67 protein-coding genes, 1 tRNA gene and 3 pseudogenes are annotated in these 54,215 nt (G+C 65.0%); 47 read left to right on the top strand and 24 right to left on the bottom strand.

The features are described from left to right. Both DQP57_RS26880 and DQP57_RS16295 read left to right on the top strand, forming a co-directional pair. Positions 1–724: pseudogene (locus DQP57_RS26880) on the top strand (integrase); the annotation flags it as partial. A 29-nt stretch (positions 725–753) separates the two neighbouring features. Beyond that, the gene (locus DQP57_RS16295; protein ID WP_240631782.1) at positions 754–1,167 is read left to right on the top strand and encodes a hypothetical protein; all 414 of its coding nucleotides are present in this window, start codon (positions 754–756) and stop codon (positions 1,165–1,167) included. A gap of 63 nt (positions 1,168–1,230) precedes the next feature. Here DQP57_RS16295 and DQP57_RS16290 read toward each other — a convergent pair whose 3' ends face one another. The 10 genes and pseudogenes from DQP57_RS16290 to DQP57_RS27645 all read right to left on the bottom strand — a co-directional run. After that, positions 1,231–1,509 (bottom strand): hypothetical protein, encoded by a 279-nt coding sequence (locus tag DQP57_RS16290; protein WP_064892796.1) that lies wholly within the window; start codon positions 1,507–1,509, stop codon positions 1,231–1,233. Between the two features lie 5 nt (positions 1,510–1,514). Then, complete coding sequence (gene kasB / locus DQP57_RS16285) at positions 1,515–2,774, bottom strand: 3-oxoacyl-ACP synthase KasB (RefSeq protein WP_064892798.1); 1,260 nt, start codon at positions 2,772–2,774, stop codon at positions 1,515–1,517. A 61-nt stretch (positions 2,775–2,835) separates the two neighbouring features. Then, complete coding sequence (gene hadA / locus DQP57_RS16280; protein ID WP_064892800.1) at positions 2,836–3,342, bottom strand: (3R)-hydroxyacyl-ACP dehydratase subunit HadA; 507 nt, start codon at positions 3,340–3,342, stop codon at positions 2,836–2,838. Positions 3,343–3,598: 256 nt separating this feature from the next. Further along, positions 3,599–4,006 carry a PAS domain S-box protein gene (locus DQP57_RS16275; RefSeq protein ID WP_064892802.1) on the bottom strand — a complete coding sequence of 136 codons (408 nt, stop codon included), beginning with the start codon at positions 4,004–4,006 and terminating at the stop codon, positions 3,599–3,601. 100 nt (positions 4,007–4,106) lie between these two features. Then, a complete protein-coding gene (locus DQP57_RS16270; protein ID WP_081284042.1) occupies positions 4,107–4,685 on the bottom strand; it encodes a class I SAM-dependent methyltransferase in 579 nt (192 codons plus the stop codon). Between the two features lie 80 nt (positions 4,686–4,765). Next, positions 4,766–5,509: a GAF and ANTAR domain-containing protein gene (locus DQP57_RS16265; protein WP_064892882.1), complete on the bottom strand. Its 744-nt coding sequence runs from the start codon at positions 5,507–5,509 to the stop codon at positions 4,766–4,768. 68 nt (positions 5,510–5,577) lie between these two features. Continuing rightward, positions 5,578–6,270 (bottom strand): cutinase family protein, encoded by a 693-nt coding sequence (locus DQP57_RS16260; RefSeq protein ID WP_064892806.1) that lies wholly within the window; start codon positions 6,268–6,270, stop codon positions 5,578–5,580. Positions 6,271–6,535: 265 nt separating this feature from the next. Further along, positions 6,536–7,195, bottom strand: a complete 660-nt coding sequence (locus tag DQP57_RS16255; RefSeq protein WP_112633885.1) for a TetR/AcrR family transcriptional regulator — start codon at positions 7,193–7,195, stop codon at positions 6,536–6,538. A gap of 327 nt (positions 7,196–7,522) precedes the next feature. Then, on the bottom strand, positions 7,523–7,801 hold the full coding sequence (locus DQP57_RS16250; protein ID WP_064892810.1) for a hypothetical protein: 279 nt from the start codon (positions 7,799–7,801) through the stop codon (positions 7,523–7,525). 88 nt (positions 7,802–7,889) lie between these two features. Continuing rightward, positions 7,890–8,012, bottom strand: a pseudogene (locus DQP57_RS27645) (IS481 family transposase); the annotation flags it as partial. 303 nt (positions 8,013–8,315) lie between these two features. Here DQP57_RS27645 and DQP57_RS26640 point away from each other — a divergent pair. Together DQP57_RS26640 and DQP57_RS16240 are read left to right on the top strand one after the other, a co-directional pair. After that, positions 8,316–8,498 carry a hypothetical protein gene (locus tag DQP57_RS26640; protein ID WP_133259251.1) on the top strand — a complete coding sequence of 61 codons (183 nt, stop codon included), beginning with the start codon at positions 8,316–8,318 and terminating at the stop codon, positions 8,496–8,498. Between the two features lie 19 nt (positions 8,499–8,517). After that, positions 8,518–8,769 carry a hypothetical protein gene (locus DQP57_RS16240; protein WP_064892814.1) on the top strand — a complete coding sequence of 84 codons (252 nt, stop codon included), beginning with the start codon at positions 8,518–8,520 and terminating at the stop codon, positions 8,767–8,769. A gap of 157 nt (positions 8,770–8,926) precedes the next feature. Here DQP57_RS16240 and DQP57_RS27220 read toward each other — a convergent pair whose 3' ends face one another. Next, a complete protein-coding gene (locus tag DQP57_RS27220; RefSeq protein ID WP_064892816.1) occupies positions 8,927–9,658 on the bottom strand; it encodes a Crp/Fnr family transcriptional regulator in 732 nt (243 codons plus the stop codon). 152 nt (positions 9,659–9,810) lie between these two features. On the opposite strand from DQP57_RS27220, the gene DQP57_RS16230 reads away from it, so the two are divergent. From DQP57_RS16230 to DQP57_RS16220, 3 genes are all read left to right on the top strand, one after another. Continuing rightward, positions 9,811–10,455, top strand: coding sequence for a chemotaxis protein CheB (locus DQP57_RS16230; RefSeq protein ID WP_064892818.1), 645 nt, complete (start codon positions 9,811–9,813; stop codon positions 10,453–10,455). 65 nt (positions 10,456–10,520) lie between these two features. Then, positions 10,521–11,174 (top strand): PAS and ANTAR domain-containing protein, encoded by a 654-nt coding sequence (locus DQP57_RS16225; RefSeq protein WP_064892820.1) that lies wholly within the window; start codon positions 10,521–10,523, stop codon positions 11,172–11,174. Between the two features lie 53 nt (positions 11,175–11,227). Beyond that, a complete protein-coding gene (locus DQP57_RS16220) occupies positions 11,228–11,467 on the top strand; it encodes a DUF2795 domain-containing protein (RefSeq protein ID WP_165821824.1) in 240 nt (79 codons plus the stop codon). 388 nt (positions 11,468–11,855) lie between these two features. On the opposite strand, the gene DQP57_RS16215 is transcribed toward DQP57_RS16220, so the two are convergent. Then, a protein-coding gene (locus DQP57_RS16215) for an IS3 family transposase (RefSeq protein WP_085977638.1) occupies positions 11,856–13,018 on the bottom strand; the annotation gives its coding sequence in 2 pieces (ribosomal slippage) (positions 11,856–12,724 and positions 12,724–13,018; 1,164 coding nt in all). Positions 13,019–13,127: 109 nt separating this feature from the next. Between DQP57_RS16215 and DQP57_RS26875 the strand changes: the two genes are divergently transcribed. From DQP57_RS26875 to DQP57_RS16170, 10 genes are all read left to right on the top strand, one after another. Continuing rightward, a complete protein-coding gene (locus tag DQP57_RS26875; RefSeq protein WP_155761980.1) occupies positions 13,128–13,277 on the top strand; it encodes a hypothetical protein in 150 nt (49 codons plus the stop codon). A 297-nt stretch (positions 13,278–13,574) separates the two neighbouring features. Next, positions 13,575–13,955 carry a hypothetical protein gene (locus DQP57_RS16210; RefSeq protein WP_064892822.1) on the top strand — a complete coding sequence of 127 codons (381 nt, stop codon included), beginning with the start codon at positions 13,575–13,577 and terminating at the stop codon, positions 13,953–13,955. Between the two features lie 220 nt (positions 13,956–14,175). Further along, entirely contained in the window at positions 14,176–15,372 is a 1,197-nt protein-coding gene (locus DQP57_RS16205) for a C2 family cysteine protease (RefSeq protein WP_064892824.1), read from the top strand. Then, entirely contained in the window at positions 15,369–15,899 is a 531-nt protein-coding gene (locus DQP57_RS16200) for a hypothetical protein (RefSeq protein WP_133259250.1), read from the top strand. Before DQP57_RS16205 ends, DQP57_RS16200 begins: the two co-directional genes overlap by 4 nt. Further along, complete coding sequence (locus DQP57_RS16195; RefSeq protein ID WP_064892828.1) at positions 15,896–17,425, top strand: hypothetical protein; 1,530 nt, start codon at positions 15,896–15,898, stop codon at positions 17,423–17,425. Before DQP57_RS16200 ends, DQP57_RS16195 begins: the two co-directional genes overlap by 4 nt. Then, positions 17,425–18,381, top strand: coding sequence for a hypothetical protein (locus DQP57_RS16190; RefSeq protein ID WP_064892830.1), 957 nt, complete (start codon positions 17,425–17,427; stop codon positions 18,379–18,381). Before DQP57_RS16195 ends, DQP57_RS16190 begins: the two co-directional genes overlap by 1 nt. A 46-nt stretch (positions 18,382–18,427) precedes the next feature. Next, positions 18,428–18,622, top strand: a complete 195-nt coding sequence (locus tag DQP57_RS16185) for a hypothetical protein (protein ID WP_064892832.1) — start codon at positions 18,428–18,430, stop codon at positions 18,620–18,622. Between the two features lie 229 nt (positions 18,623–18,851). Continuing rightward, the gene (locus DQP57_RS16180; protein ID WP_064892833.1) at positions 18,852–19,049 is read left to right on the top strand and encodes a hypothetical protein; all 198 of its coding nucleotides are present in this window, start codon (positions 18,852–18,854) and stop codon (positions 19,047–19,049) included. 46 nt (positions 19,050–19,095) lie between these two features. After that, a complete protein-coding gene (locus DQP57_RS16175; protein WP_036456676.1) occupies positions 19,096–19,338 on the top strand; it encodes a hypothetical protein in 243 nt (80 codons plus the stop codon). Beyond that, the gene (locus DQP57_RS16170) at positions 19,335–19,658 is read left to right on the top strand and encodes a type II toxin-antitoxin system PemK/MazF family toxin (protein ID WP_064892835.1); all 324 of its coding nucleotides are present in this window, start codon (positions 19,335–19,337) and stop codon (positions 19,656–19,658) included. Before DQP57_RS16175 ends, DQP57_RS16170 begins: the two co-directional genes overlap by 4 nt. A gap of 1 nt (position 19,659) precedes the next feature. Here DQP57_RS16170 and DQP57_RS16165 read toward each other — a convergent pair whose 3' ends face one another. After that, the gene (locus tag DQP57_RS16165) at positions 19,660–19,980 is read right to left on the bottom strand and encodes a hypothetical protein (RefSeq protein ID WP_064892836.1); all 321 of its coding nucleotides are present in this window, start codon (positions 19,978–19,980) and stop codon (positions 19,660–19,662) included. Positions 19,981–20,037: 57 nt separating this feature from the next. Here DQP57_RS16165 and DQP57_RS16160 point away from each other — a divergent pair. The 3 genes and pseudogenes from DQP57_RS16160 (at position 20,038) to DQP57_RS16150 (ending at position 21,765) form a co-directional block, all read left to right on the top strand. Beyond that, positions 20,038–20,297 (top strand): annotated as a pseudogene (locus DQP57_RS16160) (type II toxin-antitoxin system PemK/MazF family toxin). A gap of 100 nt (positions 20,298–20,397) precedes the next feature. Then, positions 20,398–21,216: a type VII secretion target gene (locus DQP57_RS16155; RefSeq protein WP_051641669.1), complete on the top strand. Its 819-nt coding sequence runs from the start codon at positions 20,398–20,400 to the stop codon at positions 21,214–21,216. Between the two features lie 99 nt (positions 21,217–21,315). Next, positions 21,316–21,765: a hypothetical protein gene (locus DQP57_RS16150; RefSeq protein ID WP_196771068.1), complete on the top strand. Its 450-nt coding sequence runs from the start codon at positions 21,316–21,318 to the stop codon at positions 21,763–21,765. A gap of 22 nt (positions 21,766–21,787) precedes the next feature. Here the strand turns inward: DQP57_RS16150 and DQP57_RS16145 are convergent, their stop codons facing one another. The 3 genes from DQP57_RS16145 to DQP57_RS16135 form a co-directional block, all read right to left on the bottom strand. After that, positions 21,788–22,555, bottom strand: a complete 768-nt coding sequence (locus DQP57_RS16145) for an HIRAN domain-containing protein (RefSeq protein ID WP_064892838.1) — start codon at positions 22,553–22,555, stop codon at positions 21,788–21,790. A 103-nt stretch (positions 22,556–22,658) separates the two neighbouring features. Further along, on the bottom strand, positions 22,659–23,711 hold the full coding sequence (locus DQP57_RS16140; protein WP_064892840.1) for a hypothetical protein: 1,053 nt from the start codon (positions 23,709–23,711) through the stop codon (positions 22,659–22,661). A 158-nt stretch (positions 23,712–23,869) separates the two neighbouring features. Next, the gene (locus DQP57_RS16135; protein WP_231119544.1) at positions 23,870–24,328 is read right to left on the bottom strand and encodes an HNH endonuclease family protein; all 459 of its coding nucleotides are present in this window, start codon (positions 24,326–24,328) and stop codon (positions 23,870–23,872) included. A gap of 956 nt (positions 24,329–25,284) precedes the next feature. Between DQP57_RS16135 and DQP57_RS16125 the strand changes: the two genes are divergently transcribed. Beyond that, positions 25,285–25,470 carry a hypothetical protein gene (locus tag DQP57_RS16125; protein WP_064892845.1) on the top strand — a complete coding sequence of 62 codons (186 nt, stop codon included), beginning with the start codon at positions 25,285–25,287 and terminating at the stop codon, positions 25,468–25,470. A 25-nt stretch (positions 25,471–25,495) separates the two neighbouring features. Here DQP57_RS16125 and DQP57_RS16120 read toward each other — a convergent pair whose 3' ends face one another. The 3 genes from DQP57_RS16120 to DQP57_RS16110 are packed head-to-tail and all read right to left on the bottom strand — an operon-like array spanning position 25,496 to position 28,799. After that, complete coding sequence (locus tag DQP57_RS16120; protein ID WP_064892847.1) at positions 25,496–27,376, bottom strand: ATP-binding protein; 1,881 nt, start codon at positions 27,374–27,376, stop codon at positions 25,496–25,498. Positions 27,377–27,425: 49 nt separating this feature from the next. Continuing rightward, positions 27,426–28,076: a phosphoribosylanthranilate isomerase gene (locus tag DQP57_RS16115; protein WP_112633883.1), complete on the bottom strand. Its 651-nt coding sequence runs from the start codon at positions 28,074–28,076 to the stop codon at positions 27,426–27,428. Between the two features lie 24 nt (positions 28,077–28,100). Beyond that, positions 28,101–28,799, bottom strand: coding sequence for a class I SAM-dependent methyltransferase (locus DQP57_RS16110; protein WP_196771069.1), 699 nt, complete (start codon positions 28,797–28,799; stop codon positions 28,101–28,103). A 137-nt stretch (positions 28,800–28,936) separates the two neighbouring features. Between DQP57_RS16110 and DQP57_RS16105 the strand changes: the two genes are divergently transcribed. After that, positions 28,937–29,722, top strand: coding sequence for a hypothetical protein (locus tag DQP57_RS16105; RefSeq protein ID WP_064892850.1), 786 nt, complete (start codon positions 28,937–28,939; stop codon positions 29,720–29,722). A 796-nt stretch (positions 29,723–30,518) separates the two neighbouring features. Here the strand turns inward: DQP57_RS16105 and DQP57_RS16100 are convergent. Beyond that, a complete protein-coding gene (locus DQP57_RS16100) occupies positions 30,519–30,965 on the bottom strand; it encodes a helix-turn-helix transcriptional regulator (protein ID WP_064892852.1) in 447 nt (148 codons plus the stop codon). Positions 30,966–31,144: 179 nt separating this feature from the next. Here DQP57_RS16100 and DQP57_RS16095 point away from each other — a divergent pair, with 179 nt between their 5' ends. The 18 genes from DQP57_RS16095 (at position 31,145) to DQP57_RS16020 (ending at position 45,925) form a co-directional block, all read left to right on the top strand. Next, on the top strand, positions 31,145–31,834 hold the full coding sequence (locus DQP57_RS16095; RefSeq protein WP_240631780.1) for a hypothetical protein: 690 nt from the start codon (positions 31,145–31,147) through the stop codon (positions 31,832–31,834). Positions 31,835–32,122: 288 nt separating this feature from the next. Then, positions 32,123–32,392 carry a hypothetical protein gene (locus DQP57_RS16090; RefSeq protein ID WP_240631779.1) on the top strand — a complete coding sequence of 90 codons (270 nt, stop codon included), beginning with the start codon at positions 32,123–32,125 and terminating at the stop codon, positions 32,390–32,392. Beyond that, positions 32,389–32,949, top strand: a complete 561-nt coding sequence (locus DQP57_RS16085) for a hypothetical protein (RefSeq protein WP_231119545.1) — start codon at positions 32,389–32,391, stop codon at positions 32,947–32,949. The genes DQP57_RS16090 and DQP57_RS16085 overlap by 4 nt, the downstream gene beginning before the upstream one ends. After that, positions 32,946–33,275, top strand: coding sequence for a WhiB family transcriptional regulator (locus tag DQP57_RS16080; RefSeq protein WP_112633882.1), 330 nt, complete (start codon positions 32,946–32,948; stop codon positions 33,273–33,275). The genes DQP57_RS16085 and DQP57_RS16080 overlap by 4 nt, the downstream gene beginning before the upstream one ends. Positions 33,276–33,520: 245 nt before the next feature. Then, entirely contained in the window at positions 33,521–33,901 is a 381-nt protein-coding gene (locus DQP57_RS27215) for a hypothetical protein (RefSeq protein WP_240631778.1), read from the top strand. Beyond that, positions 33,898–34,356: a WhiB family transcriptional regulator gene (locus tag DQP57_RS16070; RefSeq protein ID WP_231119547.1), complete on the top strand. Its 459-nt coding sequence runs from the start codon at positions 33,898–33,900 to the stop codon at positions 34,354–34,356. The genes DQP57_RS27215 and DQP57_RS16070 overlap by 4 nt, the downstream gene beginning before the upstream one ends. Before the next feature lie 214 nt (positions 34,357–34,570). Further along, entirely contained in the window at positions 34,571–35,446 is an 876-nt protein-coding gene (locus tag DQP57_RS16065; RefSeq protein ID WP_064892860.1) for a DUF6551 family protein, read from the top strand. A gap of 42 nt (positions 35,447–35,488) precedes the next feature. Further along, the gene (locus DQP57_RS16060) at positions 35,489–36,121 is read left to right on the top strand and encodes a DUF1643 domain-containing protein (protein ID WP_231119551.1); all 633 of its coding nucleotides are present in this window, start codon (positions 35,489–35,491) and stop codon (positions 36,119–36,121) included. Next, entirely contained in the window at positions 36,118–36,531 is a 414-nt protein-coding gene (locus DQP57_RS16055) for a hypothetical protein (RefSeq protein WP_064892865.1), read from the top strand. The genes DQP57_RS16060 and DQP57_RS16055 overlap by 4 nt, the downstream gene beginning before the upstream one ends. Continuing rightward, entirely contained in the window at positions 36,528–38,267 is a 1,740-nt protein-coding gene (locus tag DQP57_RS16050) for a DEAD/DEAH box helicase (RefSeq protein WP_064892867.1), read from the top strand. The genes DQP57_RS16055 and DQP57_RS16050 overlap by 4 nt, the downstream gene beginning before the upstream one ends. Before the next feature lie 169 nt (positions 38,268–38,436). Continuing rightward, complete coding sequence (locus DQP57_RS16045; RefSeq protein WP_064892869.1) at positions 38,437–39,174, top strand: hypothetical protein; 738 nt, start codon at positions 38,437–38,439, stop codon at positions 39,172–39,174. Positions 39,175–39,222: 48 nt separating this feature from the next. Then, positions 39,223–39,483, top strand: a complete 261-nt coding sequence (locus DQP57_RS26635; RefSeq protein ID WP_084954305.1) for a hypothetical protein — start codon at positions 39,223–39,225, stop codon at positions 39,481–39,483. Positions 39,484–40,241: 758 nt separating this feature from the next. Further along, on the top strand, positions 40,242–41,483 hold the full coding sequence (locus tag DQP57_RS16040) for a hypothetical protein (RefSeq protein ID WP_064892871.1): 1,242 nt from the start codon (positions 40,242–40,244) through the stop codon (positions 41,481–41,483). A gap of 11 nt (positions 41,484–41,494) precedes the next feature. Next, a complete protein-coding gene (gene dnaB / locus DQP57_RS16035) occupies positions 41,495–42,874 on the top strand; it encodes a replicative DNA helicase (RefSeq protein WP_064892892.1) in 1,380 nt (459 codons plus the stop codon). Between the two features lie 299 nt (positions 42,875–43,173). Then, on the top strand, positions 43,174–44,103 hold the full coding sequence (locus DQP57_RS16030) for a DUF2637 domain-containing protein (RefSeq protein WP_064892873.1): 930 nt from the start codon (positions 43,174–43,176) through the stop codon (positions 44,101–44,103). A 178-nt stretch (positions 44,104–44,281) separates the two neighbouring features. Further along, entirely contained in the window at positions 44,282–45,259 is a 978-nt protein-coding gene (locus DQP57_RS16025) for a type VII secretion target (RefSeq protein ID WP_081284056.1), read from the top strand. Positions 45,260–45,269: 10 nt separating this feature from the next. Beyond that, positions 45,270–45,575: a hypothetical protein gene (locus DQP57_RS26630; protein WP_133259249.1), complete on the top strand. Its 306-nt coding sequence runs from the start codon at positions 45,270–45,272 to the stop codon at positions 45,573–45,575. A 62-nt stretch (positions 45,576–45,637) separates the two neighbouring features. Next, positions 45,638–45,925 (top strand): hypothetical protein, encoded by a 288-nt coding sequence (locus DQP57_RS16020; protein ID WP_064892878.1) that lies wholly within the window; start codon positions 45,638–45,640, stop codon positions 45,923–45,925. Between the two features lie 142 nt (positions 45,926–46,067). Here the strand turns inward: DQP57_RS16020 and DQP57_RS27210 are convergent, their stop codons facing one another. From DQP57_RS27210 to DQP57_RS16005, 4 genes are all read right to left on the bottom strand, one after another. After that, a complete protein-coding gene (locus DQP57_RS27210; protein ID WP_231119549.1) occupies positions 46,068–46,463 on the bottom strand; it encodes a hypothetical protein in 396 nt (131 codons plus the stop codon). 114 nt (positions 46,464–46,577) lie between these two features. After that, entirely contained in the window at positions 46,578–47,177 is a 600-nt protein-coding gene (locus DQP57_RS27205) for a hypothetical protein (protein ID WP_225337337.1), read from the bottom strand. Beyond that, positions 47,174–48,277: a hypothetical protein gene (locus DQP57_RS27200; protein ID WP_051641748.1), complete on the bottom strand. Its 1,104-nt coding sequence runs from the start codon at positions 48,275–48,277 to the stop codon at positions 47,174–47,176. Before DQP57_RS27200 ends, DQP57_RS27205 begins: the two co-directional genes overlap by 4 nt. Positions 48,278–48,408: 131 nt before the next feature. After that, positions 48,409–49,029 (bottom strand): TetR/AcrR family transcriptional regulator, encoded by a 621-nt coding sequence (locus DQP57_RS16005; protein WP_064893107.1) that lies wholly within the window; start codon positions 49,027–49,029, stop codon positions 48,409–48,411. Between the two features lie 73 nt (positions 49,030–49,102). On the opposite strand from DQP57_RS16005, the gene DQP57_RS16000 reads away from it, so the two are divergent. The 7 genes from DQP57_RS16000 to DQP57_RS26625 all read left to right on the top strand — a co-directional run bounded on the left by DQP57_RS16000 (position 49,103) and on the right by DQP57_RS26625 (position 54,144). Continuing rightward, positions 49,103–49,175 (top strand) — tRNA-Lys (locus DQP57_RS16000). Positions 49,176–49,688: 513 nt separating this feature from the next. Further along, the gene (locus DQP57_RS15995) at positions 49,689–50,654 is read left to right on the top strand and encodes a DUF4192 domain-containing protein (protein WP_064893109.1); all 966 of its coding nucleotides are present in this window, start codon (positions 49,689–49,691) and stop codon (positions 50,652–50,654) included. A gap of 457 nt (positions 50,655–51,111) precedes the next feature. After that, positions 51,112–51,861 carry a hypothetical protein gene (locus DQP57_RS15990; protein ID WP_081284087.1) on the top strand — a complete coding sequence of 250 codons (750 nt, stop codon included), beginning with the start codon at positions 51,112–51,114 and terminating at the stop codon, positions 51,859–51,861. 10 nt (positions 51,862–51,871) lie between these two features. Beyond that, on the top strand, positions 51,872–52,303 hold the full coding sequence (locus DQP57_RS15985) for a hypothetical protein (protein WP_231119557.1): 432 nt from the start codon (positions 51,872–51,874) through the stop codon (positions 52,301–52,303). A gap of 32 nt (positions 52,304–52,335) precedes the next feature. Next, positions 52,336–52,560 carry a hypothetical protein gene (locus tag DQP57_RS15980; RefSeq protein ID WP_231119558.1) on the top strand — a complete coding sequence of 75 codons (225 nt, stop codon included), beginning with the start codon at positions 52,336–52,338 and terminating at the stop codon, positions 52,558–52,560. Continuing rightward, positions 52,557–52,829, top strand: coding sequence for a hypothetical protein (locus DQP57_RS15975; protein ID WP_231119559.1), 273 nt, complete (start codon positions 52,557–52,559; stop codon positions 52,827–52,829). The genes DQP57_RS15980 and DQP57_RS15975 overlap by 4 nt, the downstream gene beginning before the upstream one ends. 757 nt (positions 52,830–53,586) lie before the next feature. Continuing rightward, positions 53,587–54,144, top strand: a complete 558-nt coding sequence (locus tag DQP57_RS26625; protein ID WP_133259248.1) for a hypothetical protein — start codon at positions 53,587–53,589, stop codon at positions 54,142–54,144. The last annotated feature ends 71 nt before the right edge of the window (positions 54,145–54,215 follow it).

Raw genomic sequence — 54,215 nt, 5'->3', positions numbered from 1 at the left:
GATCGATGATTTCGTTGACTGGGCCAACACTCAAGCCGCACGACACAACCTGGCCAGCGAGACAATCCCGCCTGACCCGCACGGCAGAATCGGGCTCAAACGCTTCCGCCGATCCCTCGCCTGGCACATCGCCCGGCGACCAAATGGACACGTCGCACTGGCCATCCAATACGGGCATATGCGTTCGGCCGTCGTCTCGGGACGTTACGCCTCGCGCGGCCGCGACGGTATCCACGACCTGCTCGACATCGAAACCGTACGCGCCGTAGCCGACACCGTCGCCGAACTTCGAGACCACCTCGACGACGGCGGTGGAGTCTCGGGCCCAGCGGCCCGCGACGCCATCAAAATCGCGGCACACGCACCCACATTCAGCGGGACAACGATCACCGCGAAAACCGCTCGCCGGCTCGTCGCCAACCCTGACCTGATGATCTACGACAACCCGCAAGCTTTACTGCTGTGCCGCTACAAGCCAGACCGGGCCCTATGCCAACGCGACGGCATCAAAGATGCCCCCAAGCTGGAAGCTTGTGATCCCCGCTGCGGCAACGTCATACGCACCGATCGGCACGCCGCCCAGCTACGCACCCGCGCCGACCAGCTCGAACAACATGCCGCCCACACGCCTCAACCGATCGGTGAACGGCTACGCCTCAACGCCGCAAAACTTCGGCACTACGCCGACACCCACGACCACACGCGCATCACCACGAGTGAGTAAGACAAACACCACCTGTCCGAGGAGTCAAAGTGAGCGCTGCACTCGATGAACGCGCCCGCATCCGCGCCGCCATGGACCGCATCCTGGCCGGCACACCGCAACGTTCCAACGGTGCGCTGACGATCGTTGCCCTCGCGCAAGAAGCTGACGTGCCCCGCAACGCCCTAACCCAACGCCATACCGACCTGAAAAACCAGTTCTACCAACAGGTACGGGGAAAGGGCGGACCATCAGAACTGGAGACAAGACTTCGTAACACCATTGCAAAGCTTCGCAAGACCATCGTCAACAAGAACGGCGAGCTTAAACAACTCCGAACAGATGTCCCCGCCCTCGTACGCGTCGTCAACCAGCTCACCCTGGAAAACGATCTACTACGCAGCCAGTTAGCCCAATCCGGACGCACGGTCATTGCGTTCCCGAAGACGCAGCCGCCCAGGTAATACGCCCAGAATCGTTGAGCAGTCTGGGGCCGGTTCCCGCCAGCGAGGGTGCGAGCGAGGGCGTTAGTCGGGGAAATCTGGCTCGTCGCCCCAGATCGCCGAGCGGGCGTGCTGTGCGGCCGCCGATCGTATGTGTCGGGCTTGCACGCTCGGGCTGCTTCTGCGCGCGCTGTCGGTGCGCCGGTAGACCACGCGGTCCCCGACGATGGTTCCTGCGTATCTGCCCTCAGGATCGAACACCTTATCGCCGCAGATGTTGCCCACGTACTGCCCCGAACGGGAGTAGACGGCAGAACAGCTGACCTGCAGTGGTCTACCTTCCTTGGTGTACAGCGCGCCCACAGGTTTTACGCTCGCCCGAAGACGATGGCGACGTTGTGTCCGCCGAAGCCGAACGAGTTGTTGATCGCGTAGTCGTAGTCGCCGGGCCGGGGTCTGCCGGCCACGACGTCCAGGTCGATGTCGGGGTCGAGGTTTTCCAGGTTGAGCGTCGGGGGGACGACTTGGTCGCGCAGGGCGAGCACGGTCAGGATGGATTCCACGGCACCGACCGCACCCACCGAGTGCCCGAGCGCGGCCTTGGGGGCGTAGACGGCGGCGTTGCCGCCGTGGGGGCCCAGCGCGTTGTTGATGGCTTTGCCCTCGGCGACGTCGCCGACCGAGGTGCCGGTGGCGTGGGCGTTGACGTGGCCGATGTCGGCGGGGCTCAGGCCGGCGAGTTGGATGGCGCGGCTCATGGCGTGTCCGGCGCGTTCGCCGTTGGGGTCGGGGGCGACCATGTGGTAGCCGTCGGAGGTGATGCTCGCGCCCATGATGCGCGCCAGGATGTTGGCGCCGCGGGCTTTGGCGTGCTCCTCGGTTTCGATGACCAGCAGGGCTCCGGCCTCGCCGAACACGAAGCCGGTGCGGTCGCGGTCAAACGGGCGACACGCGCCGACCGGGTCGTCGTTGTTGGTCGACATCACGATGCGCATCTTGGCGAACGCCGCGATCGGCACCGCCTCGATCTTGACTTCGACGCCACCGCAGATGGCGATGTCGGCCTCGCCGAAGACGATGTTGCGCCAGGCCTGCGCCACCCCTTCGGAACCCGAGGCGCATGCCGAGACGGGGGTGATCACCCCGGCTTTGGCGTGGCGTTCCAGGCCCACCGCCGCGGCGGCACCGTTGGGCATGTATTTCATGACCGCCAGCGGGGAGACGGCCTTCATGCCGCGGGCGCGCATGTCGTCGTAGCTGAACACGAGTTGTTCGGCTGAGCCCAGGCCGGTGCCGATGGACACCATCAGCCGGTTGGGGTCGACTTCGGGGGAGCCGGCGTTCTCCCACACCCGCCGGCCCAAGATCGTCGACATTGTTTGTGTGTAACCCATCCGGCGCAGCTCCACGTTGGTGAGCTGGCTGTCGAATTCCTCCTGTAGGTGCCCGCCGATGCGCACCGGCAGGTCGAACTCCTCGACGAAGGGATCCTCGAGGACCCGGATACCACTTTGGCTGTCCAGCAACAGCTTCCAGGTATTCTCGGCATCAGTGGCCAGCGCGGTCGACATCGCGATGCCGGTGACGACCACATTCGGCAACGTTTCGCCGGTCACCAACCTTGTCATGTTTTCCGACACCCTTCTCTTGCGAAAGCAGGCCTGACCGTATATAGGACATTGTCGTCCGCTATGCCGACCGCCGCGACGAACCCGATGGCGCAGGGCAGTCAGTAAAGCCTTCTTGTCCTTGCTCACCGGAGCGACCCGCCAGAGTCGTGTAGGTCTCTTGCACGAGCTCATCGCGGTCGTCGGTCACGACGCTTTTGAGCACGATGATGTCGACGCCATGGGCTTGGCGCACCGAATCCACGTACACATCGCAGTACAAGCGCATACCGGCCTTGATCGGCTTGAAGTATTTCAACACCTGATCCACCTGGACGATTTGTACCTCCTCGAGCGCGATGTTCGCGTCGTGAAAGAACGCCAGCTGGGCTTTGTAACCGAACATCGAGGTGAACGTCAGTGGCGCAGGCAAGCTGTCATAACCGAGCTGTGCAGCGGCGTCTTCGGTCAAAAAAGTGGCGTTGCGGTTCTTCACGGCTAACGCATACTGGCGGATCTGTTCCCGGTCCACCTCGTAGTAATCCGGATAGCGATAATGCATCCCGACCAGGCGCGACGACAACGACACACTTCCGACTTTACCCAGCCGACCTGCGCACAAACGCCCCAAGATCGAAAGTCTCAGTTGCCGGACGGGCTGATCACGTCGTGAACTATTGTGTCCGCTGCGCTCAGGCGATTGCCTCCCGGCGCGGGGTCAACAGCCTCTCCACCACGTCGGTCAGTTCGACAGCGAGCGGCGCCGGTGCTTGCCATCAACTGGTGGACTGATCAAGCGCAGGTACGGCATTGTCGATACCTTCAAAAGCCGTGTCCGGGGTGTCTTAGGATGCGCCGTCGGTCCACAGCCGTGCGGTGAGGTCATCGAAGGACATCATGGCCAGCGCATCATCGTCGCGCACGAGCGCCGATTTGCTCATCCGGGCGCGCACGGTCGAGCCGTCGGCGTGGAGCAGCTCCACGACGTGGTCGGCATTTTTGCGCACCGCGGTGACCGCCGATCCGTCGACGGGCAACAGAGCAGAAAAGATCTGATCGAAGGTCAGCTTGACGAGTTCTTCGCGCGTATAGCCGAGCATTTGGGCAAACGCGGTATTGACGAAAACGATGCCGCCGTCGCGATCGACGGCGAGCACAGCGCGCGGAAGACGTTCGAGCACCACCACGGCGGGCATCTGGTGCAATACGGCGATCGGCGATTGCGCGTTGTGTTCTGGCCGGCGCCGGTCCACCTGTGGCATCGACGCCGCCACATTCTGCACTGTTGCGCCGGCCGGGCCTTGGTGCGGCTTGGCAGGTCCTAGTCCTAGCAGGTTTCTGGCGTGGCCTTGGTCAGTCATAGCTTCTCTTGGGTTGGGTGAAGATCGTTTCGAGCACTATGCGGCCCTCCCGCGGCAGGCTGGTGTAGGCCATCTCGAAAAACGCCGCGTAGCGCTGTTTGCCGAACGCCGAACGCCGAACGCCTCGAACGCTTCGATGCTCACGATGCGATCCTCGGCTCGTCGAATTGCTCCCAGCAACACAGCAGCACGCGCTGGTGTCGAGGCGGTCTAGCAACTGCTGGGTGTAGGCGTGCTGGTTAAGGCTCAGTGTGAGTCCGATGACGTGGACGTCGTAGCGTTGGATCGCGCGTTTGAGCGTGGAACCCCAGCCACACCCGATGTCGAGCAGCGTCGTCCCCGGCGCGAGATCCAGACTGTCTAACGTGAGGTCGACCTTGGCGATCTGGGCCTGCTCCAACGTCATGTCGTCGCGCTCGAACAACGCGCAACTGTAGGTCCGCGACGGATCGAGAAACGTCGCGAAGAAGTCATTGGACAGGTCGTAATGGGCTTGGACGTCTTCGAAATTCGCCGCAGCCGCGCCGTCGCCGACATGGTCAACACCTCCACAATCCTGCGCGGCACACAGTGGTGCGCCGCCACGTCTTTACCCTTGCCTTCACTATCATCCTCGTCCCAGCGCACCACCGAGCCACTCGTTCGCCTCATCTACTCGTTGAGGGAGGCGTTGTGATGCTGCACGACCCGGGTAGCGATATCGGCCAGCTTGATGTTGGCCTCTTGGGAGATGCGGCGCAGCAGGTCGAAGGCTTGGGCTTCGGCGATGTCGTGATGCGCCATCAGCAAGCCGATGGCCTTGCCGATTTCGCGGTTGCTGGCAAGGCCACGCTGCAGAGTTTGCGCATCCTCGCCGTTGGCGACGGCGTGGGCCGCTACCCCGGCGAAGGCCGCCAGCAGAATCGCGCGTTCTGCCGACACGGTGTCGAAGGCGCGTGGTGTGTCAGAGAACAGATTCAGCGCCCCCATCTTGTGCTGCCCGACCAGCAGCCGAAAGCCCATCACCCCACGCACCGGCGTCTCGGTGATGACCCGCGCCGCTAGGCGGGGCCATTGGCTCCCGGTGAGCAGATCAGGATCGATCTGCGGGGTTTCTTCGGTAATGGCGTCCAGGCACGGCCCCTCGGTGAGAGCCTGTTCGAGTTTGTCGACTGTGCGGGCGATGGAGTCGGTGGCCGCCACGGTCAGCGCGGTGCCGTTATCGCGCAGCATCACGCTGGCGTGGTGGCAGCCGGGCACCATCAGGGTGGCCGCGACGCTGATCGCGGCATAGATCTCGCCCGGTGTTGACCCTTGGTAGACAATGTCTGCTAGGCCGCCGAAGACCTTCGCCGGGTCGGCAAGCGAGGCCGACGACGCGGCGGCGTTGTCCGTAGTGTCGTCGCGGTTAGGCATCATTCACCGCCCCGGGTCGCGCGGATCTGCCGTGTCGGGCAGCGCAAGCCAGTACTTAGCCATTGACATCAGCGCCCGGAAGGTTGGGACCAGTCACCGGGTGCCGGCGGGGGCTGGGGCGGACGCCGCGGGGCGCCGGTTTGGTTCAGCCGGCGAGCGGCGAAATCGGCGCCCTGGTCGATCATGCTGCCGTCATCGGCGTAGGTGTTGTGCGCGGCGAAATTGAGACCGTCAGAACACACCGGATCCTCAGGCACACAGACTTTGATGGTCTTGTCCTGATAGGCCGGGCCGATGACCACCGGCGGCTCATTGAGGAAGTTCATGGCCCGCACATTGGGCATACCAAACAGCACCACCGCCGCGACGTGACTGGCCACGTCGGGTGCCAGCGGTTTAGGCACTGTCGCGGGATCGACCCCGTCCGGCACGGCCGCCGAGGTGACAAAGCCCATCACCGCCGCGCCTTGGGAGTAGCCTCCAAGCACCATCTTGGTGTTCGGGCAGTCGTGAGCGGTGGCCACCACATGGGCGCCGGCGTCACGGATCCCGTCGATGCCGGTGTCCCATTGATCGCTGGCGGGGTAGTTGACCGCATAGACCTCGAAAGACCCCGCGCTCACCCGCGACTGCAGGGCATCGACGAAGGCTTGCCCGGTCGGGCCCACACCCGGCGCCTCGCCGGTCCCGCGCGCAAACACCGCCTGCACGTCAGGGCACCCCTGCGCCACCGCCGAGGCCAGGCCCAGGACCGGCAGCATCCCCGCAGTCAACAACCCACCACCAACAACACCAGCGACCCGATGCACACGCACGTCTCAACCCCCTGTGTCAGTGTCGAGCTTGACTGGGCCGCAGTACATCCGGTGGTCGCATCCACTCCCGAGGCCGTGCTGCTTACCCGCCATTAGAACGCACAGCCGTGCTGCTACAGCCGCGCGTTTACAGCGTAAACACCGGGGCTGATGTTGTAAACACGAGGCTGACGTTGTACACACGCTTACCCGCAGCTATGACAAGGTGGTGTTAGCCGCGGACGACCAATAATTCCAGCCGGTCCAGCAGCGCCTCGAGTCCTTCCTCGAACTCGGCGCTGCTGTGGTCCTGCGACAACATGGGCTGCAGGTGCTGCAGGCACGGATAGCCGCCCAGCTTGCGCGGTGATGGCGCGGCGCCTTCGAGCAGAGGTTCATCAGGATGCAGTTCAGCGCCGCGGGCATGTACTTCCAGCAGCAGTTGGCCCAGCAGGAACGTGGTGTAGCTGCGGTAAGCGGCCACCGCGGCGGTGTCATCAAAGCCCGAGGAGATCAGCGTGTCCAGAAAGGTTTCCATCCAACGCAGGCTGCGCAGCGGCGGGCGCACCCAGGGCGCCTCGGGGGCCTGGGTCGCCAACAGCGGGAAGACCTGCGGATGATCCAGGGCCACCCGGCGCACCCCATGCGCTAGGCGCACCAGGTAGTCCTGCCAGCCGTCCTGCTGGCGGCGGGCCGCTAGCTGGTCGGCGTGCAACCGCTCCACCAGCCGGTCGACAATCCCGGTCAGCAGATCACCGCGACTGTGGACGTGGCGATACAGTGCCATCGCCTCGACACCGCAGGCCGCGCCCAGCCGGCGCATCGTCAGCTGCGCCAAACCCTCGCGGTCAACCAGTGCGATGGCGGTGTCCAGGATCACCTCCCGACTCAACCGAGCGCCGCGGCCAGCGTCGGGCCCGCCTCCGCAAGTTGCCCGCTGACCCTGAGTGTCAACTGGACCACACCGGGATCGGTCAGCGCTGTCGTTCACCGGCTCGCCTCCTACCCGCCTTCCCCTACCGGTGACGTCGCCGTAAGGGAGGCAACTCCGGCCTGCCGAGCGGTCGCAGCTCATTGGACTAGTAGCGGCAGACTCTACCCCGACCGTGGTGCAGCGTCAGTCGATTCTTTGCCGGCTCGTACGCTGCGGTCAGATGGTCGAGGCCAACTCGGGACGGGCGTCGCGGTATCGGTGTCCCACGACCCGCGGCGGGTGCTGTCAGGGATTGTCGTGTTGCCTTTCCAGCTCCCGCAGGCGCTTGGCTTCCCGGGCCAACCACCCCAGGCCGGCGCCGGTGGCCCCCACCGCGATCACCACGGCCAGGATCGCCAAGCCGAGGTGCTGGCGGGCGAAGCTGATCACGCAGAACGCAACAGCTACCACCCCGATGCCGACGAGGAAAACCCCGGGAATTTTGGCGGGATTCTTCAAAGTTTGGCCGACTCGGGGACGGCTGGACCGCTGATGGTCAAGAGGATCACCGAACGTATCGGGCATGGTGTGGCCTTCCCCTTGCCTTTTACCGGGTTTACCCGGGCACAGCGGGCGTAAATCGCAGCCGGAATGCTGAATAGTGGTCGTTGGTGATGCGAGAGTGGTCGTCGATCACTATGTGCACGAACGCAACCCCGATTTTCGGGCGATAGTTCTTGGAGCGAGCGCTGCGTTGACCGGTGCGTTGCGCGGTGTGTATGGCGTTGCGCGCGCCAAGCTGCGATTTTCCGGGCCGATCACCGCCCACCCACACGGCCTTGCCGGTGTCGGTAGGCAGATCGCCCCAGCCCCGGCACGCGACGTTGACAGAGTCCCATCCGTTCACACTGTCCAATCCGCTCACACTGTCGCGACTTCCGCACGGGGCTTCGTGTCGCGCTGGCGCGGCGGCGTCCCACGCGACGTTGCGCCTGCGCGGCAATAATTTCCCGTAAATAGTGCAGAGCCGTCCAGTCAGACCTGCCAGTACGTCGGAGACGCTGCGGTTACATGGCGACGTGGCGGGCACACCACTGCCGTGAAAGCAAGCAATGCCCGCGTGATCGCGATAGGCGGCGTGGTGGTCGCCGCGCTCGCAGCAGCCTGGTTGGTCATACCTGCAGCCCAGCGGCTCGGGACACCGGCCGGCCCCGGGGCAGCGGCGGCCATCCTGGTTATCACGCTGGTGCTGGTCTTGGCGGTTTCTGGCTATCCGGCCTAGCGGGGCGGCCCGCTCGACGGTGATCGCCGTGCTGGCCGCGGTGCTGACGTGTCTGGTGTCCTGGCTGGCCATTGGGGTGGTGTTGGCGAGCGCGTTGAGCGGCACCCTCTCGACGAAAACAGGCCTCACCGTAGAGGTGTTGGTGCTCGGGATCCCGGCGTTGTGCGTGCTGATCGTGGGCTTGTTGGCCCGCCGCGTACTTTCCCAACGCCACCACAACCAATCCCCACAGGACCGACTCAGCACCCGCGCACCGATCATGACCCGCTGATCGCCTGCCCCGGCCGGCCGGTGCTGCAAATGTCAAAACTGCGGTGAAATGCCGTGCATGGCAAAGGTTTTAGGGCTGCGTCTTTCCGACCACAGACCCGAACGTGCTGCATTCAAGCGATACCTTGCAATGCTCACACGAGGAAATGGGGCTCAGGTTATCGCGGTGACTCGCCGTGTGGATGCTGATGGACGGTGGAGTCGAACTCGGCTTTGACGATGTCGTAGCAGTCGCAAGCCTTGTCGTGCAGTCCTTGCCGGTCGATGATGGTGATGACACCGCGGCGGTAGTGGATCAGGCCTGCGGCCTGGATTTTTTGGGCGGTCTCGGACACGGTGGGCCGGTGCACCCCGAGCATCTGGGCCAAAAACTCTTGGGTGATGGTGAATTCGTTGCTGTCACCGACGCGGTCTTGGGTGGTCAGCAGCCAACGCGCCATGCGCATCTCGGCCGGATGACTGCGGTTGCACACCACATTCTGGGAAACCTGCACCATGGTGGCCTGGGTGAAGCGACTCAACAGCGCGTGCAGGGCCCCGTCCCGGGACAGGGCCTGGCGGAAACGCTCGGTGCTCAGATGCGCGGTGTCACCGGGGATTTGGCAAAACGCGGTCTGCGGGCTACTGGATGCCCCCAGATACACGGGAAGTCCCACAAAGCCTTCCTTGCCGATGGTGGCGACCTCGACCGCCATGCCGCGATCGGTTCCCGCCACCAGCGAATACACCGCCGACAACGGAAAATAGACCTCGCTGATCGAGCCGCCGGGCCAATAGGCGGTCTGTTTCATCTGCGCATGCTCAAGCTGCAGGTCGGGACGCAGCTGGGCGTACTCGCTGTCAGGCAGCTGGTTGAGGATGGCGTTGCGCCGAAACGGGTCCTCATTCATCGGTCGATCCCTCGCAGTCGTGCGATCAATACCTGGTATCTCCAAGGTTGGCCGCGGCCGTACCGGTCCTGCGGCCGGCGCCTTCGCAGGAGGGCTACCCGAATCGGGTCGATCGATGTCAGCGACACGACACAATGCGTACCCTCGTGGTTATGTCCGCGACCCGACACACCGATGGCTTTGCGCCGTTCGGGCGGGTGGTACTGGTGGCCTCCCAAGGCGGCATGAAAGCCCTCACCACCGTGGTGGCCGGCCTGCCGGAAAGCTTTCCGCTGCCCGTCGTTTTGGCCCAGCACCGCCGCGCGGTGCCCAACAGGCCCGATGTGCTGGCCGAGGTGGTGTCTCGCCACTGCCACCTGCCGGTGCGCGTCGCGAGCCACGGCGAGGCCAGCAACGCCCCGGGAGTGACCATCGTGCCCGCCGGCACCATCGCCACCATCGACGACTGTGACTTATGGTCGCTGACCACACCAAGCTGCAATGTCGGTATCGGCGATGCCGTATTAATGAGTTCGGCCGCGGCGGCGCGCACCATCGCGGTGATCCTGACCGGCCGGCTGACCGACGGCGCCGCGGGGTGTCGGGTGGTCAAACGCGGCGGCGGACGCGTGCTGGTACAAGATCCCTTCACCGCCGAGGCCTCCAGCATGCCGGCCACCGCGATCGCCACCGGCTGCGCCGATTTCGTCCTGCCACTCAAGCGTCTGGCTACCGCCGTGCTGGCGCTGACCACCGCACCCGGAGCCGCCGAGCTGCTCACCGTCCCGATCCCACCCTGGGCATGTCTGTCCACCTAGCACCCAGCGACGATGAGATGCGCTGCTATGCCCGCTGACACCTACAACAAGCCCGGAAGCGTGACGTGTCAGAACCGGTAGAACGCGACGATGCCCTCGCGCAACTCGATCGCGTGGTGGGCCTCGGTGAGCCCCAGCGAGTAGGGTCATTCCGGTTCGTTTTGGCCGATCAACGCTGGGAATGGTCGGATGCGGTGGCCCGCATGCACGGCTATGAACCCGGGACCATGACCCCCGACACCGACCTGTTGATCAGCCATAAACACCCCGAGGACCGCGAACGCGCCATCGACGGGATCAAACGAGTGCTCGCCGGGGAACCTTTCAGCAGCCGCCACCGCATCATCGACACTAATCGGCACACCCACTGGGTAGTCGTAGTCGGCGACCGCATGCTCGACGACACCGGCGCCGTCATCGGCACCACCGGATTCTTCGTCGACGTCACCGAAACCCTGCAATCCGACATCACCAATGCCGTCACCCACGTCGCCGCCGCACGCGCCGACATCGAACAAGCCAAAGGCGTCCTGATGGTCACTTACGGCATCACCGCACAACGCGCCTTCGACATCCTGGTCTGGCGCTCCCAGCAAACCAACACCAAAGTCCGCCAATTCGCTCAACAATTCCTCGCCGCCATGGCCGGCAGCATGCCGCCAGAAACCCAAACCCAAGTCGACCACATCCTGCTCACCACCGAAATCCCGCCGAAATGAAGCCGACTCGCTCCCGGCCCCCCAAACCGCAACCAGAGGAACCCACACCGCCGATGCCTGCCTCCACTACGGCCGAACAGCTCCGTCGCTGCCTAGATGCCGTCGCCTTCCCCGCCAGCAAGGACGATCTGCTCACCGCCGCTAACCGCCTCGACTGCGACGCCGACACCATCGCCGCACTACAAGCAATTCACCCTCAGACCTACACCAACTCCAGGCAAGTCGCGGCTTCACTCACCCTCCGAGACAACGACACCTCGCAAAACCCCGCTGATCCAGTTCCGGACAACTAACTTTGGAGGCCCTGACCGCTGCGTCGTTGCGACTGCTATTTCGGTCGAGAAAACGCTGCTGTCCAAAGCCTCCTCGCGGCGCTGATCGCGCCAACGCCGGTAGGTGGTGCGGCCGATGGTGGACGGCTTTCTCACGTCGACCGCGCAGACTGGCCGCGCGCTTGAGATGCGGCTCATGCTGCGGCCGCGTCGTGGGCGATGAGCGGGCGCCAACGCGGCGGCCTCAGCGCTGGTGCCGCAACGGGCCACGTAAACCCCCATCGGGACCGGGACGTGTCGGTTTCTCTTCGGCGCCGCGCAGTGAGGTAGACCTGACTGGCGTCGCGGCCGCGGGTCAACGCCACATGCGGGACTGCCCCGAGTTCAGTTGACTCGCGGGGTGTGATTTTCAGGCCGCGGTTGCGACTGGTGTGTGGAGCAGTTCGAACTCTATCGGGGTGAGCCTGCCGAGTGCGCGTTGCCGGCGGCGTCGGTGGTAGGTCCGCTCGATCCAGGTCACGATCGCCAGGCGTAGTTCGGCTCGGGTGGACCAGCGTCGCCGGTCGAGCACGTTGCGTTGCAGAAGGGCGAAGAACGACTCCATGGCGGCGTTGTCTCCGCACGCACCGACCCGGCCCATCGATCCGTGTAACCCGTTGTGCGACAGTGCGTGGACGAATTTTCGTGACCGAAATTGGCTGCCCCTGTCGGAATGAACGATCGTCGCGACAGGTGCGCGAAGCGCCACGGCGTGATCCAGGGCGGCCACCGCCAGCGAAGACTTCATTCGCGAGTCGATCGAGTAGCCCACGATCCGGTTGGAGTGGACGTCTTTGATGGCGCAGAGGTAGAGCTTGCCTTCGTCGGTGCGGTGCTCGGTGATATCGGCCAGCCAGACCTGGTTGGCGGCCGGGGCGCCGAACTGACGCTGGACGAGGTCGTCGTGGACCGGTGGTCCGGATCGACGGTTTAGTCCACGTTTCTTGGCGAAGATCGACCAGATGCGCTCCTGGGAACACAGCCGTGCGACGCGGTTCTCACCGGCGGTGATCCCGCGCCCGGGAAGTTCGTCTGCGATGAATCGGTAGCCGAATGCGGGGTCGTCGGCGTGGATGTCGCGGGCGGCGTTGATCAGGTGCGCATCGTCCCAATCTCGCTGCGACAGCGGTGCTTTGCGCCATTTGTAGAACGCCTGGGTAGAGAATCCCAAGACCCGGCAGGTCACCGTAACAGGGATCCCGTCAGCGGCAAGGTCGAGGACCAGCGGGTACATCATTTTGGGTTAGCGTCCCGGGACAGGTAGCCGACCGCGCGGCGCATCACCTCGGCCTCCTGCTCGAGGAGTTTGATCCGCTTGTGCGCCTCGCGCAGCTGCGCGGCTACATCGTCAGCAACGGCAGATGGCGTGCTGGCCCGGTCGCCACCGTCTTGGCGGTCGGCGATCTTGAGCCAGCGGTGCAAGCAGGCTTCCGAGATGCCGAAGTCCTTCGCGATCTGGCGCAGCGGCGCCTCGCCCTTGCGGGCCACAGCGATGACGTCGGCTCGGAACTCGGCAGGAAACGGTTTCGGCACGAGCTGATCCTTCCAGCGAGGACGAATCCTCACAGGTCAGGAGTCAACCAAACTGGGGGCAGTCCCTGCGGCAGTGCACGGACGCTGTGTTCACCAAGGATGGCCATGGGTGCTCAACGACGCCGTATTCAGCCAGGTGCTCTTGCGGCTGCAGGGCGGTGACGACGCCAACCGCACCGCGATGGCCGCCACCCAGCGCGACGGAACCTGCTGGCTCGGCGGCACCGTCGCAGAGCTAGGCGCAGCCAGCTTGCATTGAACCACTCGACAAATATCGCCGAGATGGTGAACACCCTCGTGCATCGCTTGGCGGGACACGCACGGCTTGCCAGTTTGCGCTGTGCGGCCGCCGGTGCGCTCCTCTTTAGGGCAATCGGATCGCTGGCCCGTCCCAGCCCGTGTGTCGGTGCGCAATTAACTTCGGTTGATAGAACTACGTGATCAAAGTTCCAACAGCAAAGCGCAACTGCGGTCCTCAAAGCGACTTATCGCTAGGGTGGGAACACTATGTCGACCACAATTAGTGACCTCCGCGCCACCTGCGTCAACACGCCGAATGAATAGGGAACTGCCGACTGGTCTCGACATTCAGTACGACCTCGGCAACGGACACCCACTACTCGGGCACCGGATGCCTGATCTCGACCTCCTCACCCCCACTGGTCCACTGCGACTATTCACACTTCTCCACGACGCCCGCGCGGTGCTGCTCAACCTCGGCACGCCTTGGGATTTCGACATCTCTTCGTGGGCACATCGGGTGAAAGCCATCGACGCCGAGTACGCCGGGCCGTGGGAAATTCCCGTTCTGGGCGAAGTAACAGCCCCCGAAGCCGTATTGGTTCGACCCGATGGATACATCGCCTGGGTGGGAGATGGCACCGATACGGGCCTGCACGCGGCCCTGACTACGCGGCTCGGGCGCAAGGAAAATTGAGAGTCAATCGATGGTGGGCGGCATAACTGCTTCGCCGGCCCCCGGGTCATAACCGGGGAAGACTTCATTTCTGCGAGAACTCGGGGGAGTCGCGCGGCGATCTGTAGTGGCGGGGTCTCCGCCAGCGCCGAGCCGGACCGGCGCAGCCGTTCAGCGCGCGATGTCGCTGTCGTCGGCGACAATCAACGGCAGTCGAAACAACAGGTAGGAGGACGGGGTCGTGGGTGCACTCGATGCCAACCCAGCTGACCTGTTGCGGTTCGCCGACGCCTATTCCGAGCTGGCCACGCGTGCGGCACAGATTTCCCCGCAGGCAGCCCAGGAGGTGCAGCGCATCGCCGACACCCACGGCCTGATGGGTTATCCCACCGCGGTCGGGATCGCTGCGGGACTCGCGAAGGCGGAAGGTCCGCTGCAGGCGAAGGTCGACGACTTCGACGCGTATGCGCAGCGGTTGACTGAACACGCCGCCACCTACACCACCGCCGACGGCAGCGGGACCGCGAAACTCGACGGTCTTGACTTCGATCCCAGCAACCCTCCACCCAACGGACACACCGGCGATGTCCATGAAGCGGGCTTCGGAGAGCGCGGGCCCGGCATCGACGGAGGACCGGTTCCCCTGGACACCGGTGGTGGCATCGAGTTTCACCGGCGCTGGACCGATAAAGATCTGTTCCCTCACGCGCCCTCGGCGGCCGACATCAAGCAGGACAGCGTTGGTGACTGCTACTTTGACGCCACGATCGGGGCGATCGCGGAGGCCAACCCTCAGTGGATCAAAGACCGGGTCCATTTCGACGAGGACAACAACTCCTTTGATGTGACGTTGTGGAACGGCCATGCGTGGCAACACATTACGGTCACCCAAGACGACATCCAGACCGATATCGACCATCACGGAGCCAGTTGGTTGGATAACGGGCAGCCCAATGCGCCGTTGTGGCCCAGCGTGATGGAGTCGGCGTACGCGAAAATGCAATGCCCTGGCGATGACCTCGGACATGCACTCGATTACGGGATCGGGCGCGGCGGCTCAGCCCCAGATGCGTTGCAGGCGTTGACCGGTAACCGCGGGGTGAGTATCGACCCGCGGGAGGTGTGGTGGACCAATCAGCACATCGATCAGTCGATCTCGGGGGCGCTGGCCAGCCATCAACCGGTGACGATCTCGACCACCCCCACCGGTGGACCACTGCTGAACACTCACGTCTACATCGTCGAAGGCATCAGCGGCAGCGGCAGCGACGCCCAGCTGACGCTGCGTAACCCCTGGGGAGGCAACCCCAACGATCCGGGGAACCCTCTGATTCAGGTTCGGCTTGGCGATGTCATCGGCTCCGGACCGACCGGCAAGTTCGGCGGGCTAGGAACCCATCCAACGTTCAATGTCAACATTGGAGAACTGGGGAAATGAACCGTTCAACAAAGCTATGGGCTTTGGCGGCAACCACATTGGTCATCATCGCGGCCGCAGCGTATATCGGGGCGCAGTATGTGTTCGCGCACAAGCCGTCCTCGCTGGCCAGCCTGCCCGAGTATCCGTTCGTCGGCTCCGCCTACCCGCTCGATGCCGTGCCCGGGCCTGAGCGTGCCCGTGCCGAAGCGGCGTTGCGTCAATTCGCCGCCGGTGTTGAGCCCGGCTACCGGCCGACCGCGGAACGGTTTCTGGCGAGCAAGGGCGACTTCATCTGGGACGCAGTGCGTAACAGCGTTGGCGGCTACCTGTCCGCAACGAGCTTGCGGGTTCACAACGCGGGGCAAACCAGGCCGAATGGTGAGGACCTTGCATTCGTGGTGTGGTCGCGCACCAACCGGTTACAGCGGTGGTTTAACCCCACCCAGATCCTGGCCGTCGGCTCTCAAGACGCCCTGCAGCCCGCAGCGGCCGGCGACCAAGTCCACGTCTACGCCTACTTCGACCTCACACCGGAGCGCGCATGAGCATCGACCAAGATCGGATTGACCAGGACGACGCCTACTGGCTTCGCATGATGGGCACCCGGTGGTCACAGCCGGAGCTGTCTGCCGGCGACGTCGCCGAGCTACTCGATATCGGTGACCCCGCAGACTTGCCGCGGCGCGCACCTCGGCTGCCGAGCCCGCAGCGTGAGCCTGGCGCTGCTCAACGGTGGTCGCACGCAACGATTTACAACTACATTCTGCTGCACCAACCAGAACTGCGGGACCGGGTCCCTCGGCTGTATCCGTTCACCGCGGCACTGGCCCCGGCCGCGTTCCTGTTCGGTCAGGTTGTCGACGGGATGGCCGTGCACGCGTGGCAGCCCGGCGATGGACGGGGCCCGATCGCGGTGGCCTATGCCGGACACGAGCAGCACGAAAACGAGCTCTATCCGCTCGCCGCACCGTTGTTGGCGCGCCTGCCGTGGGCCACGGCGGTCTGCCTACCGGAAATATCGACCCACAGGGCCAACGACGGCGGTTCAGCGCCCTACGTCGCCGTGGCAGACCGCCATCATCGCGTGGCCACCTGCGGCTGGTTCGAGGTGGCCGGGCTCCTACGGGTCGACCTTCCGTGGTGGCCGCCGGCGTTGCGGAATGTCGACGCGATCGCGGCCTGGCAGCCGGGTGCCCCGGTGCAGCGCATCCGAGCCCGGGTGGGGGATGGCCCGGATCCGCGACGGCTGGCAGCTCTTGTCACCACGGACACGACGGAATACGTGAGCTCTCTGGTGGGCCGTGCGATCGAGTACCTCAACCGGGACGCGGCATCGGGATGCATCGGTGATCAGGATCGCCAGCAGATACCCGCCCGGCCCGGTCTGCTGCATGCCGCGGTAGCCGATGTCGACCTCAGCCGCCCGGCAGTGCAGATCACCAAGGCGGAGGTGGCGGTGCTGCTGCACCAAGTCTGCGACGATCCCGCGATCGCCGAGGACATGCTCAAGCTGCTTGTGGGTCATAGCCCGATCTCCGATGTTCTTGCGATCCCCATCGCTTCCAATCCGTTGGCACAGGAATGGATCACCCGCCTCGAGCCTGCTGATGGCCGCGAGCTCGGGTTCTGGCGGGCGCGGGCCAACCGCGCCGCCGCGGCGGACATGATGACCTACCGGGACCCGTTCAATCCCCACTGCTGGGTCGTGGCGAGCCGGGACACCATCTACTCGACGGTGGGGCGATCGGTCCCGGCGACTGGCCAACTGACCGAATTGTTCTACGAGCGCGACGGCGGTATGTTCCGCGACTCACGGGGCGCGGTGTGGCCTTTGCCCGCAACAGGTTTCGGAGTGACAGACGCCGGGCCTAGCGGCGGCAGAGCAGGCAAGCAGACGTTGGTGCAGATCCTGACGAACTTGATTCTGGACGCCAGCGGCGACATCACACGCTACGAGGTGCCCTACAGTCCCACCTCGCCGTTGGCGCAGCTGGTCGCTGGCACGAAGCCGCCGTTGGTGATCAGACCGGGCGACCCGGTCCTGGCGATCGAGAATTGGGGACGACACTGATGCTGCCTGAGCCGCCGCAAACCTGGGAGGAAGCCAGGCCGTTGTTGCGGTCCATCTTGCGACCGTCCACCTACGCCAGCTTGCGCAGATCCGGTGAGGCGGTCGCGTGGCGGCAGCCGGTGTCGGCGTTCGCACATGAGTTGGTGGCGCTGGATTTCCCGCAGGCGCGCCTCATCGTCACCGTCGCGAACACCAAGCAGTGGGGTGTGAGTTGGCGGGAGGCGTTCGCCGCCGGCCGAGACAATGTTGCAGCGCTTCACCCGGTGAGCACCGAGGTGTCGTGCACCGAGGCGCCGGCGTTCTACGACGTCGAGCAGGCGACCTACATCAGCTCGGCGATTCTGACGCCCGGGTGGCTGGCAGGGTTCGGCCGGCCGGAGGGGCCGCGCCCGGTGGCGTTTGTGCCCAGCGAAGACGTCTTGATCATCGGCAGCGACGACCCTGATGAGGGGGCGAAGTTCTTCGAGGTCGCCGAGAAGATGTATTGCGAGGCCGAAAGACCGGTCTCGCCAGAGGGATTCACCGTCCACGGCGGGCGGCTGGTGCCCTTCGACAAGGCCGGTCCGCATCCGTTAAGACGGTTGGCAGTGCGGGCGCGCACGTGCGCGGCGTTTCGCCAATACGAGGAACAGACCGAGTTCTTGAAGCAGGCCTACGAGGATGACCTGGTCGCGGTGTATGTGGCGGCCGCACAAGTCATCGAAACCGGGCACGGTCTGGCCTCGGCCACCGTGTGGGGTGAAGGGGTGACCTACGACTTACCCGAGGTCGACTACATCGTGTTCATCGACAACAACCACGAGCAGTTCGTGGTGCCGTTCTCGGTGGTCGTCGACGTGGTCGGGATCGCGCCGACATCGGCGGTGTTCCCGCGGCGCTATCGGGTCTCCGGGTGGCCCGAACCAGCACTGATGGAGTACCTGCGCCTGCACGCCGTGCCGCTGAATGCGTCCTGAGTGCCGCGGCGGCCGACGACGGGCCGGTAGCATCGACGCTGGTCGAGTGGTCAACGAGGTGTGCCCCGTGGAACGTAGAACGCCGAAGAAGGTCGTGGTGTCGAAGGCTGCGGTGAAACGCTCTGCGATGCGCGCTGTGAAGGCGTCGGCCAAGTTGGAGGGGCGGGTCGTTCCGGCCGGCCACCAACGATCGGCCGCCGCGCAGGCCTATCTCGCAAAGCCGCAGCCGCCGACGCGCTGATACCCCTTCCGCTCATCGAGGGCCTGGGCGCGGCGCTGGAGGATCTGCGACGCCTATCCAGAAGACGCTGGCTCCGGTGTGGGTAGGCCACACCTGGCGTCTGAGCGGGTGGATTCCGACTAAAAATTCGTCGGCATCGTTCCGACGGAAACGGTGGATCTGGTCGGTACTTCGTAGGTAGGTGCCTAAGAAGGGCCACCGTTGATCTCATGGAAGGACCACACCGCCGATGACCGAGCACCAGGACACCACCCCCGAACCGACATCCGAACGGCCTGGCCGGGTGGGCGCGATCACCCGCGCGGCTGTGGCCGTGGCCGTCGGCATCGGCTACGGGTATTGCACCAACGACGTCGGCCAGGCCCTCACCGCTACCGGTGTGGCGCTGAGCCTGCTGCGCGAGGCCTTCGGGCGGCCGTCGCGGTGAGCGCGGACTCCTGCCTGGTGTCCCGCGTGCGTGCCACACTTATGCCATGCCCCGCAATCGCACCAGGGTGAGCACAACGGTCGACGCCGATCTGCTCGCCAGCGCGCGCACTCTGCGGGCCGGCGCCAAGGACCACGCCTTATTCGACGAGGCCCTGGGCGCGCTCCTGGCCGCCAACCGGGCCGCCGAGGTCGACGCGAGCTACGCCGCCTACGACGAGCACCCGGCCGATGAGCCCGACCAGTGGGGCGAGGTCGCCGACTGGCGCCGGTCTGCGGGTCGACGATGACCTTGCCGGCGCACGGTGAGCTGTGGTGGTGCGAGATCCCCGGCTCGGGCGCGCGGCCAGTGGTGGTGCTGTCCCGTGATGCGGCGATTCCGAAGTTGCGGCGCGTGCTCGTGGCGCCATGTACGACGACGGTGCGGGGGCTGGCCAGCGAGGTGGTGCTCGACCCGAGTGACGATCCGGTGCCTCAGCGTGCGGCGGTGAATCTGGATTTGGTGGAAAGTGTGCCGGTGGCGGCCCTGGGGACGCGGCTGGGTCGGCTGGCGGATTCGAGGATGGCGGCGGTGTGCGCCGCGTTGGTGGTGGCGGTGGGCGGCCGATAAGTCAGCGGCGCCGGCGGCGTTCGGTGTCGAGATCGACGACGTCGACGTGCTGATGCTCGACGCCCCCGGCTGCGGTGGCGGTCTGGTGTTCGGCGACGGCGGCGGCGATGCGGTCAGCCATCTTGCTGATCGTCTCGTCGGTGATGTAGACCTTGGCGGCCTGGCGGCCGATGCGCGCGAGGCGGGCGACGTGGTCGAGGTCGTCAGAGATGTCCTGGCGGGCGGTGTCCTCGCTGACGGTGAGTCCGTGCCGGTCGGCGAGCAGGGAGACCAGCATTGCGGCGCGGTCGTCGAGCCAGGGAGAGCGGCGTGCTTTGGTCATCGTGGCTGAACCGTACCGGCCGAGGGCAGCGCGCCGCGCGCCGGTCGGGTACTACCAGTGCTCTCGCGTGATGCGGCCATCGCACGGTTGCAGCGGGCACTTGGTAGCGCCGTGCACGACGGCGGTGCGCGGGCTGTGCCAGCGAAGTGGTGTTGCAGCCCGAGGATGAGCCCGTGTCCCGTCCCGGGGCGGTGAACCTGGATTTGGTCGACGGCGTTCCCGTCGTCGCGCTGCATGCCCGCCTGGGGCGACTGGCTGAGGAGCCGATGCGGGCGGTGTGCGCGGCGCTGGCTGTCGCTGTGGACTGGCGGGCTTGAGAAAAGGACGCTGCAATCGGCGCGCAAGTGTCGCCTGGTGTCACAGTTATCGGGGAGAATCGGGGCTAGTTGTTGGATTGATCCAGGTAGGAGACGTGGTGTGGCTGAGTTAGACGCCAATCCGGCTGATTTGGTGCGCTTCGCTGACGCCTATTCGCAGTTGGCGCACCGTGCGGCGCAGATTTCGCCGCAGGCCGCCGACGAGGTGCAGAAGGTGATCGACACCCACGGACCGATGGGCTATCCCACCGCGGTCGGGATCGCGGCCGGTCTGGCCAAGGCCGAAGGGCCGGTGCAGGCTAAGGTTGCTGATTTCAACACCTACGCCCAGCGGCTCACTGAGCACGCCGACACCTACACCCGGGTCGACGGCCAGGACGCGCAGCGGTACAAGGCAGCGGACTTCTCCACCGATCTGCCCGGTACTGGGCAAGGCAAAGACTCCCCGGCCACACCGTTGGACTCCAAGACGTGGAAGCCCGGCGACAAACGCCACATGCCTTACATCGCAGGCAAAGGCGGAAAGGGGCCGCCGAACACTGCCGATGCGCCGCCGTGGGTCGATATCTACGACAGGACCAAAGATCCTGATCAAGTGCCGCACAGTTTCGTGCGCTCTGATGAGATCCCCGGGGTGAAAGTCCTGCCGCCCAATCAATTAGGCCCGGCGCCGTTCTATGACGAACATGGCAACGAGATCCAATACGTTGAGCTGACCCCGAAGTCGGGGGTGTGGGTGCCGCAATCGGATTTCCCTGGCGCCAAGATGTATTCGCCGGGTGTTACGCCAAACCCTTTGCCGCCCTATGGGTATGACGAATGGCTGCCGGGCTCAGGGATCTATCTGTGGCACGGCGATATGGTTCCCGAGCCGTATAACCCGCATAGCATGCTGCCCGGGCAGACCACACCGCAATAGGCGTGCGCCATCCGACCCCGCGCGGGTGCGACGGCCACGGCGGCAGCCGCGCGGGTGATCGCGTGCGTTCGCCGAATAGTCATCACGGGGAAGGGAATCATGATTACGCTTCTGGCCAGTCACAACGAAGAGTTGTACAAGATTGAGCCTCGATGTGTGGCCGACATCGCCGACTTGGTCCGCGGCGACCGACTGCAAGTACTGACCAGTACTGATGGCACGCTCGATTTCTGGTTCAGCCATCACCAATGGCTGCGAGTCAACCGTCAAGCGACCGGGTTGCTGTTGGCCACCACCCGCTTTACCGCCCACGAGGTACCGCTGCTGCGCGGCGACATCGTGATCGCCGCCCACGACAGCGACGGCCACCCCGCGAGTCTCACCGACACCCAGATGAACCGGCTCATCAGCAGCGAACAAAGCTGGCGCGAAAGACGTATCCTGCGCCGCCGCTTCAGCCGAGACCTTCGCGCGCAACGCCGTACTCGTGCCGCCGCCGAGGCCGCCACCCGACAATCCCTACTCAAGGGTGCCGCGCGCCGCGGCTAAGCGATCGCGACCGTATCGGCTGTTAGGCCTCGGTCCGCCACTGTGGGCCATCGAACGGTGAGGGTCCGCGGAGCACTCCGTCCAACCGCAGCAGGAGCCGCAAATGTGGGTTGGTCTCCGGCGGGTTTGCCTGCACGACGCTCAAACGCGTTTGACCGCCGGAGATCACGGCGCTGACGTAGTCGATCAATGGGTCGGGTACGTAACCCAAGTGGAGGTCGCGGTGAGTGATTCTGATCGCCGCCGGGTTCACCGGGTTGTCGGGTTCACGCTGTAGTCCCAGCACGGCGTCGCGCGCCAGCGCCGAAATTGCGCGGCTGGCCTCGTCAGTGCAGTAACGGATGCCGTGCGGCAAGAACCGCGCCTCGGTGCGGCCGTCGGCCTGGTCAATCTCTGGTAGCGCAATGAGTTCGATCGTGTCGCCCTCGCGATATCCGCCCGAGGCGGTGAGGATCTCCCACGAATCAGCGTCTTCAGCCAGGTTCAGGCTCGCCAAGTACTGTGGCCTGTCGGCTCGCTTGGCGCCAATCACACGCTCGGCGAACGCGGAAAACATTTGGGCGCGGCGATAGCGTCGGCGGACGTCGCTGAAGCCGATCAGGGGCACGAACGACGGATGCTTCACTGCCGTCTGCAAGTACGCGAACTCGAAGGTGCCGTCGACGAGTTTGTCGAGGAAGCCTATTGCCCAATACGTGCTGTCAGGGTCGCGTCTAGTCACGATGAGCCGCGCCACTGTCGCGGGAGTCTGGATCGCGTTGGTGCGAAACAGAAGACCGCTATGCGCCATCGATCAGTCGCCTCCAATTCACTGCGAGACCTTCGGCAACAAACCTACGGGTCGCGGCCTGGGAGAGCTTGAGACCATGCGGCTCTTGATGATTGGGCACTGGTCAGCGGCTTTTGCGGAGCACGTGCACTCGGGCTTTCGGGGCGATGAGCGGGGCGCCCTTGGGTCCCTTGATGTAGTCGCCGATGTATTTGGGCTTGCGCCAGCTGTGGTTGGGGCCCCAGGCCTGTTGGCGCCAGTGGCCGGTGACGGGGAAGCGGTGGTTGTAGGTGTGGCTGGGCTCCCCGCCGGGTTCAGAGGTGGCGGCTCGGGCTCGCAGGTCGACGATCGTCACGGTTGAGGGTTCTCGCGGCGGAAGCTGTGCGGGCTGGTGATCATCGGTGTCCGATGGTTGGGACTGCGGCGGTGGAGGAGGTCCGATGGTGCGGGTTTCGGCGACGTTGGCTTGGGCCATGAGTAACCAGGCCGCTCCTACGACGCTGACGAAGGGGTGCGCGCTTTCGGTGTTGTGGGCTTCCTCGGTGCGCGGCACTTCGGGTTTGGCCATGATGGTTTGCGCTGCCCAGACCGGGGAGGTGGTGTCGGCGAGCCGTAACACCTCAGGGTTTTGGTCTTCGCGTGAGAACGGCACCATTTGCAGCAGGCCATCTGGTCTGCTCCACCACCACACGCCGTCCCAGGAGATGTCGATGATGGTGGCGACGTCTGGGGTGAGGCCTTGGGCGATGTAGGCAGGGTTGTTCAGCCCGGCCTCGACGGCGTCGGGTTTGAGCGTTCCCGACGGGACGGTGCCCGCCGATTTCGCCCAGCACAGCATGCCGGTGGGCGCCGGTAACGCGGCTGCCGGTGTCCATTCCGGTAGGGACTGGGCAGCATCCAAAACGACGTCGACCATGTCGCGGGCGACCCAGTAGAGCTCCGCGGTGCGCAGGGCCTGGGCTTCGGCCCTGATGATGGGGGCGGTGTCGGCGAATCTCGCGATCAGACGTTGAATTCTTTTCGCCGTGGCGATGTCGTGCGCTGAAGCATTCGCCGGTGGTGGGACCTTGTACTGGTCGAATGAGATCTCCGCCGTGGCCTCGAGCGCGCTGCACCACTGCCGGCGGATGATCGGAACGCTCGTCGCCGCCCAGGGCGCGCCACGCCGCCGGCTCATGCGAGCTCGAGGAATGAGTCGATGCGCCATTCCTCGGCGCTGACAATTGGGCAATTGATGTGGGCGAGCAGCATGCAAATTATTCTGCGCCACCATCCGCGCCGGCCGGTCGGCACCTATCGACGTCGTGTGGCACGGACGGCGAAGCGATCGCGCGCTCAGTCGCTCTGGCATGCCGCAGCCGCGGCCGCGCGGTCTTTGACGGTGATCGGCAGCTGGTACTTGACGGTGACGGTGAGATAGCGGACGACATAGGCGCATCTGCCGATCGCGGGTAGCCATTCGGACAAGGTGGAGTCGCCTTTGCTGCTGTTGGCCGAGCTGGACACCGCGATGAGCTCGGTCATGTCATTGGCGAAGATCCGGCGCTGCTGCAAATCCCATTGGGCCGCACCGGCATTCCACGAAGCCCGCAGCGGCACGATGTGATCGACTGCCACGTGTTTGAGGTCGACGACTTGCCCGGTGTAGGGGTCGGGCTCTAGCCGGCCTGCGATGACCTTGCAGTCCCGCGTTCCCGGCTTGTATTCGATATCATGTAACGAATTGTGCAGCAAGCGGTTTCGGGTATCGCAGCCGGTGTGATCGAGGGGATCGTTCCAGGCGGGGCCGAACACGCAGCCGTGTCCTTTTCCGCATCCGCGGTCATACCCGGGTACGGGGTTTATCTGGTCGACGACTCGTACCTGTGCGAGTAGGCCGGCCACAGAGCCGGTGGCCGGCGGCGCCGCTGGGCCGGCTTGGCTGACACCGAGGTGGGCGCAGCCGACAGTGATCACCGCGGCCGCAACCACGGCCCACCGGCTGGCGCGGTGCCTTCGGGTTGTAGTGGCGGTGGCGTGCATGCTGCCGACCGTAACGCCGTCTCATGACAGGGCGAGCAATTCGTCCGTCCGCACAGCGCGGTTGCCCCAGGGGCGTCGAGCTGTTGCGTCGGTGATGTCGGTTCGGTCGTCGATAATGGGCTGGTGTCTGAGCCTTTGCACAGTAGTCGGCAGGCGCCGAAACTGCCTCCCGCGCGAATCCAAGATCTGACGATGTTGGTTCGAGTTCCTGGCCGGCCCGAGGCGATCCGCGCGTTCACTGATGCCGAGCACGCTCTCGCCGAGCACTATGCCTCCCAAGAAGGGGGCGTGATTACCACGCTCGGGAGTGACTGACACTGCTATGCACGCCACGATGGGTGAGCAGGAAAGAGGTGGGCGGTGGAGCGATTTCAGCCGCGCGGTGTTCGAGTTCGCGTGCGTTCTGGCTGCCACGAAGTCCGACGGCTGGCCTTCCTGGGCGAGGGCGACACCGGCCTGGTGTTTCGCTGGGTCTTCGACGAACCACATAGAGCCTGGGTGGAGCTCGGCCGGCCCTGGCCACATGCGCGTGGCTGGGCCGAATTCGTGATCGGGTGGAGGTTCGTTGAGCCGACATCTCGAAATGACTGACGGAGGTGGCGCCGGTACGATCGACGCGAGCGGTTCTTCCGAGGCGGGCGATGACGCCCCGCGGAGCGCTCGGCGATGGCTATCTTGTAATGGCGCTCGAAAGCTCCCCTTCTGCATCAACTTTCGTGAGGATTGCTGTGCGCGACGAATTGTTTTCCGGCTTCAGCGAAACCGGGTGGGATGAGGCACCCTGGGATGCCGAACCCAGGTTCACTGCCGACGAGCTGCAGATTCTGCTCAATCCGACGCTATCGGCCGCGGAGGCCGCCGAGCGCGTCGGCTGCGTGGTGCGCGACGTTCTTCGGCTGCGCCGAACAGGCTAAAAGCAACAGGCTGACACCTTGACTTTCAGCGCTGTTCTGAATCCCTGTGTGGCAGTGAGTCGCTTGCGCCTGATGCTGCGTGCATGAGGACGTCGGTGGCGACGACGAGGTCACCGCGTTGTTCGACGAGGCCGTTGCGGCGCAGCTGGCCGAGGTAGGTCGAAAAGGTGCCGCCACTGACGCTCACATCGGCTGCCTGGGCGATCTGATCTCGGGTCAACCCGTTCGGGTAGGCGTCGATGGCTGCTTGGAGCATTCGCGCCGCGCCGGCGCGCAGGATGCCGAGGTAGTGCTGCTGGAGTTCTTGGGCGGTCATGGGTTTGGGCCGGTGGCCGACGTATTGCCAGCCGGCCTCGGTCAAGGTGAACCCGGTGGCGTTTTCGTCGATGAGTCCGGCGCGGCGCAGTTGTCCGAGGTAGGTCGACCAGGTGCCGCCGGTGTGCTTCATTCGCGCGACCGTGGCCCACTGGGATTTGGTGAGTCGCAGTGGGGCCATTCGGGCCAGCGCGGTGATCATGCGGTGCGCTCCGGAGCGAAACCGCAACGGCGCGTCACTGTTTGGTTCGGCCGGTTGGCCGAGGGTGGTGGGGGAGCATGGGTCGCCGTTGTGCTGTGCGGTGGCAGCGTTGGTGGGGCGTGGTTGGCTCGGGTGCTTGGGGTCGGCAGGCCGTGTGGGGGATGTGGTCTCGTGCGCTGGTGGGGTAGGCGCTGTCGGCGCGGTGGTGAGGGTGTGCAGTGCCGAGTTGATCAGTTCGGCGGCTGAGCGCAGTGCCTTGACGACGTGGGGGTCTTCGTGACGTCGTGTCTGAAGGTCGGTCAGTTGTGCGCGCAGTGTGGCGATTTCGCTCTCGCGCTGCTCGAGGAGCTGGGCAGAGGAGGACGCCTGTCGGGTCGCCTGGTCTGCGCGTGCGCTGGCGGCGGCGAGTTGGCTGCGGAGGGTCTGTATTTCGGCGTGAAGGGTGTGTGGGTCGTTGTGGTGGGCGCGTTCTCGTGTTGCGGCGATCTCTGCGCCGAGTTTGTCGAGGTCGATGTCGGCGCGTTTCTTCGGGACCACCCGTGTTTGTCCTGGCTTGGGTGTGGCGTGCGAATCGAAGGTGGTGAACATCGGAAAGGTTGTGCGCTTGAGGATTCGGAGGAACCCGGGGCTCCACACCCATCCTTCGCCGACGGCCAGTGATGGCAGGGATGCTATGACTTGGCGGGCGGTGGTGTCGTCGTGGTCGGCGTTGACGTTGATCCAGTCTTGGACGGCTTTGATCGAGCGGGGTCCGGTCATGCGGAGCAGGATCACCGTCTCCATCAGCTCTAATACGGATTTCGCGGTTTCTTGTGCGCGCTGGCTGACCACTGTGAGGCCCAGGCCGCGGTGGCGGCCGCGTTTGGCGAGGTCTTCCATTGCGCCCAAAAGTCGTGCTGTGTCGGCTGATACGCGTTGGGGGATGAGGACGTCGGCTTCTTCGATCACTACGTGGAGGGGGTCGCGGTTGCGGTGGTAGAGCCGTTCGGCGAATGCGGTGGCAAATGTGCGTGCTTGGGCCTTGCTCATGTGTGATAGGTCCAGCACGGCGGGGATCCGGTCGTCGACGATGAGGTCTGCGAGTAACTGGCCGGCGGTTGGTTCCAGGGGGACGTCGTGGTGGTCTCCGCCGAAGATGACGAAGGGCAGGCCTGGGCCCTTGCCGTCGGCGCTGGAGCGGATGCCCCACCAGTCGCCTTTGACGTCGAGTACGACCACTGGCAGGCCGGCGGTGTGCATGAGTTCGACGAGTCGGTGTGTGACGGCGGATTTTCCGCCGCCGCGGTTGGCTAGTACCGCGACACCGGCGGTCACGATTTCAGGTGGCAGCTGGACGCCGGGCGCGAGGTCGATTGCGCCTGGTCTTGTGGTGTCGGCCTGGGTGCTCATGCTGGCCTCATGGGGCGACGATAGCGCCGTAGAGCGACGTTGCGGCTTTTTACCTGACGCGGGCGGCGGCGGCTGCGACGAAGGCGGTGCAGGCGGCGGGGTCTTTGCGGCCGGTCGCGGATTTGAGGCGGCTGTTGGCGTCGACGCCGAATGGGTGGACGGTGTGGATGGCTTGGCCGACGTTGTCTGCGGCCAGGCCGCCGGCGAGGATGACCGGCAGCGGGTGGAGGCGTTCGACGATGCGACGGCTGGTGGTCCAGTCGTGCGTGAGGCCGGTGCCGCCCAAGCGGGTTTCGGTGCGGCTATCGAGCAGGAGCGCGTGGGCGGCGGTGGCTGCTTCGTCGGCTTCGTCGATGCTCTGTGGGCCGGTGATGTGCACGGTGCGGATGATGCGGCGGTGCGCGCGTTGGCGCCAGAGTTCGCGCGCGGCAGTGGCGGTCAGCTCGCCGTGGGCTTGGATGGTGTCGACGCCGAGGAGGTCTGCCACTTCGCAGATGCGGGAGGCCTCGGTGAGGTGGGTGACCAGCACCGTGGAAACGAACACCGGGGTGGCCGCGGCGAGGTGTTGGGCTTGTTCGATGTCGAGTTCATCTTCGCTGAGGTGTGTGGTGCCAACGATCAGTCCTATTGCGTCGGCGCCGGCGGTGACCGCGGCCGCCAGGTCGTCAGTCGTGCCGATGCCGCAAATCTTCACGCGCACAGCAGGATTCATGGCGGCGGGTAGTTAGTCGCGTTGGGCGCGTATGTAGAGGAAGAACGGTTGGGTGTTTAGTGCGTGGAGCAGCTCGGCGTCGATGTCAGCGGTGGGCTGGATCTGTGGTTCTTCGACGGTGTCGATGCTGAAGCCTGCGCGTCGGAGTTCACCGAAGATGCTCGATAGGGGCCGGCGGTATGACTGGGCTGTCACCTCGAGGCCACCCCAGTTCCACACCTCGCTGACCAGCTGCGTGCGGTGGTAATCCGCGCGATCTGACAACAGCCATCCGGTGATGGGGTGGTGCATGGAGAAGACCAGCGTTCCGCCGGGCTTGAGGCAGCGGTGAAGCTCTCGCATCAGCGGAGCCCAGTCTTGGATGTAGTGCAGGACTAGCGAGGCCACGACGACGTCCACGCTGGCGGGTGGGGCGATGTCGGTGGGCTGGTCGAGGTCGACGAGTTTGAACTGCGCCGCAGTGCCGAGCCGTTGACGGGCGAGCTCGATCATTTGCGGCTCGGCGTCAACGGCGAGGACCTCGGCGGCTCGTTGGACCAGATGGGTGGTCAGGCCGCCGGCGGCGCATCCCAGTTCGAGAACGCGTTTTCCGCTCAAATCGCCGGCCAGTTCAAGGATGGTGGGCCGGTCGTATTGGTTGTTGACCGGATTCCTCACCGACCAGGCGGCGTAGGCGCTGGCGTGGTCTTTGAACAGCGAGGTGGCGGTCATTGGCTTCATCGTAAGCACCGCGGGCACCCAGTTAGCGCCAAGCGATGTCGCTTCCGGGCCTCTTCTCGTCTTTCGGAGTCGCATCGAGTCGCGTGGTGAAGTCGCATAGAGTCGCTTTTGGCTTCTAGGCTGGCTTTGTGGCGAATTTGTTGAAGGCGCTTCTCGACGAACGTCACATGCACGCTTACTCCGAATTCATCGCTGAATATAAGCGCGTGGCCCGGGAATTAGACCTGCCCCGCAATGCCGTTCCGCCCACGAAATCGCAGTATTACCGCTGGGTCGGAGGTCAGGTGCGGACCCTTCCCCAAGGGCATCACTGTGTGGTGCTCGAGCAGATGTTCTCGGGCTGGACGGCCAAAGAGCTGTTCGGCCATGAACAGCCTCGCGGCCCATCAGTTGCAGTGGATGACGATGTGCTCGCCGGGATCGGGCCAGGCCTAGATCCTGCGCTGTTGGGAGGGTTGTGGGCGACGGGCTACCTGATCAGTGGCGGCTACCGGCACGTCGATCTGTCGACGGTCACCGTGCGGGGAGCGGGGATCGTTTCCCGCAACTATCCGCCGGCGCCGCGCTTTGAAGGTCATTCGGCCGGGCACGAAACCGATGTCACCGCACGGCTGTTCGGTCGACACCTGATGGGTCATTTCCGTAATCACAACGACCGCTACTTCTTTGGCTCGCTGCATCTTGTGATGCTGCCCGGTGAAACGATTCTCGACGGCTACTACACCGGTTTTCTCAATGACGCTGCGGTAGTGGCCCATCCGTGGCGCTGGGTGCGGGTCGATCCACACTCAGTCGAGGGCGTCGACCTCGATGCGGTCACCTTGGACGATCCCGGCGCTGTCTATGACACCCTCGCCGGGCGTAACCAGTTCGACGGGCCGCTCGCGCTCTCAGACATCGTCGACTCTGCCTGAACGCAGGCCGCAAGACGGGTAGCCGAGTCGCGTCGAGTCGCGCGATGTGGCGGGACGAAATACGACTTGGTACGCGACCAAACGGGTCTGCAAGACGTCGCGGAACGACCGCCCGATCGCGCATTGTGTCGCTATGTCACCGATATCGAGTAGTGGTGCGGTAGGGGCCGGGACCTGCTTAAGCCGAGGGGTGAAGCCCTCGGGCGCTGCCGTGCTGCCCTGCATGCTTTGGACTAGACCCCAGCAGAAAACCTAGCGCGATGTTTCAAACCATTGCACCGCTGTGTTTTTGTTGGTAGCGTCTGCACCCATACCCACCAGGCCCAGGCAAGGAGACCGCGCCCCGTGAGCGCCTCAGAACCACCCCCCAGGACGCCGGAAAACAGCGCGCCAAAGCGCAGCACCCGTGCATCACGGCCCACTGCCACAGTCCGCTGGGCACCCCTCGGCGCCACCGCCCTGTGCCTGCTGCTCACCGGCTGGCCCCATTCGCCGACCCGGCTCCGCCCCCAGCGATTGTTATCGAATCGTTATTGGCGAGTTGTCGTTTTTTCCTTTGCTCACTTTCGTGACTTTCCGCTTTTGACCTGTTGGAATTTTTCTGTACCCAGCCTCGGTGCCGGGGCAAAGGCATAGGGCGTTCGGAGGAACGATGGGAATGGAAAGGCTCGCCAGCAGGCCCGTTGTGGCTGTGGCTGCTGGTTGCGCGGCGGCCCTGCCCCACATGCAGCTCAGCTGCGCGGCGCGCACCGATCGAGACTATGTCGACCGCAGGGATTTGCTGGGAGTTGCGCCGTTACACCGGGGCGCCCGGCGGGCGCTGACGCACACGCTGGTAGGAGGCGCGGTACTCCTCGACACTGATGCCCAGGTGCGTTGCGAGCTTGTCGGCATTCACATCATTGAGAGCCCGGTCGCCGCGCTCAATGTCTCGCAACGTACTGGTGGGAATTTTGACAGCTGCAGCCAGCTCGGGCTGGGTGAGTCCTTTAAGGACGCGCCAGTCACCCGGGTAGCGCTGATCCGGGGAGATCGCGACGACTTGCTCGATCGAGGCGTCGAGGATGCGCATGACGCGGGCCAGCAGGTCGACTTGCGGTGTACCCCTGCCTGCTTCCCAGTTGAAGATCGTGACCGACGAGACGTCGGCAAGTCGGGCGAGGTCGCTGACGCTGATGCCGTTACGTCGGCGCACCTGCGCGAAGCTCGCGGCATCGAAGCCGCGCAGCACACGACGCGTCATACGCGGTCTACGGCCTGGCGCGTCATAACTAGACAGGGTCACCGAGAACTCCTCGATTTCTTCAATGGCTGCGTCTTTTCTTTGCGTCATAGTTTAAGGTATGGTGCGTTCAGGGCTACCCCGTTGAGGAGGATTCCGTGAAACTGCCTCACGCACTTGGGCATCGCCCAACGCCTCAGATGCCTTCCCTTGCCGGGTTCGAGCCATGCTTCGCCCCCATTCCCACCTCGCGGATCAAGCAGCCCGCCCAGGCCGTGCGTCCCGTGTACTGGTGGACCACTGAACTGCGCCGGCGCGGCGATCTGCTGCTTGGCGTGCACTTCGATGCCAATCAGCTGGCGGCGCGCGTGAGTGTGCGTCTGGCCTCGTATCGCCTCGTCGAGGTGGTGCGCAGCAACGACCACAACCCTGCGCTTCCCCATGACGTGCCCACCCTGCTCGCCGAAGCGGTGTGGCGCCTGGGTGCCCTCGGGTGGACTGAGCAGCTCGACGAGCTCCTGGACCTGCTGCGCGGGCTCGGCTTGATGAGCGCGCCGGCGCCGATCCGTAAGTGCGTGGCGCCGATTCCGGGGCGGGTGTGCCAACACGACCGCGGGGTGCGTATCGCGTACTGGTGGGCGCTGGCGTTGCTGCGCCAGGGGTGGCAGCTGCACGCCTGCGGCGAAGATGTTGCTCGGCTTGGGTTCGTTGCCGAGATGCCGGCCCCGGACGGCGAGCCGAGGCTGGTCGTCTACCCCGGGGATATGGCGCCGGACGGCACCGAGGCCGCGGCGCTGGCCAACCACCTTGTCCGGCTTAGCACCGGCCAACGCCGGCTGGTGCGGCAAGCCATCGCCGACCCTGCGGCAGGGGAAGGACGGATCTTGTGATGTTTCTTGGCGCGCAGGGCTTTTCGAAGGTGGTGGTACGGCTGCTGAGCTAGCTGCGCCCGCCGCGGGCGCGGCGCTTTTCGCACATGTCAATAGCGATGACCCTGTCCCAGAAAACAGAGAACCCCCCGAAGGGGGCTAACTCTGGGATTTGGACGACGAAGGTACCAGCTTCGCGCCCAAGGGTCTTCCCCCCTGAAGGAGGAGATGACTTTGCTGAGTCAATCTCAGGGTAGAGGCTACCCATCAGCGGAATCAAGCCTTTCTGCCCTCAATGTCCGTTCCACGGTGCTGACGTGCACCAACACCGGCCTAGACGCGGCCGCTGGGGCCGTCGCCGCCTCCTTGGGCCTCAGTCGGCCCGCATCCGCGGCCTTCGCTGACTGCCCGCTGTGCGGCAAGGAGCCGATCGAGCCGGTCCGGGTGGACGGCCAATGGGCCTGCCGTAGTTGCACCAGCTCCTGCCTGCTGTGCAGCTGGCCGTGCGTGCCTGGCGACGAGGCGTGCGCCGAGTGCATCCGGCACCTGGGCCTGGACCGGCAGGCGGTGCTGGTATGAGCACACCAGCGCTGTTCGTCGAGGCGAGCACCATCGAAGACCTCTCAACACCCGCCGAGCTGATGGCGGCCCCCGCGGGCCCTTACCAGTGCGCCGAGCTGGCTATCTGGGAGGAGTTGACCCGATGCCTGACCGCCTATCCGCGCATCTGGGGATCGGTCGAAGAGGGCGCGATGCTGCTGGGCGAGGAGGTCGACGAGCTCTGGGAGGACGTACGCGCCAACCGCATCGACCACGCCCGCATTGAGGCTACGCAGGCCGGCGCGATGGCCGTCCGGTTCATCGCCGACCTCTACAACCCCATTGGGCCCGCCGGCGACCGGTGTCGTGCCGCACTGGCCGAGCAGCGCGCCGTGCGCGCGGCCGTGGGCCCCAGGCGCGCCTTGTCGTCGAGCCACGAGGGATTCGGCTTCCTGCGACGCGAATACGACGCGCTGTGGTCAGCGATTCGTTTCGACGATCCCGCCCGGCCCGCTGCCGCGCGAGTAGCCGGCATGGCGGTGCGGTTTATCGCTGAAATTACCAGCACACCAACGGTATTGGGGCGTGCGCGATGATGATCGCGCTCCGTGAGCAGCAGTGGCGCAAGCAGGCCGTGTGCTACCTGGAGACCTCGGATGCCCCGGAGTTGTGGACCCCTGAGCATCGGCCCAAGCAGGATGTGCGGGTCCACCTCGAGCAGATGTGCCGGCGCTGCCCCGTGGGGCGGCAATGCGCGGGTGACGCAGTCGCCTCTGGGGCCGAGAGCGGGCTGTATGCCGGCGTGTGGCTGCCCGAGCGCCGCAAGAAAACTCAGTGGGCTCTAGCGATGGCCAGGTTGGGTGAGATCGCTGGCCTGCAGGCGGGTTCAGGTGAGCTCACCGGGCTGGGGGTCTCGGCATGAACGCGACCAAATGTGCACCCCCGCGGCGGCCGCGGCCGCAGTCGCAGGATTTCGCTTCGTTCGTGTCTGCGGTCCGGTTGCATCTGTGCGCTGTGGGTGAGGATCCCGAGACGCGTACGCGTCACGTCGCGGCGGTGTTGGCGTTCACACCCATCGAGCGTGTCGGTCAACGGATGCGGATTCACTTCGAGGACGGGCCCACCGCCTTATGGATGGCACAGGCTCTGGCGCACAAGGATGTCGAGTTGATCGACGTCGGCGCCGACGGCGGCACGATCGTCATCGCCAATCCGCAAACCGTGTTAGGCCGCTATGGCTTTCGTGATGGTCGGTGGCTGTTCGGGCAGGGCATGCCCGCAGCGGTGGGAGTCAGCCGCGGGGCGGTGCATGCCGCGGCGCATTTCAATCGACAAGGGATGAAGGTGGCGTGCCCGAGCGCGTCGATGATGCTGACGCTCACCGCGGTGATGTCGCGGTTAGGGATCCACGCGAAGCCCACTGACGGGCGCCCGCGCGCCGCGGTCGGCCCGGGCCGTGTTCCTGAGGCGTTGGCGCGGCTGGGTATCGCCGACGTCGGCGCGCAGTATCGGCGGCTGCGTGAGAACACGTTGGGGGGCCGATCATGAATGAGGTTGCGACAACACCGAATACGCGATCGATCAACCACCGAATCACCGCGCACCGGATGCGCAATCGTGGCCAGTCACCTGATGCGATCGCCGACTACTTGCGGGTCACTCCCCGCTCGGTGCACCGGTATTTGTCGTTGCCTTGTCCAGAACCGCCGCCGGCCAGCGAGGAAGTGGACTTGGTCAGCTTCGTCTCAAAGGGGGCGTGCGCTGCGTTTCCCGAGGTCGACTGGCTAAGCCGTAGTCCGTTGGTGCAGGCCGAAGCCAAGGCGATCTGCCAGTACTGCCCGGTGTTGGACGAGTGCCGCAGCTACGGGCTGAACAGGGGCCGTGATCAGCGCGGTGTCCTGGGCGGGATGACCATGGCCGAACGTGTCCGTGAGTTGCGTCGCCAACGGCGGCGCAGCGCCCAGCGGCCAGGAGTCGTCGCCGAAGACCAGGGGGCGGCATGAGGGCGGCCGGCGGCACGGCGAGACGAGCGCCGGCGGCGGCGGGCAGCGGGACGCCTGCCGATGGGCATGACGCGTACCGGCGTGGGTTGTGCGTGGACTGCAAAGCCACCTGGCACTCACCGGGCCGGACCCGATGCGATGCCTGCCACGACATCTATGCCGGCGGCGGCGTGGAGCGCACACCGGGTGCGCGGCGAGGAAGGACCACAGCAGCATGACGATGAGTGTGAGTGTCACCGCGGCGGCGGCCAACGCGGGCGGCTACATCGACGCGGTGCGCGTCGAGGAGTTGTTCGTCGATCCGTCCTATCAGCGCGCGGTCGATATGGGCCGGGCCCGCAAGCTGGCCGCCAGCTGGGATCGCCGGCTGGCCGGGGTGATCGAGGTCAGCGATCGCGGTCACGACCACAACCCGCGCTACGCGGTGGTTGATGGCCAACACCGTTGGGAGGCTGCGCGATTGCGCGACCCCCAGGCCACGATGGTGGCCCGCATCCATGAGGGTCTGACGGTAGCTGACGAAGCCCGGTTGTTTGATCGGCTCAACCGGGAACGCCGGCGCCCGTCCACCTGGGATCACTGGCAGGCCCGCAAGGCCAGCGGTGATCCCGACGTGCTGGCGATTGAACGCGTCGTGACCAGTTTGGAGCTGCAGATTCATCACGCACCCAAGGCCGGAAACGTGCGCTGCACCGCGACATTGGAGAAGCTTTTTGCCCTCGGCGGCGCCGATCTCATTCGCGACACCCTGGAATTGATTTTTCAGGTGTGGGACCTGCGCATGGATGCCTACGATGCGCCGCTTGTCCATGGCATCGGCTTGATCCAACACCATCTGGGCGACCGTATCGATCCGGAGCGGCTGGCCGACACCCTGCTGGGTGTGCTTCCGCCGGCCCTGCGCACCCACGCTGCCGCGTTGGGGGAGACCCTGACCGGCACCGCAGGTGTGCGGATGGCGATCACGATCATGGTGCTCTACAACAGGAACCGCCGCGTACCAGGACAGCGTGTCTTGGTCTGCGCGCGCACCTTCGGCGGCGGGGCGCGCAACGCGCGCTCACGTCCCCTGCCAGCCAAAAGCGCCTGAGTCGCAGGGCTTTTCACTCATAAGAGGTGTGTTGTGACATTGATGTTGGATCTTCACCTGCCGCACTGGCATCGCCCCGAGCGCCGAGCGCACTTCTCGCCGGATCGGCGCTACCGGTACTGGCTGAGCTGCCGGCGTGGGCCCGGGCCGGCACTGATGTTCATCTCCTTGAACCCGTCGGCCGCCGACGAGCACCGCGACGACCCCACATCGCGGCGTGACATCGGGTTTGCCGACGGTTTCGGCTACAGCGCGGTCACCTTGACCAACCTGTACGCCGCGCGGGCCACCAACCCCAAAGACCTTGGCGGCATGGATGATCCGATCGGGACCAGCGACGATCCGCAGTACGACAATGACGCTCAGCTCGACGCCCAGGCCGCCGCGCACGACGTGATCGTCTTGGCCTGGGGTGCTGACGCCGACCCGGCGCGGGCCCGGGCCGTGGCCAGCCGGATGTGGCGGATCTGTCAGGCCACCGGCGGCAGCCTCGCCGTACTGGGCTGGACCTGCAGCGGACAGCCGCGCCACCCGCTATATCTGCGCAAAGACACGCCGCTGCAATGCCTGACTGCACGAGCGCACCGCGACATGATCGATGTCGACCCGCGGTGGTCTGCACTGCTGACAGACAGCGATGCGCTCGCTGGGTTCGACAGCGTGGTGGCACAGTGAGCGCGCCGCACTACGCCACGCACGACACCGCGGCGGATGCGGTGGCAATCGCTGACCATGTTGTGGCGGTCCTGGGGCGGCGGATCTACCGTGCAGCGCGCGAGATCGCCCTGCAAGACGGTATCGAACAGGTCTTGCAGGAGCACGACTTTCGGGTTGAGCGGGAATTTCGGCTCACCCAGCGCGACCGGCCCGACTTCCTCGTTGATGGTTGCGTGGCTCTTGAGGTCAAGATGCGGGCCAGCGGTTCGTCGGTGCTGGCGCAGTTGGCCCGGTATGCCGCGCATGAGCGGGTGGGGGCGCTGGTGGTCGCGACGCCGCGGCTGTCCTCGCTGTCGGGGATGCCCGCCGAAATTTTCGGGGTGCCGGTGCGGATGGTCGCGCTGCCGGGGCCGGGGTTGGTGCTGTGACGGCGCGCGTCGTCGGTCAGTACCGGTGGGCCCCGGAAGGGGTGTGGGAGATCGAGGCAGAGCCCGACGTCATGATCCGCATCAAGCGGATCTTTCCGCGGGTGGCCGCCACCACCCGTGGCACGGTCACGCTGACGGGCACTCTCGAGGTCGCGCGGGATTTGGAATGGCTGACCGACCGGTGGCCCATGAAGGCCTCGTTGCAGGATCGCCAGCGGCTGCGGGCGATGGCCGGCGAGCATCGGCGCGCCGAAAGCGCTGTGCAGCATGTTCTTTCCGGCGGCGCGCTGTCGGTCGATGCGGGCCTTGGATGGGTGTCGCCGGCGGTGCCGCTGCGGGGCTATCAGCGCACCGCGCGGGATCTGGTGTGGGCGACCGGCGGGGTGCTGGTTGCCGACGAGCTCGGGATGGGCAAGACGTTCACCAGCCTGGCGCTGTTGGAGCGGCCGCAGGCGCGCCCGGCTCTCGCGGTCACGTTGACCGGCACGATGCCCAAGCAGTGGCGGCGCCAGCTGGCCACCTTCTACCCTCAGCTCACCTCGGTCGAGGTCAAGACCGGGCCGATTCATTCGCTGCGGCGCCGCGGGCGCACCGCGGATCTGATTGTGATGAGTTACTCGAAGCTGGCCAAGTGGCAGCACCACCTCAAAGGTGTTGTGAACACGGTGATTTTCGATGAGGTGCAGGAACTGCGCCGGGACCAATCCGACCGGTATAAGGCCGCGATGACCGTGGCCCGCGAGGCCACCTACCGTGTTGGTCTGTCGGGGACCCCGATCTACAACTACGGCGGGGAGATCTACAACGTCATCGACGTCCTGCGCCCGGGCGCGTTGGGCGACCGCTATGAGTTCGCGCGGGAGTGGTGCCACACCTCGGGGCTGGACACCAAAACCCAGGTGTATGACCCGACGGCGTTGAGATCATATTTGACCTCGCAGGGTCTGTTGCTGCGGCGCACGCTTGAAGAGGTCGGTATCGAGGTTCCGCCGATCATTCCGATCGAGCAGTCGGTGCCGTCGGATCCCAAGGTGCTCAGCGAGATAGAGGGTAATGCGGTTGCGCTGGCCCGGCTGATCTTGGACCAGTCTGCTAACCCTCGCGAACGCTGGACGGCGGCAGGTCAATTCGACTGGATGATGCGTCAGCACACCGGAATTGCCAAGGCGCCGTTTGTTGCCGACTTCGTGGAGCTGCTGTTGCAAAGCGAACAGCGGGTGATCCTGCTGGGGTGGCATCACGCCGTGCATGACATCTGGGCCGAACGGCTGCGCTCCTACCGGCCGGCGATGTACACCGGGCGCGAGACGGACAGGGAAAAAGAGCGGTCCTTAGACGATTTCATGGCCGGTCGGGCCCGAGTGCTGATCATGTCGCTGCGTTCGGGGGCTGGTATCGACGGGCTGCAAGAGGTGGTCAACACGCTGGTATTCGGGGAGCTGGATTGGTCCCCGGGCGTGCACAAGCAGGCCATGGGGCGGCCTGGGCGGCCTGGACAGACCAGGCCGGTGCGTGCCTATTTCGCGACCACCGATTTCGGGTCTGATCCGGTGATGCTCGAGACGCTCGACATCAAGACTTTGCAGGCCGATGCGCTCATCACCGGTTCTGGTGATGGCGTGCGCAAGCCGGCCCCGGATCGGATGACCCCGGAGCGCTACGCGCAGATCAGGCGATTGGCCGCCCATGTGGTGGAGCAGGCCGATCGGTTACCGGCAATGGAGAAAACAGCGTGAGACAGCACGATGGGGCTTCGGTGAATACGGTTGCCGCGCAGCGTCGTCGGCAATTGGTCACTGCGCGAGCTCAGCAGGGCGGGGTCGAGGTCGATCCGCGTTGGCTGTCGCCGCCGTCCGGTGCCGGCGCAGTTGCCGCCGATGCCGCCGACACTGCGACGGTGACCCGATGAGTGGCTATGGCGAATCGCGGTTTGCCATCGCGGCGGCCAGCGATGGATTTCAGTCGCGTTGGCACGCGGTGGATGTCGCCGTTTTCGGGCCTCGCGTGGCGGCGGCTGTCGAAGAATGCTACCGGCCCGAAATCTATGCAGTGTGTGGACAACGCTGCAACCACATCGCCACGCGGTTAGGCCCCTTCACCTACGGCAGCCGTTGGCTGGCCTCGCGGCGCTGCGAGCGGTGCGGCTGGGTGGTGGCGTTGAGCCGAGGCACAGTGGAACAAGAAATCGCGCACTACCTCCCTGATGGCGCGCATCGCGATGTCATCGCCGCCACCGCGGGTGGCTACCCCGATCTGCTGCGGCGCATCTTCGTGGCGATTCTGGCTGATGCCCCGCCCGGGCGAGCTGGTGAGCCTGGGCATCGTTCGGATCTGCTCGCACACGCGGCCCGGCACCGCCCCGTGGTCATGGTCTGCCAGGCCTGCAACGAGAGCTCGAGCGCTGCAACGGCCCATGGCGAGGAGACCCTGTGCTGTCCCGACTCTGCCGTGGTCTGCGCCGAGTGCACGTTCAGTGCTGGGCCGTGGGCGGGGGAGCGCGAGGGCGTGCCGACCGGTGAGTGTGTCGTCGGCGCCCCGTGTTCGGTGCTGATCACCCTGGCCCACCACTACGGCGTGGATGTTGCCGACGGCAGCGATGCCGAGCCGCCGGGGCGCGCATTGTCGATGCCCCCTCGGCTCTGAGGTTCCCGCACCCGGCAGGGGTGCAGCTGAAATCGGAAAGGAGTTCTCATGTCATCCGCCAAGAGCGCTGACGGTGCGGCCACCAAAGGACGACCGTCCGGCCATCGTGGCTGGGTCGTCTGTGATCCCGCTGGCTACCCGTACGCCTGGTATCGCAGTGATCAGGCTACAGAGCCCGCGACGGCCATGGCCCTGCTCGAACCCGACCCCCTTCTGCGACAGCAGATGACCGACGCCGGGTGGTCGGTACGCGTCGGCAGCGGCGTCGACCTAGCGCTCGGCGCCGAGCTGACCAAGGCCACCGCGTGATCTGCGCCCGACCCAACAGCTGGCGCTTGCAACAGTTAGCACCAGGCGGTTGGGGTCCCGGTTGTCCGGCCCGACAACCGGGGCCGACCTGGGCTTTTCCCCACGCCCATGGAGGGGCTAGCGCGCCAGCAAACACGGTTTCGAGGGCGTGGAGCCCTTCGGTGCCGCCGGTCGGCCGCCAGCAAACAATGCGTAGAAATGGTGCTCTACCAGCGATTTTATTTGGCAAATCGTCGGTGGGGGCAGCTCAGCAAACACGATTTCAGCGACTCCGAGCGCCCATATGACGCCGAGCTAGAGCCAGCAAACAGGAAAGTTCGTGTCGGTCCGCCTTCATCGGTCAAAGGCATGGTCGGATGAAGCCGACGACTCGGATCAGGAAGCCACGCCGGAAAGGAGGCAATAGCCGCCCAACATCCCCGAACACCAGGGGAGAGACGCCACAAAAAAATAGCGGGACCAGAAAACAGAAACCCCCCGGAAGGGGGATCTGGGAATCGATCAGAAGGTCGAATTCGGAGCGCCAACTCCGAGTTTCGTGAGGTCCGAAGCGCCAACTTCGAATCTCGGTCCCCGTGCTGAACAGGGAGAACTGCGTGACAAGTAGTTCCCAGGGTAGCTCCTACCCAGGACACAATTCAACGTATTCAGGCGAAGTGTCGCAGAAACACCGTCTGAACTGCTCAAAGACGCCACATGTCGGCGCGCGCCGGCGCGGCGGAGGCCGGCCGCAGGAAGTTTGCCGGCATCGACAGCGGGTGACGTTTTCCGACGCCGAAATGGTGCGCGGCCGTGTCGAAACACACGCTGCCCAGCTTGGCCTGCGAGGCGCCCGACGCCACGTCCTGACCGCGGTACTCAAGCTGCTGTGCGGCTGGAGCCGAATCACCGACGACCGGGTAGCACTCGGACAACTCGTCGAGCTCATCGCCGCCGGCGGCGGCCGACGCTACGACCTCAAAACCGTCGGGCGCGCGCTAGCGGCGTTGGCAGCCGACGGGCTGATCGTCTATCGGGCAGCCCAAGGCCGCAACACCCGCGCACTGGTGGCGATCAACGACCAATTCACCGGTGATATCGCCGTGCTCGCCCGGGATCGCGACGGCCGGGTCATCACCTCGGGCAGCCACTGCGAGCCCGATTCGGTCACCTTTTCGCGGCGCCTTCCTTATAAGAACCAATCTCTCTACCCCCCTACCCCCCGCAACGACGAGCAGCCCGACAGCTCCCGACCGGTTGAGGTCGAGGTATCCACCGACGAACTGCGCCAGGTGCTGGCCGGCTTGCCCGAGGTGCTGGCACGGCTGCCCAAGCACCTGAGGTTCATGCTGGGTGCGCAGATCCAAAACCGGCTGGCCGCAGGGTGGTTGCCCGATCAGATCCTCGACAAGCTGCACCGGCCGATGCCGGCGGACCTGCAGCGGCCCTGGCGCCTCGCGCTGTGGCGGCTGCACCACAACGTGCCCGGTGCCGGACCCCGGCTGCGCCCCTTGCAACGCGCCTGGGAGCAGCGGGCCCAACGCCAGGCCCGCCAGGAACAGGAACGCACCACTGCGCACTGGTATGCCCAAGTGGCCGCGGTCACCAGCCCCGCCGGCCGCGCCGAGCTCCTCAAGGCACACGAGGTGAAATTCGGCCGTCCCGTGGACCCGATCGCCGCGCTGGCCGCGGCGGGACGGCGGGCCCATCGGTTGTTCCCGCAGATGCCTTTGGCGGCGGCCTTGACCCGCTGGGCGCACGAAACCGTAGCCCAGTTGACAGCGGAACCCGTTGCGGTCGAAGACATTGCGGCTCCATCCGCTATCGACACCGACCTGCTGATGGACCTGGCGATCAGCGGAGGCTGCCAGTGCATGCTGTGCGGTTCACACCGCGCCACCATGCGCCCCGAACTGCCGCTGAAATCGATGGTGTGTGATCAGTGCTGGCCCGTGATCGCGGCCGAACTCGCCGGCGACCGCGACGAGGATCACGACGGCGCCCAGTGGGTGGCCGCATGACCGATCTCGAGATGCCCACACCGACCCGCGCCCGCCAGCGGCTGCAGGCTTACACCGAGCTCGACGATCGGCGCCAGCCCCCGCAGGACCTCGACGCCGAGCAGTCGGTGCTGGGCGGGATGCTGTTGAGCAAGGATGCGATCGCCGACGTGCTGGAAAGGCTGCGCCCGGTTGACTTCTACCGGCCAGCCCACCAGAGCATCTACGACGTGATCCTGGACCTGTACGGCCGCGGCGAGCCCGCCGACGCGGTAATGGTGGCCGCCGAGCTCGACCGGCGCAGCCTGCTAGCCCGGGTCGGCGGTGCGCCGTATCTGCACACGCTGATCTCCGCGGTGCCCACCGCGGCCAACGCCGGCTACTACGCCGGCATCGTCGCCGAAAAGGCCGTGCTGCGCCGCCTGGTGCAAGCCGGCACCCGGGTGGTGCAGTACGGCTACGCCGGCGCGGACGGCGCTGACATCGCCGAGGTAGTCGATCGGGCCCAAGCCGAGGTCTATGACGTCACCGAAGACCGCGCCTCCCAGGACTATGCGCCGCTGGGCGATCTCATCCAAGACACCATGGACGAGATCGACGCCATCCAGTCCCGCGGCGGACTGACCCGCGGTGTTCCCACTGGATTCGCCGAGCTCGACGACCTCACCACCGGTCTACACGGTGGACAGATGGTCATCGTGGCGGGCAGGCCCGGCCAAGGCAAATCCACTCTGGCAATGGATTTCATGCGATCCTGCTCCATCCACCACAACAGGGCCAGCGTCATCTTCAGCCTTGAGATGAGCAAGTCAGAGATCGTGATGCGGCTGCTGTCGGCCGAAGCGCGGATCAAGTTGGCCGACATGCGCTCTGGACGTCTCAGTGATGACGATTGGACCAAAATGGCGCGCCGCATGGGCGAAATCACCGACGCTCCACTGTATATCGATGATTCACCCAACCTGACCATGATGGAGATCCGCGCCAAAGCCCGCCGGCTCAAACAAAAGACCGACCTACAGCTGATCGTGGTGGACTATCTGCAGCTGATGACCTCAGGCAAGCGTGTCGAATCCCGCCAGACCGAAGTGGCCGAATTTTCCCGCAGCCTCAAGCTGATGGCCAAAGAACTCGATGTGCCGGTCGTCGCCGTCAGCCAGCTCAACCGCGGGCCCGAACAACGCACCGACAAAATCCCCCAACTCTCTGACCTACGCGAGACCGGTCAATTGGAGCAGGACGCCGACATGGTCATCCTCATTCACAGGCCCGACGCCTACGATCGGGACAGCCCCCGAGGAGGCGAGGCGGACCTGATCGTCGCCAAACAACGAAATGGGCCCGCCCCAAGAACTTTGACAGTCGCGAGCACCCTGCACATGTCAAGTTTTCGCGACCTGGCCCGCAGCTGAGTTCGTGGTGGTGGTCTTCGACGACCACGACGGGCGAAAGGCTCATTGAAGGTGGTCACATCGAACTCCATCGCGGCCAGTGCAGGGCCGAAGCGGCACAGGACTGAGCCGCGTTATCCCCACCAGGTGCGCTATCCATCGACGGTGTCCGTTCGGGCTGTTACCATCCGGCCAGGCAAGGCTGCGGTCAACTAATCAGATTGTGCTACAGCTGATTCCGAGCGCGGACAATGTCGTCCGCGGCGTTGTACCCCTCAGGTGTCACCCCAGAGACGGAATAACGAGAACTGAGAAACCCCATGACAGTGCTTGATAACGATGCTCCGGCCCGTAACGGGGCAGACACCGCCGAGCACCTGCGGTCCGCTTCGTCGTGGCCAGGACCGGCGCCCGCGGAGCTTGCGCTCGAGGCGAAGCCGTCGCGGACCCTCGCCCAAAGCGATGTCGTCAAACCCGACGACACCCGGCGCCACGCAGTGTGGTTTTTCTGGATGTGGTTGCTGTTCGCCACCGTGGTTTCCATCGGCGGCAACGTGATTCATGCGTGGATGACTGCGCCGGCTCCCCACTTGAAGCTGCTGGCCTCGATCGCGGCCGCCGTTCCGCCCGCGATCCTGCTCGGGTCGACGCATTCGGTGGCTCTACTGATCAAGAACCGTCGACACGGCTACCGCCGCGTCGACGCCGCCGTGCTGGGCGCTGCGCTGCTGCTGATGGCGGGTGTCGCCGGCTGTGCGTTCGCGATGTCGTTCGTGTCTCTGCGGAACCTCATGATCTTGGTCGGTATGAGCGCAGGTACGGCGTGGCTGTGGCCGATCGGGGTCGACATGTCGCTGATCTGCTCGACGTTGGCGTTGCTGACCCTGGCCTCCCCACGTAACGGCGGTGAGGGTATCGAGACGCCGGCTGGTGCGACAGTGCCGCTCTCGCCGGCCGCCGGCACTGTCAGCAGCGGCCCGCGATCCGAGGCCGAGCGGCGGCTCTGGTGGGAATCCATCGCCGCAGTCATACGCGAGCAGAACAGCGACGTGCGCAAGATCGGCGAGCTGCCCACCACGCAGCTCGCCGAGATCTTGCACCGTCTCTACGACAAGAGAGATTCCAAACGGGCGGTATGCGCCGACCACGACCTGCACCACCGCGACGTTCGCACCATCACACACACCGCAGACGACGTGCTGGCCCGGCTCGCTGCCATTCCGTCGACGGACGGGACCAACCAACTCTGACTCGGCGCGCTGCTGCAGGCAAAGGCAGTGCAGCACCGCATCTGCTGTGGGACGTGGCCCGCGACGTGCGCCTCAACCGCCGATGGTCAGCGGTTTACCCTGTCCAAAGCGCGCAGTAGGCTGAAGCCGGCCCGAGCGCAGACACGGCCGCGGGCAAAGACACCATGGGGGGGTGGACATGGCGGAGCTAAACGCCAACCCGGCTGACTTGTTGCGGTTCGCTGACGCCTACTCTGAGCTGGCCCAGCGTGCAGCGCAGATTTCACCGCAGGCCGTCACCGAACTACAGCGGGTCATGCAGACTCACGGGCCGATGGGCTACCCCACGGCGGTGGGCATCGCCGCCGGCCTGGCCAAGGCCGAGGGCCCGCTCCAGGCCAAGGTCGCCGACTTCAACACCTACTCGCAGCGCTTCACTGAGCACAGCGCCACCTACACCAAGGCCGACCAGACCGGCGCGCAGGCACTGGACAACGAGTTCCGCCCCGTCGACAACAAGGACGCTGCGAACGACCCCGACCAACCCCAGCCCGCGATCGACCCCAGGAATCCCTTTGTGGGAGACGAACGATTCGGTCACTGGCAAGACATCGTCCCGCCGCCCTACGTGGGGAAAACTCCGCCGCCGCCCTGGACTGGACACCGCCCCTGGAAAGGCCCTTCGCTTGAGGGCGGCCCCACAGGCTTCTATCCGCCCGGCGGCAAAACATGGGCCGATGACAACGCTCCGCCGTTCGCCTACCTGCAAGAACAATATCGCTTCCGCATCTCAGGTGAGGACTACACGCACTACACCCGCACTGACCCCGTTGACGGCCACCAGCAGCAATGGGTGCAGTACACCTACGAGGCTCAAAAATGGACGCAGGGCACAATCGCCGGGCCGGCATGGGCCCCTAAAGCCCCCAACGAGATCACCGGCGAGCTGGGCGGTACCAACACCGGCGGCCTCTCAGGCATCAGCCCGCCGGCATACCGAGGTCCATGGGAGCCGATAACTCTTCCGCAAATCGCGACACTGTCGGCAGCGAACCCCAGCATTCACTACTACATGCCCGACGACTGTGGTTTCCAGTTCTCCTTCCTCAACGGCACTGCTACAGGCGGAAATTCAGGACTTGGACCCATCATGCCCAGCATGATCGCCGGGCCCTAAGGACGTCTCGATGAAGAACGTGGGTGAGTATTGGTGGAGTTTGCCAGTGCTGTTGTACTTCATTCTGCTTGCGGTCGTCATGCGTCGCGGAATCTGGGCAACAGTGGGACAGAACATCTACTGGGTCGCCACTTGTGTACTGGTTCTTCTGATTCCGACAAAGCCCTCGCCCTCGAGCTACGTTCTGGCGGTACTCGTCGTGCTCAACCTGTGGATCTACAGGTGGTCGCTACGCAAAGGAACTTTCGTACTCGAAAGAGCGTCGAACAACGTGGGACCAATGACTCATCAGACCTCCGAGTCGGATGAAGTGTGAGCGATGCGGCCGTGGCGAAATCTCCACTCGCACTGAGGAACTCAGGCAATAGAATGACAGCATTGAACCGCATCCAATGGGTGGCCTTCCTGGGGACGGGCCTCGCCGCCGGAGTCGGATTCTGGTTCGTGGTGACTTTCACCCTCGCCGCCGCCGGATTGTATTTCTACGCCCTGCATATCGCCTCGTACGTCGCAGTAATCCTGTGGCTGATCGCAGCACCGCTGATCTACATCAACACCAACAAAAGCCATCCGCACGCAGCCACCTACAGAATCGCGCCACTGCTGATCGGCGTCGGATTGATGGTGAGCTACTTCGCCGTCGCTTGGACTGCTGCTCACGCCTGAGCATCCACACCACCGGTTTGCCGCCCAGTAACCTCATCCGTGAGGCGAATGATGGTTGCGCGGCGGCAGCGGAAAGAACGCTGCCCGAACGGCATTCGACCCCCAGGCCGAGAGGAGCCAATGCAGGCCGCAGGAGCGTGCCCTAGGCGTGGGTACCTTGACTTTGTGCCGGCGGGTCGATCCAGGGATAGGTCACTGCGAGGTATTCGTCGCGCGACACAACGAGGGTGGATGCAGGTGTCGACATATCGACGTAGTTATGGCCGGCGCGGCCCTTCTGGCTTAAAACCGTTAGGTCAAGGGAGATCTCGTCCGCTTTGGCCGGGTCAAGTTGCCAAGTGACGTGCGTTGGGTCAAGGGTGATATCGGCTGCGCCGGCGCTGATGACGAATTCGTGGGTCACGCTGTCGTGCTCCAAACGCGACGACCCTCGCTGGATGGCGTCGTTGAGTGCGGCGCGGAAAGTGTCGAGCCCAGGGCCGTCCAGAGTCAGCAACACCGCATCGTGCCCGTAATCAAAGCGGGGCAGATAGTTCACGCGAATTATGTTCATGGGATTATCCAGGCACCTAGTTGAGTGTCGTTGTTGAATGATACCGAGGCGCAAAGACAAGACGGACGATGTGTGATTTCTTCATCGCGCAGCGCGGGCTCATAATCTCGGATCGTGCGGACGGTCGATGCTGGCAAGTAGCGAGCGGTACAGGTTTTCAGTCAATGCGGCGCACTCCGCGGCTAAGGCCGACTGGGCGTCGGCGCCAACGACAACGGCTTGCTCGATGAGTGCCCCGCCGCCAGCGCTGTTGACGACGTAGTTGTTGAAGTGACTGAGAACCTGGCGGTTACCGGTGGTTAGGCGGCCCGAGGCCCGGGTGGCGACGATTGCGTATTGCGGCGGTACGTCGACCGGGTGAGCGCTGATCTCGGTTGCCTGACTGTCGCGCAAGATGCGGTCGGCGTTACGTAGAACAAGTGCTTCTGGCACCGTGCCCGGTACCCGGTACAGGTTGAGGACCTCGCAGCCATCCCAGTGGTTGGTGCTGTTCACGCGGCGAAGCAGCAGACGCGTCACCGCGGGGGCGTCAGCGTCGGCGATAGCCCACGCGGAGGGGACGGCGAGTGCCGGCAACCAGAGGTGCAGGTGTGTGGAGGCCACATGTTGCAAGGGGCCGACGTGCTGGGCGATTTCTTGTGCCAGCGACGACACCGCGGTGGGATCAAACGCGGTCGGCATGGGGGAAACGTCGTTCATGCGATGGCCACCGCGCCCAGGAGGAGCAACAGAAGTAGCCCGCCGCCGGCCACCTCGGTTTCGGCGGGGCTCGGCGGTGGCACGTCGATGTGCGGCGGGCTGATGTGGGGGATCAAGCTCGGCGCCGGCGGCGGGGAGGATGCCGGGGGTGGCGCCGGCATGGTGGCGCCGGGGAACGGCGCCAACAACGGATTCTGTGGTGGCCCGATCACGCCCGGCGGTGCGGGCGCATTCGGATTGAGCAACCACGGCGGCAGACCGGAGATGATCGAGGGGCCGCTGACTGGAGGTAGCCCGCCAATGGGAACGTTTTCCCAGTCAGAGCCCGGCCCCGGGCGGGGTTTGTAATCCCAGTGCGGATTGTGCTGCCATTCGTCACCGGGGTAGTAGCGCCACTCACCGCCGTGTTGGTCATAGAGGCTTCGCCCTCCGCGTGCCACCGCGCTGGGACGACTCGCAGGCCCCTCGGTCAGGGGCCCCTCGACGGGCGGCCGCACGCCCTCAGGTGGGAGGCCCTCGACTGGGGGCTTAGGCGGGGGTGGGGGTGGGGGATCTTGTTTGAACGTGTGCTGGTCGACCGCCTGTATACGCGGTGTCGATCCTTGCTCGCCAGCTGCGGCTGCGCGTGCGCCTAAAGCTTGCTCGGCCGTCGCGGCTTGTTCCACGAGGGCGGCAGCTTTGGCTTGGTGGTCGTTGATGCGGCTCAGGATTTGCGCTTGACCCGCCGGCGAATTCGGGTCCGGGATGGCGCCGACCTCGGACGCCTCGAGTCGGGCGTTTGCATCGATGGCTCGGGCGCCTTCGAAGTTGATCCGACGGCTCTCATCGGTGATAGAGGCCCAGGTACCGTGAGAACGCGCGGTCGCATCCAGAACGAGATGGTCGGCTTGTGTGGCGACGGCGTAGGAAGCGGCCACGGCGGTTGAGAACCTCGCCCCGATTATCTGGGCGCGCGTGTCGTTGGTCCCTTGACTGAGGGTGCGAGCGTAGCTACTGAGGTCACCAAAGCCGCCGCCATCGACGGGGGTGGAGCCGAACAAATCGAAATAGCGCCGATGCTGTTCTTGTGACAGCATCTCCAGCTGCTCGATGGCATCCACGAGACAGCCCTCCTCCGCCGCGTCTGCCGTGCGTGGAGTAAACCTACCAACTGTGGCAGCTTGCTGAACTGCAGTTCGGGCAACAGCGGCGCGGCCTCAGCGCGCCGGTCACGGATGGGCGCTATGGCCTGTTACGCGCGTGTGGCTGGCCGGTCGAGATCCAGCACGGCTGTCAGTGTCTGTGTCCACCAGCGCAGTTGGCGGCGGCGGCTGGCGTCGGGTTCCTTGATGCCCGCAGTGCGACGAAATTCAGCACCGTAGGCGGGTTCGGTGGCCAGCGCCTGGTGCAGAGCGGCGACGGCGAGGCGGGTGTCGTCGCGTGGGGGGCGCCGGCCGCCGGATTTGCGCCGGGCGGCATGGAGGGCGTCAACGACAGGTTCCAAGATGCCGTCGCTGTGATCGCGCCATCCCGCGCTGTGGAGGGCCATCGCGAGCTCGCCGTATCCGTCGGCGTAGACCTCAGCGATACGGTCCACCAGCTCAGGTATCTGCGCGCCGGCGCGCACCCACTCCTGTGCGGCGTCCTCGACGGCCGCGCGGATCCGGCCGCTGCTGTGACGCAGCACAGCTGCGAGCAGCCCTTCGCGGCTACCGAAGTGATGGTTGACACCGGCGTCGGTTATGCCGACGCGCTCGGCGACGGCGCGTACTTCGACCGCCCGCGGCCCGGCCTCGATCAGCAATTCCTGAGCGGCGTCGAGGATTAACGACTGGGTTTCGTCTGGGCGGCGGCGTTTTCGAGATGGTGGCATGCAACGATCATACCTTGACGCGCCAAAGCGGCGCTGCTACGCTTTGGGGTGTCAAGGTAAAGATACGACCAAGGCCTCCGTAGCTCAGTTGGTAGAGCAGCTGACTTTTAATCTGCGGGTCCGGAGTTCGAGTCTCCGCGGGGGCACAGTTTTTCCGACGAGGGCAGCGTTTTTCAGTTACTAACGCTGCGGTGTGTCCTCACGCCTACGGCCACCAACGGTGGCGATGCTCAACCACCCGTTAAGCATCCAGCCGGGCCGCCGGCAGTGTTAAAACCCCACCCGGCACAGGCGTGGGGTGGGGGTGCAGTCCGAAAAGCAGCATTAACCACTGTTGTTGTTGTCGAGATGCAGTGAGGATTGACAAGGTGGTCAGTGTTGTTTAACAACAGGTCGCGCAGGCATGCCGAGCCGTAATTGCTCCGGGAGAGTGGCGATTTCGGCGGGCAGCTAGTTTGACACCGGTACGCGACACGCCGGGTATCTGTCAAAGTACCTCGGCGATTCTGGTCAATCTTCGCTGCATCTCCTCAACCACCACCCACCACCACCAGCAGTAGCCGCGATAGCGTCGTTGTTGTCGGTGGCTGCCGATACGATCGGTGTTGTAAGGGCAGGTCATTGGGGCTGGCCCACAATTCCCAAAGGGGGAGCGCAAGATGTATTCAACCAAGTCCATTGGTGACGTCGTTCGGAATCTGGTGGGAGTGCTTGGGTTTCGGCCTGTGGAGTCGCTGGTGGTGGCGGCCGTACAGGGTGGCTGCGTGAGTTGCGTTCTGCGTGTGGATCTCAGCGACGTCGCGGCGTCGAATGCGCTGGAGAGGTTGGCGTCGTTGGTGGGGCGCAGTGGTGCCGATGGCGCCCTGGCGGTGTTCGTGTCGACGCCGAGCAGCTCGTGCGAGATGTGCGCGGAGCGCTTTGCTGGCATGGCGGCAAGGTTGGGAGAGGCGCTGGAAGCGGCGGGCGTGCGCCTTCTGGATGCCGTGATGTTGGACCGAGTCGAGGCGGGTGGACGGTGGCAATGTGTGGACCGGTGTGGCAAGTCCGGTGTGCTCGACGATCCAGCGTCTTCGGCCGCCGCGGCGGCAGCGGTGGTCGCGGGACGCCGGATGTATGAGACGCGGGATGAGCTAAGAGCGATTGTGGCCGTTGATGTTCAGCGCGCCGCTGCGGTGGCGCCCATGCTGGACGGTGCTGGCGGCGCGGTGGATGACGTGCCCGTATCGGTGCGCCAGGCGGTGGCTGCGGTGCGTCGCGTGGGCCAGGGCGCCGTCTTGTCGAATGCCGAGCTGGCGGACATCGGCGCATCGCTGGGCGACGTGCGGGTGCGAGATGCGCTGTTTACGTTGGTGGACTCACACGAAGCGAGCGCAGCCGAGATGCTGTGGAGCCAGCTGGCGCGGGTCCTGCCACAGCCCTACCGATCCGAAGCCTTGTGCCTCGTCGGATTCAGCGCATTTTCGCGGGGCGAAGGGCCGCTAGCTGGCGTCGCGCTCGAGGCGGCGTTGGCAGACGATCCAGCTCATCGGATGGCCGGATTGCTGGATTGCGCGCTGCAGAACGGAGTGCGGCCTGAAGAGATTCGCAACCTAATCCAGCACCATGTCTCAGCGCTGGTGATTTGACCCTTGCCCGGAGGTCGCGGGGTGCGGATATGCCTGGCGCTGATCGCACCCTGCCAACCCGCAATGCGGTTCACTACCCCACCCGGCACGGGGCTGGGGTAGTGGTCAATCCGTATGCGGGAGTGCGGGTGTGGTGGTGGTGGTGGTGTCGAGATGCAGTGAAGATTGACAAGGTGGCCAGTGTTGTTTAACAACAGGTCGCGCAGGCATGCCGAGCCGTAATTGCGTTGGAAGAGTGGCGATTTCGGCGGGCAGCTAGTTTGACACCGGTACGCGACACGCCGGGTATCTGTCAAAGTACCTCGGCGATTCTGGTCAATCTTCGCTGCATCGCCTCATTTCTTCTTCGTTCGTCGTCGTCGTCGCCAGCTCGTTGTTGTCGGTGGGCGTTGGTAGTGTCGGTGGTGTTGGGCAGGCCAGTCGGGTCGGCCCGAGATTCCCACGAAAGGGGAGTGGCATGACAGCTGTTCTGGACAACCCGGCCGACGTCGGGGAGGCCTCGGTGGAGGGTGCGGCGATGCCGGTCGTCAACACGTTGAAGGCCAAGGCGTTATTCACCGCCGTGTTCGATGCGCTGCTGTTCGCGGCTCCGGCGTCGGCGAAGCTGCCGTTTCTGGAGGCGGTGCGTCTGGAGTTCGGGGCGGATCAGCTGGTGGCGGTCGCGACGGATCGGTTTGTGCTGGGCGCTTCGCGAGTGGAGTACTCCGGGGAGGCATTCACAGTGATGGTCGCGGGAGCGGATGCGAAGGCGCTGGTAAAGATGGCCAAGACGGTCAAGCGGGATGAGACTACGCGTGAGGTGACCGTCGAGGTCGCCGACGCGGGTGCGCTGGTGACGTTCCGATTCAGCACCGGAGAAGCAATGACCGTGCGCGGCCTGGACGTCCAGTTCCCGAAGTGGCGGCAACTAGTGCCGGCGGATGCCTCACGGATGGGTGGCATTGTCGGGATGGGATACACCCCGGGCTACCTGAAGCGTTTCACCCAGGCACGTGCTGATGAGCAGGCCAGCGGCGTGCAGATGGTCGTGTTCCCATCGGTGACGTCGAGCGGCAAGCCCGGCCCGACCGCGATCCGGATTGGTGAGGACTTCTTCGGGCTGCTGATGCCCGTACGGCCCCCGGGTGACGAATGGACGTTCCACCGGCCCAGCTGGCTCGACGAGTCCGCCGGCGTGGCCGTCAGCGGCACTGCGGGGGTGCGCTGAGGTGACGACGATGACAAACCCGCGTGGAGCGGCGGCCGGGGCTGCCACCGCTCCGCAGCAGCCCGCGCTGCTCGCCCGCCAGGACCAGGCACGCGCGGCGGGCGAGCGGCGCGCGGTCGAGGTGGTGAGGACATGGCTGATCGAGCGTGAACGCACGTGGCTGGCGGTCGATTTCACCAAGACCCGGCCAGAGCCGCCGTTCGACGATGACTCCGAGCTGTGTGTTGCGGTCGGCAGGCTGCCCCGCCAGGCTTACGGCAGCGGACTGGACGTGCGAGGCAGCTTTATCGTGCGGCTGGCGGATCTCAACGGGCTCCTGAGCCGTGCGCACGACGACGCTGGGGCGGCGCGGCAGGCAGATTCCTACCACTGCGCGCGTGGGTACCAGCACGTCGACCACACATCGGATTGCTGCCCCTTCGAGCACGGTGAGGCGCAGTGATAGCGAATCACGTTGAGCAGCAACCTAAGACAGTGGTGATCGAATGGGTCGAAGAATCACGGCACCGGGTGAAGGTGCGGGTGCCGGCGGACTTCGACCCCGATGAATGTGACCTCGGCGACGGCCTGGCCGAGCTGAACAACGACGGATTCCAGGGGCTAGAACGCAGCCAGATCACGGTCTTCGACGCCAGTCCCGACCCGGCGGCCGAGTTCTTCGACCCGCCCCGCTATAACAGTGAGCGGGCGTCCGCGTGAGCAGTCATTACGAGTGGGGAGACGCCCGCAGCGGCAACTACCAACTGGTGACGCGTGAGACGGCACCCGACGAGTGGAATCTGCCCGCGCCAGACCCGGCCGACCCATGGTCAGTGGGTGTCACCTCGGGGCATGCGCTGGGGCTGTTCAACGCCAACGGTGACGGCACTGTGCTCGAAGGCGAGCCGGGCGAAATCCTGGACTACATGGATCGGCTGCACGCCTACGCGCACCGTGAACTCGACGGCCTGGTCGAGTACGACACCTGACCCTGTGCCCAATGCGGCGACCAGGTCCTCACCCTGGTCGCCTGATGCGCCGAGACCTCGGTGATTCACGCTTCGAGCTGTTGACTGCGGTGGAGCAGCGGTGGGCGCTGGTGGTGCTGCGCATCGTCAACGAGGTGTTACGGCCCTGATGGGGCCGTTGCCGCCGGCGGGGTGCGACTTGGGCGGCGATTGGGACTGCGTTAGGCGTTACGGTGTCGTCGCGGTGCCACGGATTCGGCGGCTAACTGTTACTCGTCAGCGCTGGGGGGTTTGTGCTGGGGAGTGAAGAGGCTTAGAACCAGGGCGAAGATGTGGACCGCGGTGGGCCAGTCGGTGGTGTATGCGGCCAGGGCGGCGCAGGAGGCCGCCAGGGCTAAGGCCAGTCGGGGGTCGGTGGCTCGTTTTGCTGGAAACGAGTTTTGTCGGTGGTCATCGGGGTCTACCATCATGAAAGTTCCTTGAGTGTTGTTGGAATGCTGGGGAACTGCTTGGACTGCCTCCTACGCCCGGCAACGGCGTGGGGGGCGGTTTTTAGTTTCGAGGGCCCGTGGCCCCTTCTCAAGAGGACTTCGAGCTGATTGCCATGGGTCACTACGTTAGGCGGAATTGATCAATCCGCGTTCCTTCCTGAGTTTCGCTGGGTGGCAGGACAGTTCGGGATTTGTCCAGTCCCCTGGGCCGGTTGGATGGGGCAGGCTCTATTCTCTGGACCGCGGGTGCCACCTTTTCTGATCAAGCAACACTTAAGATGGCAGCTGTGTCGCGGGGTCTGGGGGTGCGTCAGCGCCAGGTGTTGACTGCGCTGCACGACCGCCGCGAAAACGATCTGTATCTGCCTGAATGGCGGGCGCGGTGGCGGTGGTACACCATCGATCTGCTGGATTTGGTTGATGACAACGCGCCACGCAGTGAGCGGGTGAGTTTGCACCGGGCCATTGGGGCACTGGCTTGTGATAAGCGCGTGAGTGTGTCCACGACGTTTCCCTATCCCACCGTCGTGCGTCCGGGCGTCCCCTTCGCGGATATTGATCTGGTGTCTGAGCTTGGTGAGGTGGATCCACGTTGGCCCCGCGGCCGCGGTCGCTGTCTGTGGTTTCGGCTTCCGTCACGGCGTGGCCGATCTGCACGGTGGGACCAGGCATGGGCAATCCGTTGGCTGAATGGGGAGCTGACTGGCGATGACGATTGGATGCCAGAGGCGGTTTGGGAGTTCCTTGGAACGCTTGACCGGCAGCGTGCCTGGGCTTCTGAAATGGGCCGGTTCGTGGCGTGGCTGTTTTGCGGGCACCCGCGCACCGACCCTATTGGCGGTTAACTGATCTGCGGGAGTTGGTGTATCGGTTGCGTTGTTCGCCGGCGGGGTTGGGTCGTCGTGATGGGTTGGTG

Origin of the sequence: Mycobacterium colombiense (assembly GCF_003284935.1) — a bacterium.
Lineage (GTDB): Bacteria > Actinomycetota > Actinomycetes > Mycobacteriales > Mycobacteriaceae > Mycobacterium > Mycobacterium arosiense_A.
The sequence above is the reverse complement of the archived record's forward strand: the minus strand, read 5'-3'. Positions and strand labels throughout refer to the sequence as shown.

Excerpts from the sequence above, each read along its gene's own strand:
- DQP57_RS16250 (WP_064892810.1), bottom strand. The coding sequence starts at position 7,801 with ATGCCCGATACGTTCGGTGATCCTCTTGACCATCAGCGGTCCAGCCGT.
- DQP57_RS15990 (WP_081284087.1), top strand. The coding sequence starts at position 51,112 with ATGACAGCTGTTCTGGACAACCCGGCCGACGTCGGGGAGGCCTCGGTG.
- DQP57_RS16110 (WP_196771069.1), bottom strand. The coding sequence starts at position 28,799 with ATGACCGCCACCTCGCTGTTCAAAGACCACGCCAGCGCCTACGCCGCC.
- DQP57_RS16210 (WP_064892822.1), top strand. The coding sequence starts at position 13,575 with ATGAATAGGGAACTGCCGACTGGTCTCGACATTCAGTACGACCTCGGC.
- DQP57_RS16150 (WP_196771068.1), top strand. The coding sequence starts at position 21,316 with ATGATTACGCTTCTGGCCAGTCACAACGAAGAGTTGTACAAGATTGAG.
- DQP57_RS26635 (WP_084954305.1), top strand. The coding sequence starts at position 39,223 with ATGTCATCCGCCAAGAGCGCTGACGGTGCGGCCACCAAAGGACGACCG.
- DQP57_RS16260 (WP_064892806.1), bottom strand. The coding sequence starts at position 6,270 with ATGCTGCCGGTCCTGGGCCTGGCCTCGGCGGTGGCGCAGGGGTGCCCT.
- DQP57_RS15995 (WP_064893109.1), top strand. The coding sequence starts at position 49,689 with ATGTATTCAACCAAGTCCATTGGTGACGTCGTTCGGAATCTGGTGGGA.
- DQP57_RS16030 (WP_064892873.1), top strand. The coding sequence starts at position 43,174 with ATGACAGTGCTTGATAACGATGCTCCGGCCCGTAACGGGGCAGACACC.
- DQP57_RS16060 (WP_231119551.1), top strand. The coding sequence starts at position 35,489 with ATGTTGGATCTTCACCTGCCGCACTGGCATCGCCCCGAGCGCCGAGCG.
- DQP57_RS16220 (WP_165821824.1), top strand. The coding sequence starts at position 11,228 with ATGCCTGCCTCCACTACGGCCGAACAGCTCCGTCGCTGCCTAGATGCC.
- DQP57_RS16005 (WP_064893107.1), bottom strand. The coding sequence starts at position 49,029 with ATGCCACCATCTCGAAAACGCCGCCGCCCAGACGAAACCCAGTCGTTA.
- DQP57_RS16025 (WP_081284056.1), top strand. The coding sequence starts at position 44,282 with ATGGCGGAGCTAAACGCCAACCCGGCTGACTTGTTGCGGTTCGCTGAC.
- DQP57_RS16045 (WP_064892869.1), top strand. The coding sequence starts at position 38,437 with ATGAGTGGCTATGGCGAATCGCGGTTTGCCATCGCGGCGGCCAGCGAT.
- DQP57_RS27220 (WP_064892816.1), bottom strand. The coding sequence starts at position 9,658 with ATGAATGAGGACCCGTTTCGGCGCAACGCCATCCTCAACCAGCTGCCT.
- DQP57_RS16065 (WP_064892860.1), top strand. The coding sequence starts at position 34,571 with ATGACGATGAGTGTGAGTGTCACCGCGGCGGCGGCCAACGCGGGCGGC.
- DQP57_RS16070 (WP_231119547.1), top strand. The coding sequence starts at position 33,898 with ATGAATGAGGTTGCGACAACACCGAATACGCGATCGATCAACCACCGA.
- DQP57_RS16175 (WP_036456676.1), top strand. The coding sequence starts at position 19,096 with ATGCCCCGCAATCGCACCAGGGTGAGCACAACGGTCGACGCCGATCTG.
- DQP57_RS16265 (WP_064892882.1), bottom strand. The coding sequence starts at position 5,509 with ATGCCTAACCGCGACGACACTACGGACAACGCCGCCGCGTCGTCGGCC.
- DQP57_RS16080 (WP_112633882.1), top strand. The coding sequence starts at position 32,946 with ATGATGATCGCGCTCCGTGAGCAGCAGTGGCGCAAGCAGGCCGTGTGC.
- DQP57_RS16095 (WP_240631780.1), top strand. The coding sequence starts at position 31,145 with ATGCCTTCCCTTGCCGGGTTCGAGCCATGCTTCGCCCCCATTCCCACC.
- DQP57_RS16100 (WP_064892852.1), bottom strand. The coding sequence starts at position 30,965 with ATGACGCGTCGTGTGCTGCGCGGCTTCGATGCCGCGAGCTTCGCGCAG.
- DQP57_RS27205 (WP_225337337.1), bottom strand. The coding sequence starts at position 47,177 with ATGAACGACGTTTCCCCCATGCCGACCGCGTTTGATCCCACCGCGGTG.
- DQP57_RS16190 (WP_064892830.1), top strand. The coding sequence starts at position 17,425 with ATGCTGCCTGAGCCGCCGCAAACCTGGGAGGAAGCCAGGCCGTTGTTG.
- DQP57_RS16200 (WP_133259250.1), top strand. The coding sequence starts at position 15,369 with ATGAACCGTTCAACAAAGCTATGGGCTTTGGCGGCAACCACATTGGTC.
- DQP57_RS16120 (WP_064892847.1), bottom strand. The coding sequence starts at position 27,376 with ATGAGCACCCAGGCCGACACCACAAGACCAGGCGCAATCGACCTCGCG.
- DQP57_RS16195 (WP_064892828.1), top strand. The coding sequence starts at position 15,896 with ATGAGCATCGACCAAGATCGGATTGACCAGGACGACGCCTACTGGCTT.
- kasB (WP_064892798.1), bottom strand. The coding sequence starts at position 2,774 with ATGACAAGGTTGGTGACCGGCGAAACGTTGCCGAATGTGGTCGTCACC.
- DQP57_RS16140 (WP_064892840.1), bottom strand. The coding sequence starts at position 23,711 with ATGAGCCGGCGGCGTGGCGCGCCCTGGGCGGCGACGAGCGTTCCGATC.
- DQP57_RS16180 (WP_064892833.1), top strand. The coding sequence starts at position 18,852 with ATGACCGAGCACCAGGACACCACCCCCGAACCGACATCCGAACGGCCT.
- DQP57_RS16165 (WP_064892836.1), bottom strand. The coding sequence starts at position 19,980 with ATGACCAAAGCACGCCGCTCTCCCTGGCTCGACGACCGCGCCGCAATG.
- DQP57_RS16230 (WP_064892818.1), top strand. The coding sequence starts at position 9,811 with ATGTCCGCGACCCGACACACCGATGGCTTTGCGCCGTTCGGGCGGGTG.
- DQP57_RS15985 (WP_231119557.1), top strand. The coding sequence starts at position 51,872 with ATGACAAACCCGCGTGGAGCGGCGGCCGGGGCTGCCACCGCTCCGCAG.
- DQP57_RS16085 (WP_231119545.1), top strand. The coding sequence starts at position 32,389 with ATGAGCACACCAGCGCTGTTCGTCGAGGCGAGCACCATCGAAGACCTC.
- dnaB (WP_064892892.1), top strand. The coding sequence starts at position 41,495 with ATGCCCACACCGACCCGCGCCCGCCAGCGGCTGCAGGCTTACACCGAG.
- DQP57_RS26630 (WP_133259249.1), top strand. The coding sequence starts at position 45,270 with ATGAAGAACGTGGGTGAGTATTGGTGGAGTTTGCCAGTGCTGTTGTAC.
- DQP57_RS16145 (WP_064892838.1), bottom strand. The coding sequence starts at position 22,555 with ATGGCGCATAGCGGTCTTCTGTTTCGCACCAACGCGATCCAGACTCCC.
- DQP57_RS16170 (WP_064892835.1), top strand. The coding sequence starts at position 19,335 with ATGACCTTGCCGGCGCACGGTGAGCTGTGGTGGTGCGAGATCCCCGGC.